Here is a 45393-nt window from a genome sequence, read left to right as displayed (position 1 = left end):
ACTACGGTGCTGAAGTAACAAATGCCCTGCTTCCAGGAAAAGCCTCTAAGCATCAGGTAACACGAAATCGTACCCCAAACCGACACAGGTGGTCAGGTAGAGAATACCAAGGCGCTTGAGAGAACTCGGGTGAAGGAACTAGGCAAAATGGTGCCGTAACTTCGGGAGAAGGCACGCTGATATGTAGGTGAAGTGGTTTACCCATGGAGCTGAAATCAGTCGAAGATACCAGCTGGCTGCAACTGTTTATTAAAAACACAGCACTGTGCAAACACGAAAGTGGACGTATACGGTGTGACGCCTGCCCGGTGCCGGAAGGTTAATTGATGGGGTTATCCGTAAGGAGAAGCTCTTGATCGAAGCCCCGGTAAACGGCGGCCGTAACTATAACGGTCCTAAGGTAGCGAAATTCCTTGTCGGGTAAGTTCCGACCTGCACGAATGGCGTAATGATGGCCAGGCTGTCTCCACCCGAGACTCAGTGAAATTGAACTCGCTGTGAAGATGCAGTGTACCCGCGGCAAGACGGAAAGACCCCGTGAACCTTTACTATAGCTTGACACTGAACACTGGTCCTTGATGTGTAGGATAGGTGGGAGGCTTTGAAGTGTGGACGCCAGTCTGCATGGAGCCATCCTTGAAATACCACCCTTTAATGGCTGGTGTTCTAACGTAGACCCGTGATCCGGGTTGCGGACAGTGTCTGGTGGGTAGTTTGACTGGGGCGGTCTCCTCCTAAAGAGTAACGGAGGAGCACGAAGGTTAGCTAATCCTGGTCGGACATCAGGAGGTTAGTGCAAAGGCATAAGCTAGCTTGACTGCGAGAGTGACGGCTCGAGCAGGTGCGAAAGCAGGTCTTAGTGATCCGGTGGTTCTGAATGGAAGGGCCATCGCTCAACGGATAAAAGGTACTCCGGGGATAACAGGCTGATACCGCCCAAGAGTTCATATCGACGGCGGTGTTTGGCACCTCGATGTCGGCTCATCACATCCTGGGGCTGAAGTAGGTCCCAAGGGTATGGCTGTTCGCCATTTAAAGTGGTACGCGAGCTGGGTTTAGAACGTCGTGAGACAGTTCGGTCCCTATCTGCCGTGGGCGCTGGAGAATTGAGGGGGGCTGCTCCTAGTACGAGAGGACCGGAGTGGACGCATCACTGGTGTTCGGGTTGTCATGCCAATGGCATTGCCCGGTAGCTAAATGCGGAAGAGATAAGTGCTGAAAGCATCTAAGCACGAAACTTGCCCCGAGATGAGTTCTCCCTGACTCCTTGAGAGTCCTGAAGGAACGTTAAAGACGATGACGTTGATAGGTCGGGTGTGTAAGTGTAGCGATACATTGAGCTAACCGATACTAATGAACCGTGAGGCTTAACCTTACAACGCCGAAGATGTTTTGGCGAAAGACAGAGACAATATTCAGCCTGATTACAGATTAGATTGACATGCAAAAGCGTGTTGATAAACAGAATTTGCCTGGCGGCTGTAGCGCGGTGGTCCCACCTGACCCCATGCCGAACTCAGAAGTGAAACGCCGTAGCGCCGATGGTAGTGTGGGGTCTCCCCATGCGAGAGTAGGGAACTGCCAGGCATCAAATTTAGTGTGCTGATATGGCTCAGTTGGTAGAGCGCACCCTTGGTAAGGGTGAGGTCCCCAGTTCGACTCTGGGTATCAGCACCAGTTTTTCGGTTAAAGTTCGGTACTTAGAAAAGAATTTGTCTGGCGGCTGTAGCGCGGTGGTCCCACCTGACCCCATGCCGAACTCAGAAGTGAAACGCCGTAGCGCCGATGGTAGTGTGGGGTCTCCCCATGCGAGAGTAGGGAACTGCCAGACATCAAATAAAAGCGAAAGGCTCAGTCGAAAGACTGGGCCTTTTGTTTTATCTGTTGTTTGTCGGCGAGCGCTCTCCTGAGGAGGACAAATCCGCCGGGAGCGGATCTGAACGTTGCGCAGCAACGGCCCGGAGGGTGGCGGGCAGAACGCCCGCCATAAACTGCCAGACATCAAATAAGTGAAAAGGCCATCCTTTCGGATGGCCTTTTTGCATTTATACGCGAAAATCAGCCGGAACTGTATCCGGCATATATATTTAATGAATAACCTGCGATAAAAACGCGCGAGTGCGTTCCGATTTGGGGTGAGCAAAAAACTCATCCGGTGGTGCCTGTTCCACAATCTCGCCAAGATCCATAAAGATCACCCGGTCAGCTACTGTGCGGGCAAAGCCCATTTCATGGGTTACACATAGCATGGTCATACCCGATTGCGCCAGACCTATCATGGTATCCAGCACTTCTTTTACCATTTCAGGATCCAACGCTGATGTGGGTTCATCAAATAACATGATTTTGGGTTTCATACACAGCGAGCGTGCAATGGCCACGCGCTGTTGTTGTCCACCAGAGATTTGCCCGGGATATTTATGCGCATGTTCGGCAATGCGGACCCGCTCAAGGTAGTGCATTGCCAGTACTTCAGCCTCTTTTTTCGGCATCTTTTGCACCCAGATAGGCGCCAGTGTGCAGTTTTGCAAGACAGTTAAATGAGGAAAGAGATTAAAGTGCTGAAAGACCATGCCGACTTCTTGTCGGACGCGCTCAATATTGCGGATGTCTTCATTGAGTTCAATCCCATCCACCACAATGCGTCCTTGCTGATGTTCTTCAAGATGGTTAATACAGCGGATAGTTGTCGATTTACCCGAACCGGAAGGCCCGCATAATACGATGCGCTCTCCCTGTTTTACCTTTAGGTTGATGTTTTTCAGGACATGAAACTGTCCGTACCATTTGTTGACGTTTTCCAGTGTAATCATCGAGTCGGTAGACGGCATTAATAATTGGCTCATAAATTCCTCAGTGCGGTGTACGCCCGGTGTTAAAACGTTTTTCCAGATGCTGGCTGTAACGCGACATGCTGAAACAGAAGATCCAGTAGATCAGTGCGGCAAAAACATATCCTTCCGTCGACATACCCAGCCACGCAGGGTCCACAGTTGCCTGCTGTACGCTACTGAAGAGATCAAACAGACCGATGATGATGACCAGGCTGGTATCCTTGAACAGAGCGATAATCGTGTTAACCAGGCCAGGGATAACCAGCTTGAGGGCTTGCGGAAGAATGACCAGCCCCTGAGTTCTCCAGTAACCTAGCGCCAGTGATTCCGCGGCTTCATACTGACCTTTTGGTAGGGCCTGTAACCCTCCGCGAACCACTTCTGCGACATAGGCCGACTGGAAAAGAATAACGCCGACCAGCGCCCGGATAAGCTTGTCGATACTGGTTCCTTCGGACATAAACAGAGGAAGCATGACCGAGGACATAAACAGAACGGTAATCAGCGGTACACCGCGCCAGAACTCAATGAAAATGACGGATAAAACCCGCACGACTGGCATATGGGAACGACGTCCCAACGCCAGTAAAATGCCCCATGGAAGCGCGCCTGCAATCCCCACGGATGCAATAATAAGCGTCAGTGTTAATCCGCCCCACTGCCGCGTTTCTACGCGTTCAAGCCCGAAAAAACCACCGTACATCAGCCACCAGACAACAATCGGATAAATGACTGCCCAGATGGCGATATAGCGGCCACGGTGAGGAATGGTTTTCCAGAACATCGGAACAATAGAAACCAGACCAATCATCAGGGCCAGATTTACGCGCCAACGCTGATCGTGGGGATAAAGCCCATACATGAATTGCCCGAAGCGTTCATGAATGAACACCCAGCAGGCTCCCGCTTTGGTGCAGTCTGCCCGGGTAGAGCCGACCCAGTTGGCCTGAAAAAATACCCAGTTCAACAGTGGTGGAAGAAATGACCAAATCAGCCATACGCATAGCAGGGTGAGCAGGCTATTTGACCAACTGGAGAACAGGTTTTTACGCACCCAGAGTAGACTGCGGCTTGCCGGATTGCTGCGCTGGCGCGAGGGGTGAGACAGCAGTGCTTTTGTCATCATGGCTCCTTAGCGCTCAATCAGTGCAATACGGCGGTTATAAATATTCATCAGCAAAGAAATACTCAGACTGATGATCAGGTATACCGACATGGTGATGGCGATCGTTTCAATGGCTTGCCCTGTTTGATTGAGTACCGTGCCGGCAAACAGTGAAACCATGTCCGGGTAGCCAATGGCGGCTGCAAGAGAAGAGTTCTTGACGATATTCAGGTACTGGCTGGTCAGTGGGGGAATGATGACGCGTAGCGCCTGTGGGATGATTACCTGGCGTAGCGTCACCGGATTTGGTAGACCCAGCGAGCGTGCGGCTTCATGTTGGCCGTAAGGAACGGCCTGAATGCCTGCCCTAATAATTTCTGCAATAAATGCCGAGGTATATACCGAAAGCGCCAGAGTTAGTGCCGCCAGTTCAGGAATAAGCACCATACCGCCACTGAAGTTAAAACCACGGAGCGCGGGAATATCCCAGTGAAGCGCAGCGCCAAACATCCACTGTGAAATCACCGGTAAAAGTACGATCAACGCAAGAGCTGTGGGCCAGGTCCGACGTAGCTGACCGGTTTTGGTCTGATGCATTCTGTTGAAGCGAAATAATCCGATGGTGACGACGATAGCGATAACAACAGCGGTGCAAAAGGCAAAAAAACCTTCTCCCATTTGCGGGGACGGAATATAGAGCCCCCGGTTACTCAGGAACATCAAATCCAGCGCGTTAACGGCCTGACGTGGGCCGGGCAGGTTACGTAATACGGCGAAATACCAGAAGAAGATCTGCAGCAGCGGCGGTATATTGCGGAACGTTTCGATGTAGATCGTCGAGAGCTTTCGCAATAACCAGTTATCTGACAGGCGTGCCAGCCCGAGAAAGAAACCGAGAATTGATGCGAAAACAATGCACAGTGCTGAAACTAACAGCGTATTGAGCAGGCCGACCACAAAGACACGACCATACGTATCGCCTTGCTCGTAATCGATCAGATGTTGGACAATGCCAAATCCGGCGCTGCGATCGAGAAAAGAAAACCCCGAGGTAATACCGCTATTGTTCAGGTTATTTATCGTGTTATGAATGAGATAGACCGCAATGCTGATAACCGCAATGACGGCGAGTATTTGAAATAACCAGGCGCGGACCGCAGGGTTAGAAAAGGATAATGATCCTTTTACGGTTGAGCGGCGATGGAACATAAGAAAACCTCAGTAACTATGACTCTGGGCTGAGCGCCGCAGTTGCGGCGCCCGTTACATCACTACGCATTAGCGCACCGGTGGCGCATATTGAATGCCACCGTTATTCCAGAGGTTGTTCTGTCCACGTTTGATCTTCAGCGGACTTTCCGATCCAACGTTACGTTCAAAGATCTCCGAATAGTTACCAACTTGCTTGATAATGTTGTAGGCCCATTTGTTATCAAGCTTCAGATCCTTGCCATAATCCCCTTCTTTACCCAACAGGTGTGCCATATCCGGTGTTGCTGGATTAGCCGCTTTTTCATCGACGTTTTTCGAGTTAACACCCATTTCTTCCGCATTTAGCATGGCGAACAGCGTCCAGCGAACAATGGAGAACCACTCATCGTCCCCACGACGTACGACAGGTCCCAGAGGTTCTTTAGAAATAACTTCTGGCAGGACGATCCATTCCGCAGGATTGCTCAGCTTGATGCGTAGGGCATACAGCTGAGACTGGTCGGAAGCCAGCGTATCGCAACGTCCAGATTCCAGAGCTTTGGCTGATTCATCCGAACGGTCAAAGGTGACGGGGGTGTACTTCATCTTGTTGGCTTTAAAGTAGTCGGCCACGTTTAGTTCTGTATCGGTTCCCGCCTGAATACAGACCGTTGCACCATCCAGCTCTTTAGCGCTCTTCAGGCCTGCTTTATTGTGGGTAAGAAAACCAATGCCGTCGTAATACGTTACACCAGTGAAGGACATGCCCATACCGGCATCACGAGAAGAGGTCCACGTGGTATTACGAGAGAGCAAGTCGACTTCACCAGACTGTAATGCGGTAAAGCGTTCCTTGGCGGTGAGCGGGGTATATTTTACTTTGCTATCATCGCCAAATACGGCGGAGGCAACGCCACGACATACATCAACATCAATACCCGAGAACTTGCCGCTTGCATCGGCGTAAGAAAAGCCAGGCAAGCCGTCGCTGATCCCACATTGCACAAACCCTTTTTTCTTTACGGCATCAAGTGTTGCGCCGGCATGTGCCTGATTTGCAACAGCAAGCAGCACACCGGCCGCAGCCAGGCTGGCGATTATCATCTTTTTCATAGAGCATCCTGTGTGGAGGAATTATTGTTATGGAAACGTTCTGAAAACGTCTTTTACCTGTCTGTGGCTTTGGCCATACTCTTTTAAGCAAAGGTAGTGCCAGTTTTTTGCGCCTGATTATTCGACGCAATATGCAGAGTGTAGACAGGAAAAAATAAATGCAGCGCCCTGAAGTGGTGCAAAATTGAAACGTAAGCCACATTTCGGCGCAAAAAATTTAAAAATCAGACAGGACGCGTGATAACGATTTCTGGCGTTAATATTAATGGCGTAAGAATAATGAAAAGAAAATGTGGTGTTACGAAAAACAGAAAAAATGCTAATTTCAAATCACGGATGTGTGAGTGAAATCTATAATAATTTTATTACATGTCAGGTTCTATTAAGCAACGTTTTGTCTTATATGTAGATTTTATGCTTATTGCTAAAAGCGCGGTATTAACCGCGCTTTTAAGATGATTTATTTGGTCAGGGCGACAATCCCAAGCGTCAGTCCGGCAACGGCTGCAGCACCACCGGCGATGGCTCCGGCTGTTTCCCAGTTATCCTGGGTGGTGCCTTTCATACAGGTATTGGTATGAACCAGGCGCCCCTGATCGTCGTATACAGGTACACAAGGAGAATCGTGTGCACAGCCAGCCAGGAATGCGGTAAGCAATGCAACGGATATTAATCTTTTCATGGTGTTACCTCAAAATAAGCGTTTCGCTAATTAAGCAAAGATAAAAGCTAAGCCATCTGCGAACTCGGTGATTATTTTACCACTTCTTAAAAAAGGACTGACATGAGGAATAATCTCAATTCATGTGGATTGTAAAAATAATGGATAAAAAGAAAGGTCGCAGGCGAATTTAGAGGGATAGTTTAAATGAAATAAATGGCTATCTTACTAATAAATAAAGAGGAGCATCGTAGGTGAAAAAGGCGTCCGTAGACGCCTTTATTTTACAAATTAATCGTTGTGCCGACTAAAACGCCGTCTTACGACAACAAAGAAGACGGGGACGAAGAAGATAGCCAACAATGTTGCGGTCAGCATTCCTCCCATAACACCTGTACCGACCGCATTCTGCGCACCACTACCTGCACCGTGACTGATAACCAGAGGCATAACCCCCAGAATAAAGGCCAGTGATGTCATCAGGATAGGACGAAGACGCATGCGCGATGCCTCCAGCGTCGCTTCAATCAATCCCTTGCCTTCTTTATCCATCAGGTCTTTGGCAAACTCGACGATCAGGATGGCGTTCTTAGCCGAGAGGCCGATTGTGGTTAGTAAGCCAACCTGGAAATACACATCATTATTCATCCCACGCAGTGATGCTGCTAACAATGCGCCCACAACACCGAGCGGTACAACCAGCATCACCGAGAAAGGAATAGACCAGCTTTCATACAATGCGGCAAGGCAAAGGAAGACAACGATTAGCGAGATGGCATACAGCGCAGGTGCCTGGTTACCCGACAGTCGTTCCTGATAGGACATCCCCGTCCAGTCATGACCAATACCGTTTGGCAGTTTTTCCGCCAGGCTTTCCATTAGCGCCATTGCTTCACCGGTACTTCTGCCAGGCGCTGCTTCTCCCAGCAGTTCCATAGAAGGCATACCGTTATAGCGCTCCAGGCGCGGTGAGCCGTAGATCCAGTGTGCGGAACTGAACGTGGAGAATGGAACCATTTCGCCATTGGCGCTACGAACATACAGATTATTGATGTCCTCCGGTAACATACGGAACTTGGCATCGGCTTGTACGTACACTTTTTTCACGCGGCCACGGTCAATGAAGTCATTGACGTAATAGCCGCCCAGCGCAGCTGAGATGGTTTCGTTGATATCAGACAGTGAGACACCAAGCGCTTGCGCTTTCTCCTGATCGACATCCAGCTTGAACTGTGCGGTATCCTCGAGCCCGTTTGGACGCACACGAACCAGCAGGTCAGGGTGTTTGGCAACCATGCCCAGCAGTTGGTTACGTGCCTGGGTTAGCGCAGCATGTCCCAACCCGCCCTGGTCAATCAGCTCGAAGTCGAAGCCCGTTGCGGTACCCAGTTCAACGATGGCTGGCATGTTGAAAGGGAACACCAGACCATCACGAATCTGACTAAACGCTCGGGTAGCGCGGGCGATAATTGATTCAACGTTATTTTCGTTACCGCTACGTTCTTCCCAGGGCTTGAGGCTGACGAACGCCATCCCTGAGTTTTGCCCCTGGCCGCTGAAGCTAAAGCCGTTAACCGTAAAGACGCTTTCAACGTTGGCTTTTTCATTGTTCAGGTAGTAGTGGGTGACCTGATCCAGCACCTTCTGGGTGCGTTCTTGCGTGGCGCCTGCAGGAAGTTGAATCATCGTCAGGAAGACGCCCTGATCTTCCTCCGGCAGGAAGGATGTCGGCAGGCGCATAAACAGCACTGCCATCCCGATGACGATTATCAGGTAGACGACCAGGTAACGCCCAGTTTTACGCACAATACCGCTGACGCTATTGGTGTAGTGATTGACGCTGTGATCGAATTTGGCATTGAACCAGCCAAAGAAACCGCTTCTTTTCTCGTGATGTTCAGCTGATACGGGCTTCAGCAGCGTTGCACAAAGTGCGGGAGTCAGGATCAGCGCGACCAGTACTGAAAGCGCCATGGCGGAAACGATGGTGATGGAAAACTGCCGATAGATAGCCCCGGTTGAACCGCCAAAGAAGGCCATCGGGATAAATACCGCAGACAGCACCATAGCAATACCAACCAGTGCTCCCTGTATTTGTGACATGGATTTTTCCGTCGCCTCTTTGGGCGGCAGATGATCCTCCATCATCACGCGTTCCACGTTTTCTACCACCACTATCGCATCATCGACCAATAGACCGATGGCGAGCACCATGCCGAACATCGTCAGGGTGTTTATTGAGTAGCCAAACGCAGCAAGCACGGCAAATGTGCCCAACAATACGACAGGTACGGCGATGGTCGGAATGAGCGTTGCCCGGATGTTTTGCAGGAACAAATACATGACCAGGAACACCAGCACGATCGCTTCAAACAGCGTTTTTACCACTTCATGAATGGAGATGGTCACAAATGGCGTCGTGTCGTACGGGTAGACCACCTTCATTCCCTGCGGGAAGAATGGTTGCAGTTCAACCAGCTTGGCTTTAATAGCGTTCGCGGTATCCAGCGCGTTTGCCCCGGTTGCCAGCTTGATCCCAAGGCCGGATGCAGGCTTACCGTTAATACGCGCCACGACGTTGTAGTTTTCCCCGCCCAACTCGATACGCGCGACGTCTTTCAGGTGAACAACCGAACCATCGCTGTTCACGCGTAAAGTCACTTTGCCGAACTCTTCAGGGTCTTTCAGTCGCGTTTGCGCAATGATAGAGGCGTTCAGCTGCTGGTTAGGTAATGCAGGCGTCCCCCCTAACTGACCTGCGGCAATCTGATCGTTCTGTACCTTCAACTGATTGATCACATCAACCGGCGTGAGCTGATATTTATTCAATAAGTTTGCATCCAGCCAGATGCGCATGGCGTACTGTGCACCAAACAGCTGCACGTCACCCACGCCATTCAGACGGCTGATTGAGTCTTTAACGTTCGAGGCGACGTAATCGGAAATGTCATCCTGTGTGGTTTGTGGGTTGTCAGAAACAAAACCCGCGACCATCAAAAAGCTGCTGCTGGATTTCTCGACGCTGATCCCTTGCTGCTGAACTTCTTGCGGCAGTAGCGGAGTGGCGAGCTGCAGTTTATTTTGCACCTGCACTTGCGCGATATCGGGATCGGTACCGGACTGGAAAGTCAGCGTAATAGTCACACTCCCGGCCGAGTCGCTGGTGGAGGACATATACATCAGGTTATCGATACCATTCATATTCTGTTCGATAACCTGTGTGACTGTATCCTGAACCGTCTGTGCATCCGCACCAGGGTAGGTGGCAGAAATAGCGACCGCAGGAGGCGCAATGGTCGGGTACTGTGCCACGGGCAGTTGCATGATTGCCAGAGCACCCGCCATCATCAGAATGATAGCCAATACCCAGGCAAAGATAGGACGCCTGATAAAAAAGTTAGCCATGTCCGGTTACCTTATTGGGCTTTCGTGGCAGGGGTTTCGGTATCGGCGGTTGCTTTAACCTGAACGCCTGGACGTGCTTTCTGTAAGCCGCTCACGATAACTTTGTCACCCGGTTGCAGGCCTTCGCTAATGAGCCACTTGTCACCAATAGCTTGTGCGGCAACGACTGCGCGAGACTCAACCTGACTCTTGTCGTTAACGACCATTACGGTGGCATCGCCGCGAGGCGTACGCGTTACCCCCTGCTGCGGAACGAGAATGGCATTCGGCTGGACGCCTTCATCAATGCGTGCGCGCACAAACATGCCCGGCAACAGCGTGTGCTGTGGGTTAGGGAACACGGCTCTGAGGGTGATTGAGCCGGTGCTTTCATCAACCGTCACATCGGAAAACTGCAAAGAGCCTTTTAGCGGGTATGACTGACCATTTTCCATTACCAGTTCGACAGTACTGCTGGCGCTGTCTTTATGCAGGCTCCCTTGTTCAACGGACTGTTTGAGGCGCATAAAGTCGTTACTGGACTGTGTCACGTCGACGTAAATGGGATCGAGCTGTTGAACGGTAGCAAGCTCTGTAGCCTGGCCATTCGTGACTAATGCACCTTCGGTGACGTTAGATTTACCGATGCGTCCGCTAATTGGCGATGTCACTTTGGTGTAGGCCAGATTGATATGCGCGCTTTCGACCGCCGCTTTTGCCGCGATCACGGAGGCATCGGCCTGACGAGCATCAGCAATTGCCTGATCGTACTCTTGCTGGCTGATGTACTTGGTGCCAACCAACGGCACATAGCGTTTCACCGTTAAATGCGCGATTGCAGCCGCCGCTTCACTCTTCGCCAGTTCACCTTTGGCGCTGTCATAGTCAGCCTGATAAGTCGCGGGATCGATCTGATAAAGTGACTGTCCGGCTTCAATATCGCTTCCCTCAGTGAAATTCCGTTTAAGCACTATCCCGCTGACCTGGGGACGAACTTCTGCAATTCGGAATGCCGTTGTGCGCCCGGGTAATTCGGTCGTTACGGCTAAAGGAGCCTTTTCGACGACATGGACAGTCACCTGCGGTTCTGCGGGATGAGCTTGTGTTTCTCCCTGATCGTTACAACCGGCGAGTAATGCTGCGGAGACGATGATGAATGAGGGCAGGAGTGAAAACCTGGCATTTTTCGTCATTTCTATTCCTTAAAAAACCGAACGCTCGTTATTAACCGGATAACGCAGGGGGCGATAACGCGCACAAGAAAAATAATAGTTGGCTATCCTACAAATTATTAGCTTGCGATGTAAGCAATACTTATTTATAGGCACGATACACGGCACGTAAAAGCAAAAAAAGATTAATCGACAGCTGTTTCATTGTGGTGTTAATAGCAATACTATGATTCGCATAAACACAAGTTGAAATAAACATTTGGTTTGTGAATATATTGTTTGTTGGTATTCGTTTTGTTTATTCGTGTGCAAAGTCCGTAATAATATTTTTTAGAACTCGTTTAAATAAATGCTAAGTGATACATTTGTTCCGTGTCGCAAATATTAGATAAGAAAGTTAATCATTCTCTACTCTACCTCAGACAGTCGGAACCATGGCCAGAAAAACGAAAGCTGATGCCCTCAAAACGCGGCAGCACCTGATAGAAACGGCGATTGTACAGTTTGCCGCACGTGGCGTAAGCAATACGACGCTAAACGACATTGCGGATGCCGCCAGCGTGACGCGTGGCGCGCTCTATTGGCATTTCGAAAATAAAACTCAACTGTTTAATGAGCTATGGTTACAACAACCACCTTTACGCGATCTGATTCAGGACAAGCTAATTGGTCGTTGGGGGGATAACCCTTTACAGCGATTGCGAGAAAAGTTTGTGGTGGGGTTACAATATATTGCAGAGAACCCTCGTCAGCAGGCATTAATGCAGATTTTATATCATAAGTGTGAATTTCATAACGATATGATATCTGAGCAGGCTATTCGCGATAAAATAGGTATCAGTCATCAAAGCATTCGTGATTCCCTGCAAAAGTGTGTAGATGACAATCTGATTGCCACCACTCTTGATTTAGATGTCATCATCATTATTCTGCACGGTAGTTTTAGCGGAATTATAAAAAACTGGTTAATGAATCCAGTGAGTTATGATCTATATGGGCAAGCTCCAGTATTAGTTGATAATGTACTAAAAATGTTAAGCCCAGACGGTAGCGTCATGCAATTAATGCAGAGTGAAAACCAGGTCGGATAGTTTTTACCGCCAGAGGCTGACGGCTGTCGAAGCATTACCTGAGGTGCTATTCGAGGTCGACGCAGTTGACCAGCTTAAGGGGATTCACTGAGTTCATATTCCGGCACTTGTCGTGCTCTGTTGTCATCAGCTCTATCCATTGGATGAGCAGCGCATCAAAAAGAAAAACGAAGACCGCAAAAACAACCAGCCACCAATACTTGCGAATCATTCCTAAACCCTGTGTATTCATGCCCAAGCGTGCAGGGAATATACACGAAATTTTTAAGCTGAAAAGCAGACTTACAATGCCTTTACTTTGTTGAAAGATCGCCACTCTTTGCCGTCAATCGACTCTTTTTAGACAGGTTTTTTGTCTTACGTTTTTTCACCTTGGCAAGCTCAATTTCTGAAAAATGAGAACCGATACTCAGTCTTCTGAGCCCCATTTTTACGTATTCAGTATTGATCTCAATCCCGACAAACTTGCGACCCAATTCCACGGCGGTAGCACCGGTGGTGAAGCTGCCGGCGAACGGATCGAGTACCTTGTCATCTGGGTTCGAGGACGCCAGAATTATACGCTCCAGGAGGGCTTTGGGTTTCTGGGTGGGGTGGTTTTCGTATTCGTCCATCAGATAGCGTACGCGTGGGAACTCCCAGACATTGCCCGGCACTTTTTTCTGATTGTATGGCTGCGGCGGGTTTTTTCTGTAGTCTATTAGCGCGCGTTTAGCGCCAGTTTTGGCTTCAACCAGAATATCGTCACGATTAAATGTGTAGTTTTTCTGATCTTTTACCATCATCAGGATCGGTTCATACATCGAACCAAAGTAATTTTTGGCTTGTACCCCTGAGCTATCGTATGACCACACGATACGACTCTTGATGGTAAAAAGCGGGCGGCATTTGAGGTCGATGTACGGCATGTTCTCCGTACTGTTCATGATGTACATGGTGCCGTGTGGTTTGAGGATGCGATGGCACTCGTCAATGCACTCAAACAACCACGCCAGAAAGGCCTCTTCGTCCCAGGATTCCACCATCCCGTCAAAGTCTTTCCCGATGTTATAAGGAGGGTCAGCAAAAATGAGTTCGACACTTTCAGACGGCAGTTTTTTCAGTTCAGTTAGCGCGTCACCCAGGATTATCTTTTTAGATTCATCGCCAAAATAGACAGGTTCACATCTCGCGTTCATCGCCAAAGCCTCCCGTGTGACGTCAATAAAAAAGGCGCTTCCCCATGCCGAGTAGCGCCTTTTAAAACAAACATTTAACTGATTAGTATCAGTTCATGCCGTATTTTTTCAGTTTTTTACGCAGCGTACCACGGTTGATGCCCATCATCAGGGCAGCACGGGTCTGGTTACCGCGGGTGTATTGCATCACCATGTCCAACAGGGGCTGTTCTACTTCAGCCAGTACCAGCTCATAGAGATCGTTAACATCCTGACCATTCAATTGAGCAAAATAGTTCTTCAGTGCCTGTTTAACCGAGTCACGCAGGGGCTTTTGAGTTACCTGGTCCTGAGAGTTAACGGTAGAAACGGTCAGTACGTCAGAATTTACGCGTTGTTCGAACATAGTTCTGTCAGCTCTTTATTTCTGTTTACGCAAAATTTTCGAAGTATGCCTCCAACGCCGCCAGCTGTTCGCTGGAATCTTCAATGGCGTTGAATGTGCGCCGAAACTGGTCATCCGGAGCGTGTTCCTGGAGATACCAGGATACGTGTTTACGCGCAATTCGGTACCCTTTTGCCTGACCATAAAAGTCGTGCAGTTCCCGAACGTGCGCACAAAGCAAGCGCTTCACCTCTGCCAGAGGCAGCGGGGGCAGCAGCTCCCCAGTGTCCAGATAATGCTGGATTTCCCGAAAGATCCAGGGTCTTCCCTGAGCTGCACGTCCTATCATCAGGGCATCCGCCCCCGTATAGTCGAGTACAGCTCTGGCTTTATGCGGGTCAGTAATGTCGCCATTCGCGATAATCGGAATGGAAACTTTCTGCTTAACTGCCCGAATACTGTCGTACTCAGCATCTCCATTGAACAAACAGGCGCGGGTGCGTCCATGAATGGTCAGAGCCTGAATGCCACAGTCTTCAGCCAGTTGGGCAATCTCTACGCAGTTACGGTGTTCCGGAGCCCAGCCGGTGCGAATCTTGAGTGTGACAGGAACGTCCACTGCATTGACGACCTCGGTTAGTATCGATTTCACTAAATCCGGGTACTGCAAGAGGGCTGAACCTGCGAGCTTGCGATTCACTTTTTTAGCCGGACACCCCATATTGATATCAATAATCTGGGCGCCGCTTTCCACGTTAATACGTGCGGCATCGGCCATCTCAACAGGGTCGCTACCGGCAATTTGCACCGTGCGAATTCCTGGCTCATCAACGTGCACCATCCGTAAACGAGACTTGTCACTTTCCCAAACCTGCGGGTTAGAAGACATCATCTCGGATACTGTCAATCCGGCTCCCATCTCATAGCACAGCGTCCTGAATGGTCTGTCAGTGATGCCAGCCATAGGTGCTGCGATCAGGCGATTTCTGAGCTGGTATTGTCCGATGCGCATGAGTTAAGAAATGACCATACTGTGACTGCAAGGCGGCGTATATTACGCATTTTTCGCACGAGATGAAAGGCCAAACTTTGACCAATCCACTGAGGTGGATCAATGAATTGCCGTAAATGTGAACGCATGAAAATATTTAATCATATAAATCATCGCATTATAAAAATGTGTCGATTTTATATACACATATAATTTTGCGTAACTTCTCATTTTTTCTTCAGCTGCAGACGGTACTGACAAGATATTCTGCTGAATTAATCAGCAAATTACCTCGTCATTGTGTGATCGCTACCTCATTTTAGTACAGGATCTCGGTATCCCCAGAATAGCTGTCCGTAATCTTGCGTTCATTCAACGGCTGCAGCGGGCGATTGTTTGCTGGCCCAACAATGTAGTGAAATTTAACCAACTGTTCGGCAGAAAGAGCAACAGGCGTTTTCAGGACAGACCAGGTGACGCCTTCGGTGCAGGGAGGTGTTGTTAACGAACCACGGTAGCGCCAGTAGGTTTTATTGTCGGGTAAAAGCTGGTGGATATCGACCGGCGAGAAGATGTCCATGCTGCTGTCCTCCATGGTTGGAAAGGACTCCCACAAATTTTGAATCGCCTGGTTCTGTTCACCCACGTCAAACATAACCGCCACAATAGCAATGTCTCCGGATTGATTTTTGTGGAGCAACTGCATCTCCAGCGGATAGGTTTTACCGTTGAGGGTATGTTCACTCGGGGCGTGAAAATCAAATTGTTTTAAATAATAAAGCGTTTCATCAATTTCAATAGAATTAGATGCGTAACTACTCATCGTTGCTTGCAACGTATGGTTAATGCTCCGAAATCTAGTTGGGCCATCGACGTACTGCATGTTTAGCGCGGGGAGACCGAGTTTACTGGTTGTGGTGGTCTGGATGTCTATGGGGGATTGGTTTATGCCTGTCTGGCACGTTGCATACGCTTTGCTGATTTCTCCCCATCGTGCGGGGCCGTTTTCTTCGGTATATCCCCATGGTACGGCCAGCGTGGTCAGTGGCATCATGCATGCTGCCAGCAAAGTTGTTGTAAAACAGTTGAAACGCATACGTTTACTCAACGAAACTCAATATAAAAAATAACAAAATCAATTGATTATTATATCGCTGAGGAAAGTGTCGGTATGCTGGTCAATTGTCTGAAAATGGCGTGGTCAGATAACCACGCCGGAAGGGATTATTTTTTCTGGCCGGTAATACGACACCACTCTTCTTTCTCTATAACCGGATCGAGCGTAAAGAGATCGGCATAGGCTTCACAGACGCTTTCCGCCTGGCTGGCAAGAATACCAGAAAGCCCAAGCAAACCGCCCTCAACGGGCAGTACGCTGATTAACGGAGCCAGTTCACGTAATGGGCCAGCAAGGATGTTGGCGACCACCACGTCGGCTTTCATCGCCTCTGGCTGGTCTTTCGGCAGATAAAGCTCCAGACGCTCAGAAACACCATTACGCTGGGCGTTATCACGGCTGGCCTGAATCGCCTGCGGGTCGATATCCACGCCAATGGCTTTCGCCGCACCCAGCTTCAGTGCCGCAATGGCAAGAATGCCGGAGCCGCAGCCAAAGTCGATAACCGTTTTACCGTTAAGATCAAGACCGTCCAGCCATTGCAGGCACAGAGAGGTAGTGGGGTGCGTGCCTGTGCCAAATGCCAGACCCGGGTCCAGCATCACGTTGACAGCATTCTCATCCGGGACATCGCGCCAGCTTGGGCAAATCCACAGACGTTCACCAAAGCGCATCGGGTGGAAGTTATCCATCCATTCGCGTTCCCAGTCTTTGTCTTCGAGCTGTTCGATTTTATGCGCGAAGCCTTCACCCAGCAGCGGATGCTGTTCCAGGATGGCAACCACTTCTTTCATGTCGGTTTCTGCATCGAACAAGCCGATAACGTCGGTATCACCCCACAGGCGAGTCTCGCCCGGCAGAGGTTCAAACACCGGCGTATCATGCGTATCCTGGAAAGTAATGGAAACGGAGCCCGCTTCCATCAGCGCATCGCTCAACTCTTCAGCGTTGGCACCGGTCGTGTTCAGTTTCAGTTGGATCCATGGCATGGCAAAACTCTTTATTTATCAGTAGTCAATATGGCGGCTTGCGGGACGGCGGAACCGAAACGGTTGCCTATCAGGAAAGCCAGCAAGCTTATCAGTAACGAGGGCACGATTGGGTGGAAGCCCAGGAACTGAACGTTAAAGGTGGCGAGTAGAGCATAAAGCACGCCGCCGACAATCATCGCGCTCAATGCGCCTGACGCGTTTGCCCGCTCCCAATAGAGGCCCAGCACCAGAGGCCACAGGAAGACGGCTTCCAGCCCGCCAAACGCCAGCAGATTCAGCCAGATAATCATCTCTGGCGGTTTCCAGGCGGCCAGCAACAGTAACGCGCCCAACAGCAGGGTAATCACTGCCGACATGCGTTTCAGCCGGGTTTCGTTTTCCAGCTGTTCCGGGCGAAGGTTCAGGTACAGATCCTTAATGATCGTAGCGGAACTTTGCAGCAATTGGGCATTGATCGTCGACATAATCGCAGCCATAGGTGCGGCGAGGAAAATCCCGGCAGCGACCGGCGGCAGGACTTTGACCATCAGCGTAGGGATAACCAGATCCGGTACCGTCAGGTCAGGGATGACCGCCCGTCCCAGGGCACCCGCCAGATGCATACCAAACATCAGGATCGCCACTACGGTGGTGCCGATGATAATGCCGCGGTGTACCGCTTTACTGTCTTTATAAGAGATGCAGCGTACCGCGGTATGCGGTAGGCCAATCACGCCAAAGCATACTAACACCCAGAATGAGGTCATAAACGTGGGTGACAAAATGTCATCAGCGCCCTGCGGCGAGACCAGTTTAGGGTCGATAGTCTGCAGGGTTACCACCGCATTGCTAAGGCCACCGGCAGCATGAACGACGCCGACCAGCAAAACGATAGTACCAATCAGCATCACCATGCCCTGCATGGTGTCGTTCAGTACACTGGCGCGAAAGCCGCCGAACGCCGTGTATAACGCGATGCTGACGCCAAAAATCAGCAGACCGGTTTCGTAGGGGATACCCGCTGCGGTTTCCAGCAAACGTGCGCCGCCAATAAACTGTACGGTCATTGCCCCGATAAACGCGACCAACAGGCTGAGGCTTGCCAGCCATACCAGCAGGCGGCTCTGGTAGCGCGCAAATAGCATATCGTTGAGGGTAACAGCATTATAGCGGCGTGCCAGAATCGCGAACTTCTTGCCGAGAATACCCAGCGACAGCCAGACGGCAGGCAACTGGATCATCGCCAGCAGCACCCATCCCAGTCCGTATTTGTAAGCGGCACCAGGACCTCCAATAAACGAGCTGGCGCTAATGTAGGTTGCCGTTAGCGTCATCGCTAACACGACCCCGCCCATGGAGCGGCTGCCAAGGAAATATTCATTCAGGAAGGTACCGGTAACTCTCTTACGCATGGCATAAACAGAGAGACCGAATACCACCAGAAGATAGGCGACCAGCGGTAAAATAACTTCAAGCTGCATCGTCATCCTCCAACGGAATGTCGCGATAGATAAACTTTACCATCGCCCAGCACAGCACGATAAAAACCAGCGGCGTTAACAGGCAGGCCATTTCGAACCAGTGCGGTAAGCCGGTAAAACCCAGCGTTGAATCAGGTAAGTAAGCGGCCACTAACCATGTGACCAGATATAAAAGGGTTAGCCACAGCGCCCAGCGCGCCTCTTTATGGGCCTGAACAAAACGAGCGTCCATTTTTTGTCCCTTGTGGATAAAGAAAGCGGGGATTGTACCTTATGGCACGTGCGGGAGGGGAGAAAAACAAAAGGCCGGAATTTCCGGCCTTTTCGGTTAACGCACGCTTACTTTTCCTGAAGTCCGAGTTTTTTCTCCAGGTAGTGGATATTGGTTCCACCGTGCTGGAAGTGCTCGTCATTCATGATACGGATCTGCAGGTCAACGTTGGTTTTGATACCGTCGATGATCAGTTCCTGCAATGCGTTTTTCATACGGGCGATAGCGACGTCGCGGTTTTCGCCATAGCAGATCAGCTTACCGATCATTGAGTCATAGTACGGAGGTACGGTGTAGCCTGCGTAAATATGAGACTCCCAACGCACACCAAAGCCACCCGGCGCGTGGAAACGCGTGATTTTACCCGGGCTTGGCAGGAAGGTGTTCGGGTCTTCAGCGTTGATACGGCATTCAACCGCATGGCCTTTAACCACAACTTCGTCCTGCTTGATGGACAGCGGTTGGCCCGCTGCGATGCGCAGCTGCTCTTTGATCAGGTCAACGCCGGTGATCATTTCGGTTACCGGGTGTTCAACCTGAATACGGGTGTTCATCTCAATGAAGTAGAACTCGCCGTTTTCGAACAGGAACTCGAAAGTACCCGCCCCGCGATAGCCGATATCAACACAGGCTTTGGCGCAACGCTCGCCGATGTAGCGACGCAGTTCCGGGGTAATGCCCGGCGCTGGTGCTTCTTCGACAACTTTCTGGTGACGACGCTGCATGGAGCAGTCACGTTCTGCCAGATAAATCGCGTTACCCTGACCGTCAGCCAGCACCTGAATTTCAATGTGGCGTGGGTTTTCCAGGTATTTCTCCATGTAGACCATATCGTTATTGAAAGCGGCTTTCGCTTCCGCTTTGGTCATGGAGATGGATTGTGCCAGTTCGGCATCGCTGCGCACGACGCGCATACCGCGACCGCCGCCGCCGCCGGAGGCTTTGATGATAACCGGGTAGCCGATGCGTTTAGCATGAGCGCGGTTAGCGTCCATGTCATCGCCCAGCGGGCCGTCAGAGCCTGGGACTGTCGGTACGCCCGCTTTCTTCATCGCGGTGATTGCAGACACTTTGTCGCCCATCAGGCGGATGGTGTCGGCTTTCGGGCCGATGAAGATAAAGCCAGAACGCTCTACCTGCTCAGCAAAGTTGGCGTTCTCAGAGAGGAAGCCATAGCCCGGGTGAATTGCCACCGCGCCGGTGATTTCAGCGGCGCTGATGATAGCCGGGATGTTCAGATAGCTTTTTACGGACGGAGCCGGGCCGATACAGACCGTCTCATCCGCCAGCAATACGTGTTTTAAATCGCGATCCGCACTTGAATGCACAGCGACAGTCTTGATGCCCAGTTCTTTACAGGCACGAAGAATACGCAGGGCAATCTCGCCGCGGTTGGCGATAACAATTTTATCCAACATGTTCGCCTCGTTATTCGATGACGACCAGCGGCTCGTCAAATTCTACCGGTTGACCACTTTCTACCAGAATCGCTTTAACTACGCCGGATTTGTCGGCTTCGATCTGGTTCATCATTTTCATGGCTTCAACGATGCACAGGGTATCGCCCGCATTCACTTTCTGTCCGATTTCGATGAACGCTTTAGCATCCGGGCTCGGGGTGCGGTAGAACGTACCAACCATTGGGGAGCGTACGATGTGACCACTGATTTCCGCTGCTGCCGGAGCTTCCATACTTGGAGAGGCAGTTTGTGCGACAGCGTTAGACAGAGCTGGTTGCTGCATCACTGGTGCAGCATAAGCCTGTTGCATCATCGGAAAACTTGCAGCTGGCGCTGCACGGCTGATGCGTACAGATTCTTCGCCTTCAGAAATTTCCAGTTCGGAGATGCCTGATTCTTCAACCAGCTCGATCAGTTTTTTAATCTTACGAATATCCATGAGTGGGTTCCGTACTCTTTGTTTAGTGAGATTGTGACAGGCGTTTTACCGCCGTCTGTATAGCATTTTTATAACAGTGAGTGACAAGATGCCACGCATCTCAGGCGCTGCACAGGGCGCTGCTGCCATTAAGTGAGATTGCCAGACTTGTTAGTCATTGTGCGGCTATCTTCTGCCATTTTCGGGTAAAAGACAAAATATACCTTCAATATGCGATTGTCACCCTTTCAGCGCCTTAAAAACGCTACCGGGGATAGCAAAGTCGCACATTATAACTATTTCGTAGCAATTGGCAGCTAAATACTGGTCTTATCAGGGAAGATAATCAACCGTTAACATGTAAAGAAAATCGGATCGTCAGTGTTTTGCAACGCACTGCACATATCGTGAAACTACCGCCACCACTGGCGAAACTTCTTGTAACGGCACGCTAACAGCACCGCAGCGATCGCTGCATAAATAATCGGTTGAGGGGAGATAATTTTAACCGACCACAGATAATGTATGGGTGTCAGGATCGCCACAAGATAGACGAAGTTATGCAAATACTGCCATTTTTTACCCAGCTTTCGCTGTGCAGCCTGCGTGGACGTTAAGGTGAGGGCGAATAATATGACCCAACTGGCAATGCCCAAGGTTAAATAAGGCCGCGTAATTAATTCCCGCCCTAACAACGCCAGATTATTAATGCCCAGTTCCAGTAATGCGTAGCTGGTTAAATGCAGCGTTGCCCAGGCAAAACACCATAGCCCTAACAGGCGACGTGTGCGTATCAATAATGGCTGTTTAGCGTAGCGCGCGAGTGGAGAGACCAGCAAGGTCGCCAGCAAGAATTTCAGAGCTGTCCTACCGGTAAAGTGCTGGATATCTTTGACCGGATCGGCGCTCAGGCCGCCGTGATTTACCGCCCAAAATAGCCAGATAAACGGCAAAAAACCGGCAAGATGCAGGCAAACTTTCAGCCCGGTAATGTGCTTTGCAGTCAGACGCACTTAAAAATTCTCCTGCAAATTGAGTCCGCGATACAGTGACGCAACCTCTTCGGCATAGCCGTTAAACATCAGCGTGGGCTGACGCTGTACGTCCAGAATACCGCCAGCGCCAATAAAACGCTCGGTGGCCTGGGACCAGCGGGGATGATCGACATGCGGATTCACGTTGGCATAAAACCCGTATTCATTGGGCGCGGCCAGATTCCAGGTTGTCGGAGGGCGTTCGCGCGTGAGTTTGATACTCACGATCGACTTAATGCCTTTAAATCCATATTTCCACGGCACAATTAAGCGAATGGGCGCGCCATTTTGTGGCGGAAGGGCTTTTCCATAAACCCCCACTGTAAGCAACGTGAGTGGGTGCATCGCTTCATCCAGACGCAGTCCTTCAACATAGGGATACTTCAACCCGCCGCCAATAAAGCGATCTTTTTGTCCCGGCATTTCCTCTGGTGCGTACAGCGTTTCGAACGCGACATACTTCGCATTGCTGGTGGGTTCCACCTGCGCCAACAGTTTATGTAACGGAAAGCCAATCCATGGCACGACCATTGACCAGGCTTCCACACAGCGCATCCGGTAAATCCGTTGCTCCAGCGGGAAACGGGTGGTCAAGGTGTCGTGATCGAGAGTGAGTGGTTTGGCGACCTCACCACTGATTTTTAATGTCCACGGATCGGTTTTCAGGCTACCCGCGTTGGCTGCCGGATCCGCTTTGTCGAGACCGAATTCATAGAAGTTGTTGTAGCCAGAAACTTTATCCGCTGGGGTTAAAGGAAGCGAATTTTGCCAGGCGGCGGGCTTGCTGAAATTAAGCGGCTTTCCCGCGGGCGCGGGCGGGCGGTCATTACCCTTAAACCAACTCAGAAGGTCAGCCTGCGCAGAGTGGGGTAAAGACAACGCGGCTGCGCTGATCCCTAATGCTTTCAGCACCTGACGACGCTGCATAAAAAAAGCCGACTCGTCAGTGACGTCGGCTTCTGTAAATGGACGTAATTTCTTCATAACAGACTCCCGGCTTACGCGTCATAACTGACAGGGGACGCGTAGTTAATATGGCAGGGAGTCTGTAGATGTGCCGCGAAATTTCGTTAATTAAGTGTAAATTTCTGCGCCAGGGTCTGTTACTTCACCTTCACCAGCGTACGGCCTTGCACCTGGTTATTGATGATGGCATCGGCGAACTTCGGCGCATCCGCCAGCGTAATTTCCGTTGCCGCCTGAGCATAGAAAGATTCCGGCAGATCCTTAACCAGACGCGCCCAGGCTTCTGCACGGCGTGCCGGCGGGGTCATCACCGAGTCCACTCCTTGCAAACGAACGTTACGCAGAATGAATGGCATCACCGTGGTTGGCAGAGCGAAACCGCCCGCCAGACCGCAGGCAGCAACACAGCCGCCGTAGTTCATCTGCGCGAGGACTTTCGCCAGAACTTTGTCGCCAACGGTATCCACCGCGCCAGCCCACAGCTGTTTTTCCAGCGGACGAGACTCGGCAAACTCATCGCGACCAAGAATACGGTTTGCGCCCAGGCTTTTCAGGTAGTCGTGGGTGCTTTCACGGCCCGAAACCGCCGCAACCTGATAACCCAGCTTATGCAGTAACGCAACGGCCGTGCTGCCCACGCCTCCGCTGGCGCCTGTGACGACAATCTCACCGTCTTGCGGACGAATTCCTGCATCTTCAAGCGCCATGACGCAAAGCATGGCGGTAAAGCCAGCGGTACCGATGACCATGGCTTTACGTCCATCCAGCCCTTTTGGCAGCGCAACCAGCCAGTCGCCTTTCACGCGTGCGCGTTCTGCCAGTCCACCCCAATGATTTTCACCCACGCCCCAACCGGTCAGTAAAACCTCCTGACCCGCATGAAAACGGGGATCTTCGCTTGCGCGCACGGTACCGGCGAAATCGATACCAGGAATCATCGGAAAATTACGAATGATTTTTCCCTTGCCGGTGATAGCCAGGGCGTCTTTATAGTTCAGGCTTGACCAGTGGACATCCACCGTCACATCGCCTTCCGGTAGCTGATTTTCGTCGAGGGGTTGAACGGATGCGAGGGTTTTTCCGTCCTGCTGTTCTAAGATCAAAGCCTGCATAACCTGTCCTCAATTCGTATAGTGGATTGGAAAATTAATAATGAAGACTATACTCGCTAATCAAAACATGATGCCGATTCTGCGCAATAAATTGCCAGATATACCTGATTTGGTAGTATGCCCTCACAGTTTGTATAAATTGACGGATTTTGCCTTCAGTTTTGCATTTTAGAGTCGATTTATTACTTTCAGGCCTGTTTCATAACTGTCGGAGTTAACACAAGGATGCGATTAACGACGAAATTTTCAGCTTTTGTCACGCTGCTTACTGGGTTAACGATCTTCGTGACTCTGATCGGCTGTTCGCTGAGTTTCTACAACGCTATTCAATATAAGTTCACCACGCGCGTTCATGCGGTCGCGACGGCGATTGATACGCATCTGGTCTCCAGAGATGTCGTTACGTTAACCCCGCAAATCGATGAGCTGATGGTTTCTGTTGATATCGTGCGCATCGAACTGTTGCAGGGCGGAAATGTGGTGTATGACCACTCACGCACCAGCAGCTACCGACCGGCAGGGACGAACAATCTCTACCGCGAGATTACCGTACCGTTGGTCAAGCATCCGGGTATGTCATTGCGTCTGGTTTATCAGGATCCAATGGGTAACTATTTCCATTCGCTACTGACCACCGCACCGCTCACGATAGCCATTGCTTTCATTATTCTGATGCTCTTTTTGTCTGTGCGCTGGCTTCAGCGCCAGCTTTCAGGTCAGGAACTGCTGGAGATTCGTTCCACGCGTATTCTGAACGGCGAGCGTGGACCGAACGTGCGGGGAACGGTCTATGAATGGCCTGCGCGTACCAGCAGTGCGCTCGATATGCTGCTGACTGAAATTCAAAATGCCCGCGAGCAACGCAGCCGCCTGGATACGCTGATTCGTTCCTATGTCGCGCAGGATACAAAAACCGGGCTAAGCAACCGCTTGTTCTTTGATAACCAACTGGCCACGCTGCTGGAAGATCAGGAAAAAGTAGGCTCGCATGGCGTCGTGATGATGGTGCGCCTGCCGGATTTTACGCTGCTGCGCGATAGCTGGGGAATCACCCTCGCAGAAGAACAAATCTCGACGCTGATCAATTTGTTGTCGACTTTTATGACGCGATATCCGGGCGCGTTGCTGGCGCGCTACCACCGTAGCGATTTTGCTATCCTGCTGCCACACCGCACGTTGAAAGAGGCGGAAAGCATTGCCGGGCAATTATTAAAAGCGGTAGATGCACTTCCGGCTAATAAAATGATCGATCGTGCCGATATGGTTCATATTGGCATTTGCGTTTGCCGCAGCGGTCAGTCGCCGGAGCAAGTGATGGATCATGCTGAAGCCGCCACCCGGAATTCGGTATTGCAGGGCGGAAATAGCTGGTCGGTCTATGATGACTCGCTGCCGGAAAAAGGTCGGGGCAACGTACGCTGGCGAACGCTTATCGAACAGATGCTTAGCCGGGGCGGGCCGAGAATTTATCAAAAGCCTGCCGTAACGCGTGAAGGCCGGGTGCACCATCGGGAGTTGATGTGCCGTATTTTTGATGGCAACGAAGAGGTCATTTCGGCGGAATATATGCCGATGGTCCTGCAATTTGGTCTGGCAGAAGAATATGACCGTTTGCAGATAAGCCGTCTGATCCTGCTTTTGGGCTACTGGCCGCAGGAAAATCTGGCGATGCAGACAACGGTTGAATCGCTTATTCGTCCACGTTTTCAGCGCTGGCTGCGTGATACGCTGATGCAGTGCGAAAAATCATTACGCAAACGCATAATTATTGAACTTGCTGAGGCAGATGTCTGTCAACATATCAGCCGGTTACAGCCCGTCATCAGATTGATGAATGCGCTGGGCGTGCGTATTGCCGTTACGCAGGCGGGGTTAACGCTGGTGAGCACCAGTTGGATCAAAGAGCTTAACGTTGAGTTATTGAAGCTGCATCCAAGTCTGGTGAGGAACATTGATAAGCGAACGGAAAATCAGCTTCTGGTTCAAAGCCTGGTGGAGGCCTGTTCGGGAACACCCACACAGGTTTACGCCACGGGCGTACGTTCGCGTAGTGAGTGGCATACGCTGACAGAACGCGGAGTTGCAGGTGGGCAAGGGGATTTTTTTGCCGCATCACAACCACTTGACACTAACGTGAAAAAATATTCGCAAAGATACTCGGTTTAACCTGCCGTTTAATTTGTTTTCACGTAGAATAACGCGCGCTGTGCCTTCTGGGGGTGTGCTTGCCTGCTCGCCAGGTTGTAACAGCAAACATGCAGGTGAATGACCTTTGACAGGTTGCAAACAAAAGCGAGGAGTGCTGCTGATTTATTCAGCCCTGATGGACTCAGGCCGGTTTTGTAACAAAGGAAACGAACTGCACTAATTTTCACCGTAGCAGATGATTTTTGCGCCTTGTCGCTGCTGCGTGTGGTTGGTAAAGTAAGCGGATTTTGTTTTCCGCCCCAGCTTTCAGGATTATCCCTTAGTATGTTGAAAAAATTTCGTGGCATGTTTTCCAATGACCTGTCCATTGACCTGGGTACCGCGAATACCCTTATTTATGTAAAAGGACAAGGCATCGTATTGAATGAGCCTTCTGTTGTGGCCATTCGTCAGGATCGTGCCGGTTCGCCGAAAAGCGTGGCTGCAGTAGGTCATGATGCGAAGCAGATGCTGGGTCGTACGCCGGGCAATATCGCTGCAATTCGCCCAATGAAAGACGGCGTTATCGCTGACTTCTTCGTGACTGAAAAAATGCTCCAGCACTTTATCAAGCAAGTGCACAGCAATAGCTTCATGCGCCCAAGCCCGCGCGTACTGGTGTGTGTACCGGTTGGAGCAACTCAGGTTGAACGCCGTGCGATCCGTGAATCAGCTCAGGGCGCAGGTGCTCGTGAAGTCTTCCTGATCGAAGAGCCGATGGCGGCCGCGATCGGTGCGGGTCTGCCAGTTTCTGAAGCAACCGGTTCAATGGTTGTGGATATCGGTGGCGGTACCACTGAAGTTGCCGTTATCTCCCTGAATGGCGTGGTTTACTCCTCTTCTGTCCGTATTGGCGGCGACCGCTTCGATGAAGCCATCATTAATTATGTTCGTCGTAACTACGGTTCCCTGATCGGTGAAGCGACCGCAGAACGTATTAAACACGAGATCGGTTCCGCTTATCCGGGTGACGAAGTGCGCGAAATCGAAGTTCGCGGTCGTAACCTGGCTGAAGGCGTTCCGCGCGGCTTTACCCTGAACTCCAACGAGATTCTGGAAGCCCTGCAGGAACCGCTGACCGGTATCGTGAGCGCAGTAATGGTTGCACTGGAACAGTGCCCGCCGGAACTGGCGTCTGACATCTCCGAACGCGGTATGGTGCTGACCGGTGGTGGTGCGCTGCTGCGTAACCTTGACCGTCTGTTAATGGAAGAAACCGGTATTCCAGTTGTTGTTGCTGAAGATCCGCTGACCTGCGTGGCGCGCGGCGGCGGCAAGGCGCTGGAAATGATCGACATGCACGGCGGCGACCTGTTCAGCGAAGAGTAATCGGATGCAGGTTGGGTAGCCCCCGCGGGTTGCCCTTCCGCTCTGATACGAGAATACGCATAGACTATGAAGCCAATTTTTAGCCGTGGCCCGTCGCTACAGATTCGCCTTATTCTGGCGGTGCTGGTGGCGCTCGGCGTTATTATTGCCGACAGCCGCCTGGGTACGTTTAGTCAAATCCGAACGTACATGGATACCGCCGTCAGTCCTTTCTACTTTATCTCAAATGGTCCTCGTGAATTACTCGACGGCGTGTCGCAAACGCTGGCTTCGCGTGACCAACTCGAACTTGAAAACCGTGCGTTGCGTCAGGAACTGCTGCTGAAAAACAGCGAACTACTGATGTTGGGGCAATACAAACAGGAGAACGCGCGTTTGCGTGAGCTGCTGGGATCGCCATTGCGTCAGGACGAACAAAAGATGGTGACGCAGGTCATCTCAACGGTTAATGACCCTTACAGCGATCAGGTCGTGATCGACAAAGGGAGCGTTAACGGCGTCTACGAAGGCCAGCCGGTTATTAGCGACAAAGGCGTAGTAGGTCAGGTCGTGGCAGTGGCTAAATTAACCAGCCGCGTGCTGCTGATTTGCGATGCGACGCATGCGCTGCCTATTCAGGTACTGCGTAATGATATCCGCGTAATCGCTGCGGGTAACGGCTGCACCGACGATCTTCAGCTCGAACACCTGCCGGCCAACACCGACATTCGCGTTGGCGATGTGCTGGTCACCTCGGGTCTGGGTGGACGTTTCCCTGAAGGTTATCCGGTTGCTGTTGTTTCTTCCGTTAAGCTGGACACTCAGCGCGCTTATACTGTGATTCAGGCTCGCCCGACTGCGGGTCTGCAGCGTCTGCGCTATCTGCTGCTGTTGTGGGGTGCCGATCGTAATGGCGCAAACCCGATGACGCCGGAAGAAGTACACCGCGTTGCTAATGAACGTCTGATGCAAATGATGCCGCAAGTTCTGCCTGCACCAGATACCATGGGACCGCCTGCGCCGATGCCAGCACCTGCAACAGGCGTGGCTCCAGCGCCCGCAGATACCACGCCGCCACAACCTGCTCCGCGTAAGCCGGGAGGACAGTAAGTGGCAAGCTATCGTAGCCAGGGACGTTGGGTGATTTGGCTCTCGTTCCTTATTGCACTGTTGCTGCAAGTCATGCCCTGGCCGGATGACATTCTGGTTTTCCGGCCAAACTGGGTGCTGCTCATCTTGTTGTATTGGATCCTGGCGCTGCCGCATCGCGTAAATGTGGGCACGGGATTTGTGGTGGGTGCCATACTGGATCTCATCAGCGGCTCCACGCTTGGCGTGCGCGCATTGTCGATGAGTATCATTGCTTATCTGGTCGCGCTGAAATTCCAGCTATTCCGCAACCTCGCGCTCTGGCAACAGGCGCTGGTGGTCATGTTGTTATCACTGGTCGTGGATATTATTGTTTTCTGGGCCGAGTTTTTAGTGATCAACGTCTCTTTCAGACCTGAAGTGTTCTGGAGTAGTGTAGTGAATGGTGTGCTTTGGCCATGGCTATTCTTACTGATGCGTAAAGTCCGTCAGCAGTTTGCGGTGCAATAAGGTTGATATGAATACTCTGTATCTTGCTTCAGGTTCTCCACGTCGTCAGGAGTTGCTCGCTCAGCTTGGTGTTACGTTTGAACGACTGGTCCCTGGGATTGAAGAACAGCGGCACCCGCAGGAAAGCGCGCAGCAGTACGTTTCCCGTCTGGCGCGCGAAAAAGCGCAGGCTGGCGTAGTACTGGCACAGCGCGATTTGCCGGTATTGGGTGCGGATACCATCGTTATCCTTAATGGCGAAGTGTTGGAAAAACCGCACGACGCCGACCATGCCGCAGCAATGCTGCGCAAACTGTCGGGCAAAACGCATCAAGTTATGACGGCCGTGGCACTGGCCGATCGCCAGCACAGTCTGGACTGCCTGGTAGTGACGGAAGTGACATTCAGAGCACTAACCGATGAGGACATCGCGGGCTATGTTGCCAGCGGTGAACCAATGGATAAAGCAGGTGCATACGGTATTCAAGGGTTGGGTGGCTGTTTTGTCAGGAAGATAAATGGCAGCTATCACGCCGTAGTCGGCTTACCGCTGGTAGAAACGTATGAGTTGCTGACCAATTTTAACGCACTGCGTGAGAAAAGGGATAAACATGACGGCTGAATTGTTGGTAAACGTAACGCCATCGGAAACTCGGGTGGCTTACATTGATGGCGGTATTCTGCAGGAAATTCATATTGAACGTGAGGCGCGACGCGGAATCGTAGGCAATATCTACAAAGGTCGTGTAAGTCGTGTACTTCCGGGTATGCAGGCGGCTTTTGTAGATATTGGACTGGATAAAGCCGCATTTCTTCACGCTTCTGACATCATGCCGCACACCGAATGCGTGGCGGGTGAAGAACAAAAACAGTTCACTGTACGCGACATTTCTGAACTGGTGCGCCAGGGTCAGGATCTGATGGTGCAGGTGGTAAAAGATCCGTTGGGAACTAAAGGCGCACGCCTGACGACGGACATCACGCTGCCTTCCCGTTATCTCGTCTTTATGCCGGGTGCTTCGCACGTTGGCGTATCCCAACGTATCGAAAGCGAAACCGAACGCGAACGCCTGAAAAAAGTGGTGGCGGATTACTGCGATGAGCAGGGCGGCTTCATCATTCGCACGGCGGCGGAAGGCGTATGCGAAGAGGATCTGGCCTCGGATGCTGCCTACCTGAAGCGCGTCTGGACGAAAGTCATGGAGCGTAAAAAGCGCCCGCAAACGCGCTACCAGATGTACGGTGAACTGGCACTGGCACAGCGCGTGTTGCGTGACTTTGCTGATGCACAGCTTGACCGCATCCGCGTCGACTCCCGTCTGACCTATGAGGCATTACTGGAATTTACGGCGGAATATATCCCCGAGATGACCAGCAAGCTGGAACATTACAGCGGGCGCCAGCCTATTTTTGATCTCTTTGACGTAGAGAATGAAATCCAGCGCGCGCTGGAACGCAAAGTTGAGCTGAAGTCCGGCGGTTATCTGATCATCGATCAAACCGAAGCGATGACCACGGTCGATATCAATACCGGCGCGTTTGTTGGGCATCGTAATCTCGACGACACTATCTTTAATACTAATATTGAAGCAACGCAGGCCATTGCTCGTCAGCTGCGTCTGCGTAACCTCGGCGGTATTATCATTATCGATTTTATCGACATGAATAATGAAGATCACCGTCGCCGGGTGCTGCACTCCCTGGAGCAGGCTCTGAGCAAGGATCGCGTAAAAACCAGCATTAACGGTTTTTCACAGCTGGGCCTGGTGGAGATGACGCGCAAGCGCACACGTGAAAGCGTGGAGCATGTACTGTGCAACGAGTGTCCGACCTGCCATGGGCGTGGTACGGTGAAAACGGTGGAAACCGTATGCTATGAAATCATGCGCGAAATCGTGCGCGTACACCATGCATATGACTCTGACCGTTTCCTGGTTTATGCCTCTCCGGCAGTGGCTGAAACCCTGAAAGGTGAAGAGTCACACGCGTTGGCGGAAGTTGAGATTTTTGTCGGCAAACAGGTCAAAGTACAAGTCGAACCGCTGTATAACCAGGAGCAGTTCGACGTCGTCATGATGTAAATCGTGTAGTGGCACCCGCGTATGTAAGCCGGATAAGGCGCAAGCGCCATTATCCGGCAATATTCACTCAAGGGGTGTGAGTCATATTTTTTGGTAGACAAGGAGAGGCGCGTGAGGCGATTGCCGGGGATTTTACTGCTCACTGGAGCCGCATTCGTTGTCATCGCAGCGCTGTTGGTCAGTGGACTGCGCCTTGCGTTACCTCATCTTGATAGCTGGCGTCCGGCCATTCTTGGCAAGATTGAATCCGCCACAGGTCTGCCTGTTTCCGCCAGCCAGCTTTCTGCCAGCTGGCAAAATTTCGGTCCTACGCTTGAAGCGCGTAATATCCATGCGCAGCTGAAAGATGGGGGAGAATTTTCGGTAAAACGCGTCACGCTGGCGCTGGATGTCTGGCAAAGTTTGCTGCACATGCGCTGGCAGTTTCGCGATCTCACCTTCTGGCAACTTCAGTTGCGCACCAATACTCCTATCCAGCGCAGTGAAGGCGGAGATGGGATTGAAACCGGCCATCTCAGCGATCTCTTCCTGCGTCAGTTTGACCATTTCGATCTACGCGACAGCCATATCAGCTTTATAACCCTCTCAGGTCAACGTGCTGAACTGGCGATCCCACAGCTTACCTGGCTGAACGGTAAAAATCGGCATCGCGCCGAGGGTCAGGTCAGCCTCTCCAGCCTGACCGGACAGCACGGCGTTATGCAGGTGCGTATGGATCTGCGTGATGACGAAGGGCTGTTGAATAACGGTCGGGTCTGGCTGCAGGCAGATGACATCGACGTCAAACCGTGGTTGGGCAAATGGATGCAGGATAATGTCGCGCTGCAAACCGCGCGTTTTAGCCTGGAAGCATGGATGACGATCAGCAAAGGCGTCGTTTCTGGTGGCGATGTCTGGCTAAAAAAAGGCGGGGCAAGTTGGCTGGGTGAAAATCGTACGCACACGCTCTCCGTCGATAATCTGACGGCGCACATCAGCCGTGAAGAAGCGGGCTGGCAATTCTCTATTCCCGATACCCGTATCACCATGGATGATAAACCCTGGCCGAGCGGGGCATTAACGCTGGCCTGGATCCCTGAGCAGGAAGTCGGTGGCGAGAATAACAAACGCAGTGATGAGCTACGCATTCGCGCCAGTAATCTGGAACTGGCCGGGTTAGAAGGACTGCGTCCGATGGCGTCCAGGTTATCGCCTGCGCTGGGTGATATCTGGCGGGCCACGCAACCCAGCGGCAAAATAGATGTGCTTGCGCTGGATATCCCGTTACAGGCGACAGAAAAAACCCGCTTCCTGTCCTCGTGGACCGATTTGGCCTGGAAACAGTGGAAGCTGCTGCCGGGGGCAGAACATTTCTCCGGTACGCTTGCGGGAAGCGTTGAAAATGGGGCGCTCACCGCCTCCATGAAACAAGCAAAAATGCCGTATGAAACCGTCTTCCGCGCGCCGCTGGAAATAGAGAACGGCGTGGCGACGCTAAGCTGGCTGAAGAATGATAAAGGCTTCCAGTTAGACGGGCGCAACATTGATGTTAAAGCGAAAGCGGTACATGCGCGCGGTGGTTTTCGCTATCTGCAACCGGCTGATGATGATCCATGGTTGGGCATTCTGGCAGGCATCAGCACCGACGATGGCTCTCAGGCCTGGCGCTACTTCCCGGAAAACCTGATGGGCAAAGAGCTGGTTGACTACCTCAGCGGCGCTATTCAGGGCGGCGAGGCGGATAACGCCACGCTGGTGTATGGCGGTAACCCGAATCTGTTCCCGTATCTGCACAACGAAGGGCAGTTTCAGGTCCTGGTGCCGCTACGCAATGCGAAATTTGCTTTCCAGCCCGACTGGCCTGCGCTAACCGATCTTAATATCGAACTAAACTTCATTAACGATGGCCTGTGGATGAAGACGGATAGCGTCAATCTGGGCGGCGTGAAGGCCAGTAACCTGACGGCTAATATTCCCGACTATGCAAAAGAAAAGCTGCTGATTGATGCCGATATCAACGGGCCAGGCAAGGCGGTTGGACCTTATTTTGATGAGACACCATTGAAGGATTCTCTCGGCGCCACGCTGGAACAGTTGCAAATTGACGGTGATGTGAATGCTCGCTTACATCTTGATATTCCGCTAGACGGCTCGCTGGTTACTGCCAAAGGCGACGTCAACCTGCGTAATAACAGTCTGTTTATTAAACCGCTCGACAGCACGATGAAGAATTTGAATGGTAAATTCAGCTTTATCAACGGCGATCTGAAGAGCGAGCCGATGACGGCGAACTGGTTTAATCAGCCGCTGAACGTCGACTTCTCCACCACCGAAGGGGCGAAAGCCTATCAGGTAGCCGTGAACCTGCAAGGCGACTGGCAACCAACCCGCATGGGGATTTTACCGGCGCAGGTCAACGATGCGTTACGTGGCAGCATGGCGTGGAATGGCAAGGTGGGTATCGATCTTCCGTATCATGCCGGGCCGACCTACGACATTGAGCTAAAGGGTGACCTGAAGAATGTAAGTAGTCACTTACCTGCTCCGCTGAATAAAGCGGCCGGTGAGGCGTTGCCGGTAAACGTTAAGGCTAACGGCAATCTGCGCAGCTTTGAACTGACCGGTAATGCTGGCAGTAAGAACCACTTTAACAGCCGCTGGTTGCTGAATCAGAAACTGACGCTTGACCGCGCTATCTGGACGTCGGAAAGCCGCACTGTGCCCGCGTTACCCGATCAGCAAGGCATTGAGCTTAATCTTCCCCCTATGGATGGCGCGCAATGGCTGGCATTGTTCCAAAAAGGCGCAGCGGATAACGTTGGCACTAATGCCAACTTCCCACAACGCATCACCGTGCGTACGCCATCGTTATCCCTGGGCGGTCAGCAGTGGAATAATTTGAGTATTGTGTCTGAGCCTGCGAGCAATGGCTCTATCGTACAGGCGCAGGGTCGTGAAATTAACGCCACGCTGGCGATGCGCAATAATGCGCCATGGTTGGCCAATATTAAGTATCTTTATTACAACCCCAGCGCGGCGAAAGCGTCACCGGGCAACACACCAGCCTCGCCGTTTTCCGCCGTGGACAACTTCAGCTTCCGCGGCTGGCCGGACCTTCAGTTACGCTGTGCCGAGTGCTGGATGTGGGGACAGAAATATGGGCGTATTGACGCCGATGTAGCAATTAAAGGCGACACGCTAACGCTGAGCAACGGTCTGTTGGATACGGGATTTGCCAGACTGACCACCGATGGCGTGTGGGTGAATGCGCCGGGCAAAGAACGAACGTCACTGAAGGGTAAACTGAGCGGTAATAAAATTGACTCCGCTGCCAGTTTCTTTGGCGTATCGACCCCGATTCGTAACTCTTCGTTCAACGTGGAGTATGACCTGCACTGGCGTAACCCGCCATGGGATCCGGATGAAGCTTCGCTGAATGGGATTTTGCGTACCCGGTTGGGCAAAGGTGAGCTTACTGAACTCAGCACCGGACATGCGGGGCAACTATTGCGACTGCTGAGCTTTGATGCGTTGCTACGTAAACTGCGTTTTGATTTTAGCGATACCTTCAGTGAAGGTTTCTATTTCGACTCGATTCGCAGTACGGCGTGGATCAAAGATGGCGTGATGCATACCGACGACACGCTGGTGGACGGTCTGGAGGCAGACATTGCGATGAAAGGCTCAGTGAACCTGGTCCGTCGGGAGCTGGATATGGAAGCCATTGTCGCGCCTGAAATTTCTGCCACCGTAGGGGTTGCCGCTGCGTTTGCTGTCAATCCGATTGTCGGCGCGGCGGTGTTTGCTGCCAGTAAGGTTCTGGGACCATTGTGGAGCAAAGTTTCGATTCTGCGCTATCGCATCACCGGTCCGGTCGATAAGCCGCAGATTAACGAAGTTCTGCGCCAGCCGCGCAAAGAAAGCCAGCAATGATTTGACGGGGGCGAGTAATTGCCCCAATCTCAGTACAGTGATCTTCTACCGCAGTCCGTAGGCCGGAAAAGGCGTTCACGCCGCCATCCGGCATTGAAGTGCCTGATGGCGACGCTGGCGCGTCTTATCAGGCCTACAACAGAAACTAATGAGTACCAAAACGATGAGTCTGAACCTGGTAAGTGAACAATTGCTAGCAGCGAATGGCCTGAAACATCAGGATCTGTTTGCCATTCTGGGCCAACTGGCCGAACGCCGTCTTGACTACGGCGATCTCTATTTTCAGTCGAGCTATCACGAATCCTGGGTTTTAGAAGACCGCATCATTAAAGACGGTTCTTACAATATCGATCAGGGTGTTGGCGTGCGCGCCATCAGCGGCGAAAAAACAGGGTTTGCCTATGCAGACCAGATTAGCCTGCTGGCGCTGGAGCAAAGTGCTCATGCTGCCCGTACTATCGTGCGTGACAACGGTGACGGCAAAGTAAAAACGCTGGGAGCGGTTGAGCATCAGGCGCTTTACACCTCGGTTGATCCGTTACAGAGCATGAGCCGCGAAGAGAAACTGGATATTCTGCGTCGCGTTGATAGCGTGGCCCGTGCCGCCGACAAACGCGTCCAGGAAGTAACCGCCAGCCTGACCGGTGTTTATGAACTGATCCTGGTAGCCGCGACCGACGGTACGTTGGCCGCTGACGTTCGTCCGCTGGTACGCCTGTCCGTAAGCGTACAGGTGGAAGAAGATGGTAAGCGCGAGCGCGGCGCTAGCGGTGGTGGCGGTCGTTTTGGCTATGACTATTTCCTGGGCGACCTCGATGGTGAAGTCCGTGCTGACGCGTGGGCGAAAGAGGCCGTACGCATGGCGTTGGTTAATCTGTCCGCAGTAGCAGCGCCTGCTGGTACGCTGCCGGTAGTACTCGGCGCTGGCTGGCCTGGCGTTCTGTTGCATGAAGCGGTAGGTCATGGTCTGGAAGGCGACTTTAACCGTCGTGGTACCTCGGTATTCAGCGGTCACATGGGTGAGCTGGTGGCGTCGGAACTGTGTACCGTTGTGGATGATGGCACAATGGCGGACCGTCGTGGCTCTGTGGCTATTGATGATGAAGGCACTCCGGGTCAGTACAACGTGCTGATCGAAAACGGTATTCTGAAAGGCTACATGCAGGACAAACTGAACGCGCGCCTGATGGGCGTTGCGCCAACGGGTAACGGTCGCCGTGAATCTTACGCGCACCTGCCGATGCCACGTATGACCAACACCTACATGCTGCCTGGGAAATCCACGCCGCAGGAAATCATCGAATCCGTTGAATACGGTATTTATGCGCCTAACTTCGGCGGCGGCCAGGTGGATATCACCTCCGGGAAATTCGTGTTCTCGACGTCTGAAGCGTATCTGATTGAAAACGGTAAAGTAACCAAACCGGTGAAAGGCGCGACGCTGATTGGGTCTGGTATCGAAGCGATGCAGCAGATTTCAATGGTAGGTAACGACCTGAAGCTGGATAACGGGGTTGGTGTGTGCGGTAAAGAAGGGCAGAGTTTGCCGGTGGGCGTGGGCCAGCCGACGCTGAAGGTGGATAACCTGACGGTAGGTGGTACTGCATAACATCATGATGTATGCCCGATAAGCACTAGTGCTATCGGGCATCTTTCCGGACGCGGTGTCAACGCCTTATCCGGCCAATGCTCTTTTTATTTCTCTTTTCCCCGGCCGTACATCCCCTGAAAAAGCTGCGCCACATCGACAAAATAATCCGTCAGATAGTTAATCACTACCTGGACCTTGAGCGGCAATTTGTCTTTTTCGGTATACAGCGCATAGACCGGACGCGGATCCGACTGGTAGCGGGGAAGGAGGATCTCCACTTCGCCACGATTGATCTCATTGATCACCCACATCAGCGGAACATAGGCAATGCCCGCACCCGCAGCCAGCCAGCGCACCAATGTCATCGGATCGTTAGTCACAAAACGACCCTCTGGGATCAGGCGGGTGGAAATTCCTTCCGGAGCGATAAGCTCGAATTCATTATCCGGGCGCACGCTGTATTCCAGCCACGAGTGGTTGCTGAGATCGGCGGGTTTCTCCGGGGCACCAAACTGTGCGAGATAGCTTTTAGCCGCGCAGACTACCATCGGCATGGCACCCAGGCGACGCGAGAACAGACTGGAGTCCTGCAACGCACCGACGCGGATAACCACGTCCAGACCATCGGCGATTAAATCCGGGGCCGGGATGCCTGTTACCAGATTTACCGTCAGACCGGGGTATTCCTTCAGCATTGTCGCGGTCAATCCGGCGAGGACATTTTGTGCCATGGTTGAAGAACAACCAATGCGCAGCGTGCCGATGGGCGTGTTGTTAAAGGCATAAAGCTGCTCGTGAACATCCTGCGCTTCGTGCAGCATTCTCCGGCAGCCCTGGTAGTAGATTTTACCGGCTTCGGTCAGCCCAATGCTGCGTGTACTGCGGTTTAGCAGCTTAACCTGTAGCTCATCTTCCAGTTTGGAGACCGTCTGGCTTATCGATGAAACGCTCATTTGTAGCTGTCTTGCGGCGGCGGTGAAGGAACCCAGTTCGACGACTTTGGCGAACACCGACATACGTTTTAATCGTTCCATTGTTCACTCTGGCTTAAAAGTGATTTAGATCACATAATATAGATAACAGCATAACAGTTACGTTAATATATTATTATTCAAATAACAGCTATGTCGCTCTCGCCTGGCTCATCCTTGCCCTTCTCTGCGGTGACATACGCTAGAAAATCTATCACCTGCACTCTCTTAAGTTACCAAGGTCAACATGAGTCTGTTTCCCGTTATCGTGGTGTTTGGTTTGTCCTTCCCACCGATTTTTTTCGAATTACTTTTGTCACTGGCGATTTTCTGGCTGGTGCGCCGGATGCTGGTTCCAACCGGCATCTATGATTTTGTCTGGCATCCGGCTCTGTTTAACACCGCGCTGTATTGCTGCCTGTTCTATTTAATAACGCGCCTGTTCGTTTGAGGTTGAAGTGAAAACACTAACAAAAAAACTCTCCCGTACGGCCACGACTCTCGTACTGGTCATTCTGGCCTTCATCGCTATTTTTCGCGCATGGGTGTATTACACCGAGTCGCCATGGACACGTGATGCGCGTTTCAGCGCGGAAGTTGTCGCTATTGCGCCGGATGTTGCGGGTCTTATTTCCAACGTTAACGTCCATGATAACCAACTGGTGAAAAAGGATCAGATTCTGTTCACCATCGATCAGCCACGCTACAAGAAAGCCCTTGAGCAGGCCGAAGCTGATGTTTCTTATTATCAGGTTCTGGCCCAGGAAAAACGCCAGGAAGCTGGTCGTCGTAACCGCCTGGGCGTGCAGGCCATGTCTCGTGAAGAGATTGACCAGTCAAACAACGTCCTGCAAACCGTATTACACCAGCTTGCGAAAGCACAAGCGACCCGCGACCTGGCAAAATTAGATCTGGAACGTACCGTCATTCGCGCACCAGCAGACGGTTGGGTCACTAACCTGAACGTTTATAGCGGCGAATTTATTACGCGTGGTTCCACAGCGGTGGCACTGGTCAAACAGCATTCTTTCTATGTGCTGGCTTATATGGAAGAAACCAAACTAGAAGGCGTTCGCCCTGGATATCGTGCTGAGATCACCCCGCTTGGCAGTAATAATGTCTTAAAAGGCACCGTTGATAGCGTGGCGGCGGGGGTAACAAATGCCAGCAGTACGCAGGATGCAAAAGGTATGGCGACCATTGATTCAAATCTGGAATGGGTGCGCCTGGCGCAGCGTGTACCGGTGCGAATCCGCCTTGATGAGCAGCAGGGAACTCTGTGGCCTGCCGGGACGACGGCTACCGTTGTCATTACCGGTAAGCAGGACCGTGATGCAAGCCAGGAGTCCTTCTTCCGTAAAATGGCGCACCGCCTGCGTGAGTTTGGTTAATCGCGATGGGTATTTTCTCCATTGCCAACCAGCATATCCGCTTTGCGGTAAAACTGGCATGCGCGATTGTACTGGCGCTGTTCGTTGGTTTTCACTTCCAACTTGAGACTCCGCGTTGGGCGGTGCTGACTGCAGCTATTGTGGCGGCAGGCCCGGCCTTTGCTGCGGGTGGGGAACCCTATTCAGGGGCTATTCGCTATCGCGGCATGCTGCGTATTGTCGGGACATTTATCGGTTGTATTGCCGGACTGATCATTATCATCAGTATGATCCGCGCTCCGTTATTGATGATACTGGTGTGCTGTATCTGGGCCGGTTTTTGTACCTGGATCTCGTCACTGGTGAAGATCGAGAACTCCTATGCCTGGGGGCTTTCGGGCTATACAGCGCTGATCATCGTCATTACCATTCAGGCTGAACCGCTGCTGACGCCACAATTTGCGCTCGAACGTTGCAGTGAAATTGTGATGGGGATTGTCTGTGCCATTGTGGCCGATCTGCTTTTCTCTCCCCGTTCGATAAAACAAGAGATTGATGTTGAGCTGGACAGCCTGCTGGTGGCGCAATATCAACTGATGCAGTTGTGCATTAAGCACGGCGACAGCGAGGTTGTGGATAAAGCCTGGGGCGATTTAGTCCGTCGTACGGCAGCGCTGGAAGGTATGCGCAGTAACCTGAATATGGAGTCTTCACGCTGGGGGCGTGCTAACCGCAGGCTTAAAGCATTGAACACGCTGTCGCTCACGCTCATCACGCAGTCCTGTGAAACCTATCTTATTCAGAACACCCGACCGGAACTGATTACTGATACTTTCCGCGAGTTGTTCGATACGTCGGTTGAAACGGCGCAGGATGTCCATAAACAGCTGAAGCGGATGCGTCGGGTGATTGCCTGGACTGGCGAGCGCGAAACGCCGGTCACCATATACAGCTGGGCGGGGGCTGCGACGCGCTACCTGCTGCTCAAACGTGGTGTGGTGAGTAATACCAAGATTAGCGCTACGGAAGAAGAGATCCTGCAAGGTGAGCCGGTGGTGAAAGTGGAGTCTGCCGAGCGTCATCATGCGATGGTTAACTTCTGGCGTACCACGCTTTCTTGTGTGCTGGGAACCTTATTCTGGTTGTGGACCGGATGGACCTCCGGCAGCGGCGCAATGGTGATGATTGCGGTCGTCACCTCGCTGGCAATGCGTTTGCCAAATCCTCGCATGGTGGCGATAGACTTTATCTATGGGACATTGGCAGCGTTACCGCTCGGAGCGCTCTATTTCCTGGTGATTATCCCCAATACGCAACAAAGTATGTTCCTACTGTGCCTGAGCCTGGCGGTGCTGGGATTCTTTCTGGGGATTGAGGTACAGAAACGACGGCTGGGATCGATGGGGGCGCTGGCCAGCACTATTAATATCATTGTGCTGGATAACCCGATGACCTTTCACTTTAGCCAGTTCCTTGACAGTGCGTTGGGGCAAATTGTTGGCTGCGTGTTGGCGTTTATCGTCATTCTGCTGGTGCGTGATAACTCTCGTGACAGAACGGGCCGCGTGTTGCTCAACCAGTTTGTCTCGGCGGCGGTTTCAGCGATGACCACCAACGTAGTCCGTCGTAAAGAAAATCATCTTCCGGCACTTTATCAGCAGCTTTTTTTGCTGATGAACAAGTTTCCCGGCGATCTGGCTAAGTTTCGCCTGGCGCTGACGATGATCATCGCGCACCAGCGCCTGCGTGATGCGCCGGTACCGGTAAACGAGGATCTATCCGCATTCCATCGCCAGCTTCGTCGAACTGCCGATCACGTAATTTCAGCAGGAAATGACGACAAGCGCCGACGCTACTTTAGCCAGTTACTGGAGGAGCTTGATATCTACCAGGAAAAATTAATTATCTGGCAAGCACCACCGCAGGTTACCGAGCCAGTAAAACGACTCAGCGGGATGCTGCACAAATACCAGCATGCGCTGGTCAGTAATTAAGAGTTGAAAACCGACGCTAAAAGCGTCGGTTTTTTTATGGCTATACTTACCTGAAAATGCGAGAGACCCCTGAATATTGGCGGTCTGTAGAGTAGCTGGCGTCGGGATGGTGGTTATAGATGAACATCTATACATTTGATTTTGACGAGATAGAAGATCAGGGCGATTTCTATCGCGAGTTCACGCGCACGTTCGGTCTGGCGCGGGAAAAGGTGGTTGATTTGGATTCTCTGTGGGAGGTGGTGATCGGGGAAGTCTTGCCGCTGCCGCTGGAAATTGAATTTGTCCATTTGCCTGACAAACTACGCAGGCGATACGGCGCATTGATTTTACTGTTCGATGAAGCGGAAGAAGAGCTGGAAGGGCAGTTGCGTTTTAACGTTCGTCACTCAATGTAAGACATAAAAAAGCCCCCGGCAGGCGGGGGCAAGTCGTCGGACTTAGACGACGAGGGTTTATTTGTAGAGTTCTGCAGTAGCGTGCCAGTGAGCACCTTCACGGAGTTCGGTGACGCGATAGCTGCTGGCGCCTGCTTTTTCAGCTTTAGCGGCGATGGCCTGGCGCATGTCCATTGGTGAACTACCGATCTGAGAGACGGAGACGCTACCGATGGATTGCAGATTCTGTGCTTCTTGTGAGTTCACCTGAGTAACCGCGGCGCTTGCACCGAAGGAGAGAACAGAAAGAAGGCTTAAGGTTGCAATAGTAGTTTTGATTTTCATGATATTTACCTCGTCGAATTCTTTTATTGGGGTCTATGTTTCGTGACCCTCATCACAAAATCAAGTATACACTAATCACCCGATAAATTAATACCACGCTAATTGTTTCATTGGGTTTTGAGTATTAAGAAAATGATTTCTTATAACTCAATGGAATTAAAAAGAGCATTTTAAACAGCTTGTACAAATTAAATTTAATTAAATCATGCAGATACTTGATTTTGCAAAATGTGCGTTTTTAAGGCTGCATATTCACCATGTGAATGTATTTTGATGGTTAAACGCACCATTTGTTAAATCAATAGCAGTGGAAAAGAGAAGGAGGGGGATGAAAAGAGAGTGTTTTCCCCCGCCGCGAGGCGGCGGGGAGGCGGTATTACAGTTCTTGTTCGAACAGTTCCAGAATGGCTTCGTACAGATCTTTTACCGTAAAACCCTTAGCTGGGGTGGTGAAGATGGTATCGTCACCGGCAATCGTACCCAGGATACCTTCCGCTTTCCCCAATGAGTCCAGCAGACGTGCAATCAACTGAGCAGCGCCGGGGCTGGTATGAATAACCACAACCGCATCGTTATAGTCGATATCCAGCACCAGATTTTTCAGCGGACTGGAGGTCGTGGGTACGCCCAGCTCAGCCGGAAGGCAGTACACCATTTCCATTTTCGCATTGCGGGTACGCACGGCGCCAAATTTGGTCAGCATGCGTGAAACCTTGGACTGATTGATATTATCAAAGCCCTGATCCTGCAACGCGAGGACGATTTCGCCTTGAGAGCTGAACTTTTCTTCTTTAAGCAGCGCTTTAAACGCCTTTACTAATTCTTCTTGTTTTGCCGAGCTTCGCATAAGTCACCCGTAATATGGCGGTAGAAACAACATTATTGTGCATACAGATGAATTTTTATGCAAACAGTCTGCCTTGTTCAAGGCTGAAATAATGTTATGAAAGAGCGGAATTTTATCAAATTTCGTTATCAAGAAACATGCCTGTGTCACGGCTCGCAAATAAGGTTAAAAGTAAATTAAATGTTATCAAATTGATGTTGTTTTGAGAGGTGGGTAGGGTATATTGTCAGCACCTGTTGGAAAGTTGCTCTACTGTGTGGGTGGTTTTGAATTACGTAACTTAGGTTTTATTTTACGTAAGTTAAATGCATAAAAGCCAAATTTGCGTGACTACGCATTCTTGACGCGTGGTTGTTGTATTCATTGGATTTGTGAATTAAGGTCGCCGCCGCGGAGCAATAGACATTTTGCTTATCAATATAATAAGGAGTTTAGGATGAAAGTTGCAGTCCTCGGCGCTGCTGGTGGTATCGGTCAGGCGCTAGCATTACTGTTAAAAACCCAACTGCCTTCAGGTTCAGAACTCTCCCTGTACGACATCGCTCCAGTAACACCTGGTGTGGCCGTTGATTTGAGCCATATCCCTACTGCTGTGAAAATCAAAGGCTTCAGCGGCGAAGACGCTACCCCTGCACTGGAAGGTGCTGATGTGGTACTGATCTCTGCGGGCGTCGCACGTAAACCGGGTATGGATCGTTCCGACCTGTTCAACGTCAACGCCGGTATCGTGAAGAACCTGGTCCAGCAAGTTGCTAAAACCTGCCCGAAAGCGTGTATCGGTATCATCACCAACCCGGTGAATACTACCGTTGCTATCGCTGCAGAAGTGCTGAAAAAAGCAGGCGTATACGATAAGAACAAACTGTTTGGCGTGACCACGCTGGACATCATCCGCTCCAACACCTTTGTTGCGGAACTGAAAGGCAAACAACCTGGCGACGTTGAAGTTCCGGTTATTGGCGGCCACTCTGGCGTAACCATCCTGCCACTGCTGTCACAAATTCCTGGCGTAAGCTTCACCGAACAAGAAGCCGCTGACCTGACTAAACGTATCCAGAATGCGGGTACTGAAGTTGTGGAAGCCAAAGCTGGTGGCGGTTCTGCAACCCTGTCTATGGGTCAGGCTGCTGCACGTTTCGGCCTGTCCCTGGTTCGCGCATTGAGCGGCGAAAAAGGTGTGGTTGAATGTGCTTACGTTGAAGGCGACGGCCAGTATGCTCGTTTCTTCTCTCAGCCGCTGCTGCTGGGTAAAAACGGCGTAGAAGAGCGTCAGTCTATCGGCAAGCTGAGCGCGTTTGAACAAAGCTCGCTGGAAGGCATGTTGGATACGCTGAAAAAAGATATTACTCTGGGCGAAGAGTTCGTTAAGTAACGCGAAGAAAGGCCTGCGTGTATTTGTAGGCCTGATCAGCGTAGCGCCATCAGGCATTACGTACTAACTCTCTACGATATCGCCTAATAAAAACCGGAGCCAACATGAACTGCACCCAAAAAGTTGGACACCCAACGAAGTAAGGTGCAGTTTTTTATGAGCAAGTATTCTCTCAGCTTCAAGCTTGAGGTTGTGCAGCACTATCTTTCCGGGCTGGAAGGACAGGAGGCGACTGCAAAACGTTTTGGTATCGATCACAGTGCCGTTCGTAAATGGTCTGCTACCTGGAAGCTCCATGGCGAAGCCGGGCTTACAACCCGGCATTTCACCTATTCTCCTGCTTTTAAAGAGTCCGTTATCCTGCATATGCGTGAACACCAGCTGTCTGTTCGCGAAGTCTGTGCAAAATTCACTATCCCTGCCTTTTCCACTGTTAGTCAGTGGGAACGACTGTATGATGAAGGGGGATTAGAAGCCCTTACAGACAGTCGACGCAGGAAAAAAACGATGCCAGAACGCCCTGAGAATCACCCCGTCCCTCCTTTGCAGACCCCTCTTGCTCCGGATGAACGTGAGGAACTTGAACAACTGCGTGCTGAAGTGGCATATCTAAAAAAGCTGCAGGCCTTACTCAGGGAAAGAAGCACGTCAGGACGCGGGATAAAGCGCAGGTCGTGAATGAGTTAAGGCTGAAGTTCCCTCTTGCACGCTTATTAAAAGCTGCAGGGCTGGCAAGAAGCACGTTCTACTGGCAACTGGCCAACGGTAAAAAACCAGACAAATATGCCGATGATAAGCAGCATATTTTAACGCTGTTCCATAAACATAAAGGACGGTATGGATACAGGCGAATCACGCTGGCTGGCCGCCGGGAAGGAAGCTTACTGAACCATAAAACGGTTCAGAGGTTAATGAAGGTGTTAGATTTAACCTGTTGTATCAGAAGGAAGAAATATAACTCTTACAAAGGCCGGCATGGGAAAGTTGCGGGTAATGTACTGAACCGGCAGTTCAGTGTGGATAAACCCAACCAGAAGTGGGTAACAGATGTCACGGAATTTAAAATAAGCGGAGAAAAGCTGTATCTGTCCCCGGTTCTGGATCTGTATAACGGAGAAATAGTAGCGTATCAGATGGAGTCCCGTCCTCTTCTGTCGATGGTGGATAACATGCTGTCGAAGGCTATATCTGTACTGGGCAAAAACGAATACCCGCTGCTCCACTCAGATCAGGGCTGGCAATATCAGATGGCGCATTATCAGAACCGGCTAAAGGAGGCGGGTCTAAAACAGAGCATGTCAAGAAAGGGAAACTGTCATGACAATGCAGTGATGGAGAGCTTCTTCGGCACACTGAAATCTGAGTGTTTTTACCTCACGGAACACAAGAATATCAGCGAGTTGCGCATGGCTATCGATGACTACATCCACTATTACAACCATGAAAGAATAAAACAGAAACTGAAAGGCCTGAGTCCGGTAGAGTACCGAACCCAGGCCCAGATAACCGCTTAAAATAAACTGTCCAACATTATGGGGTCAGTTCA

At 51.3% G+C, this 45393-nt stretch carries 38 protein-coding genes, 1 tRNA gene and 3 rRNA genes; 19 read left to right on the top strand and 23 right to left on the bottom strand.

Features of this window, described 5'->3' with window-relative positions:
- The 4 genes from OGY71_RS06380 to rrf (OGY71_RS06365) form a co-directional block, all read left to right on the top strand.
- Positions 1 to 1375 (top strand): 23S ribosomal RNA (locus OGY71_RS06380); the annotation flags it as partial.
- Between the two features lie 96 nt (positions 1376 to 1471).
- A 5S ribosomal RNA gene (gene rrf / locus OGY71_RS06375) occupies positions 1472 to 1587 on the top strand.
- A gap of 14 nt (positions 1588 to 1601) precedes the next feature.
- Positions 1602 to 1677 (top strand) — tRNA-Thr (locus OGY71_RS06370).
- A 38-nt stretch (positions 1678 to 1715) separates the two neighbouring features.
- Positions 1716 to 1831 (top strand): 5S ribosomal RNA (rrf, locus tag OGY71_RS06365).
- 256 nt (positions 1832 to 2087) lie between these two features.
- Here the strand turns inward: rrf (OGY71_RS06365) and OGY71_RS06360 are convergent.
- From OGY71_RS06360 to OGY71_RS06330, 7 genes are all read right to left on the bottom strand, one after another.
- Positions 2088 to 2846, bottom strand: a complete 759-nt coding sequence (locus tag OGY71_RS06360) for an amino acid ABC transporter ATP-binding protein (protein ID WP_126317321.1) — start codon at positions 2844 to 2846, stop codon at positions 2088 to 2090.
- 7 nt (positions 2847 to 2853) lie between these two features.
- Positions 2854 to 3957: an amino acid ABC transporter permease gene (locus tag OGY71_RS06355; protein WP_003828862.1), complete on the bottom strand. Its 1104-nt coding sequence runs from the start codon at positions 3955 to 3957 to the stop codon at positions 2854 to 2856.
- Positions 3958 to 3966: 9 nt separating this feature from the next.
- On the bottom strand, positions 3967 to 5148 hold the full coding sequence (locus OGY71_RS06350; protein ID WP_003828860.1) for an amino acid ABC transporter permease: 1182 nt from the start codon (positions 5146 to 5148) through the stop codon (positions 3967 to 3969).
- A gap of 69 nt (positions 5149 to 5217) precedes the next feature.
- The gene (locus OGY71_RS06345) at positions 5218 to 6243 is read right to left on the bottom strand and encodes an amino acid ABC transporter substrate-binding protein (RefSeq protein WP_003828858.1); all 1026 of its coding nucleotides are present in this window, start codon (positions 6241 to 6243) and stop codon (positions 5218 to 5220) included.
- 460 nt (positions 6244 to 6703) lie between these two features.
- Complete coding sequence (locus OGY71_RS06340; protein ID WP_003025292.1) at positions 6704 to 6925, bottom strand: lipoprotein; 222 nt, start codon at positions 6923 to 6925, stop codon at positions 6704 to 6706.
- Positions 6926 to 7195: 270 nt separating this feature from the next.
- Positions 7196 to 10309, bottom strand: coding sequence for an efflux RND transporter permease subunit (locus OGY71_RS06335; RefSeq protein ID WP_008785975.1), 3114 nt, complete (start codon positions 10307 to 10309; stop codon positions 7196 to 7198).
- Positions 10310 to 10320: 11 nt separating this feature from the next.
- Positions 10321 to 11481 carry an efflux RND transporter periplasmic adaptor subunit gene (locus OGY71_RS06330; protein WP_286613000.1) on the bottom strand — a complete coding sequence of 387 codons (1161 nt, stop codon included), beginning with the start codon at positions 11479 to 11481 and terminating at the stop codon, positions 10321 to 10323.
- 413 nt (positions 11482 to 11894) lie between these two features.
- Between OGY71_RS06330 and envR the strand changes: the two genes are divergently transcribed.
- Complete coding sequence (gene envR / locus OGY71_RS06325; protein ID WP_048225757.1) at positions 11895 to 12551, top strand: acrEF/envCD operon transcriptional regulator; 657 nt, start codon at positions 11895 to 11897, stop codon at positions 12549 to 12551.
- A gap of 46 nt (positions 12552 to 12597) precedes the next feature.
- Here the strand turns inward: envR and OGY71_RS06320 are convergent, their stop codons facing one another.
- The 13 genes from OGY71_RS06320 to acuI form a co-directional block, all read right to left on the bottom strand.
- The gene (locus OGY71_RS06320; protein ID WP_003025279.1) at positions 12598 to 12762 is read right to left on the bottom strand and encodes a DUF2556 family protein; all 165 of its coding nucleotides are present in this window, start codon (positions 12760 to 12762) and stop codon (positions 12598 to 12600) included.
- Between the two features lie 82 nt (positions 12763 to 12844).
- Positions 12845 to 13729 (bottom strand): adenine-specific DNA-methyltransferase, encoded by an 885-nt coding sequence (yhdJ, locus tag OGY71_RS06315; protein WP_008785971.1) that lies wholly within the window; start codon positions 13727 to 13729, stop codon positions 12845 to 12847.
- An 88-nt stretch (positions 13730 to 13817) separates the two neighbouring features.
- Positions 13818 to 14114 (bottom strand): DNA-binding transcriptional regulator Fis, encoded by a 297-nt coding sequence (fis, locus tag OGY71_RS06310; protein WP_000462905.1) that lies wholly within the window; start codon positions 14112 to 14114, stop codon positions 13818 to 13820.
- A gap of 25 nt (positions 14115 to 14139) precedes the next feature.
- Complete coding sequence (gene dusB, locus OGY71_RS06305) at positions 14140 to 15105, bottom strand: tRNA dihydrouridine synthase DusB (protein ID WP_003025224.1); 966 nt, start codon at positions 15103 to 15105, stop codon at positions 14140 to 14142.
- A gap of 298 nt (positions 15106 to 15403) precedes the next feature.
- The gene (locus OGY71_RS06300; RefSeq protein ID WP_286612998.1) at positions 15404 to 16138 is read right to left on the bottom strand and encodes a carbonic anhydrase; all 735 of its coding nucleotides are present in this window, start codon (positions 16136 to 16138) and stop codon (positions 15404 to 15406) included.
- A gap of 170 nt (positions 16139 to 16308) precedes the next feature.
- The gene (prmA, locus tag OGY71_RS06295; protein WP_003025221.1) at positions 16309 to 17190 is read right to left on the bottom strand and encodes a 50S ribosomal protein L11 methyltransferase; all 882 of its coding nucleotides are present in this window, start codon (positions 17188 to 17190) and stop codon (positions 16309 to 16311) included.
- A gap of 11 nt (positions 17191 to 17201) precedes the next feature.
- The gene (gene panF, locus OGY71_RS06290) at positions 17202 to 18653 is read right to left on the bottom strand and encodes a sodium/pantothenate symporter (protein WP_286612997.1); all 1452 of its coding nucleotides are present in this window, start codon (positions 18651 to 18653) and stop codon (positions 17202 to 17204) included.
- Entirely contained in the window at positions 18643 to 18885 is a 243-nt protein-coding gene (locus OGY71_RS06285) for a YhdT family protein (protein ID WP_003828839.1), read from the bottom strand. The genes panF and OGY71_RS06285 overlap by 11 nt, the downstream gene beginning before the upstream one ends.
- Before the next feature lie 107 nt (positions 18886 to 18992).
- On the bottom strand, positions 18993 to 20342 hold the full coding sequence (gene accC, locus OGY71_RS06280) for an acetyl-CoA carboxylase biotin carboxylase subunit (RefSeq protein ID WP_003828838.1): 1350 nt from the start codon (positions 20340 to 20342) through the stop codon (positions 18993 to 18995).
- Positions 20343 to 20352: 10 nt separating this feature from the next.
- Positions 20353 to 20823, bottom strand: coding sequence for an acetyl-CoA carboxylase biotin carboxyl carrier protein (gene accB, locus OGY71_RS06275; RefSeq protein WP_003025210.1), 471 nt, complete (start codon positions 20821 to 20823; stop codon positions 20353 to 20355).
- Positions 20824 to 21215: 392 nt separating this feature from the next.
- Complete coding sequence (gene msrQ, locus OGY71_RS06270) at positions 21216 to 21815, bottom strand: protein-methionine-sulfoxide reductase heme-binding subunit MsrQ (protein ID WP_003828835.1); 600 nt, start codon at positions 21813 to 21815, stop codon at positions 21216 to 21218.
- Positions 21816 to 22820 carry a protein-methionine-sulfoxide reductase catalytic subunit MsrP gene (gene msrP / locus OGY71_RS06265; RefSeq protein ID WP_003828834.1) on the bottom strand — a complete coding sequence of 335 codons (1005 nt, stop codon included), beginning with the start codon at positions 22818 to 22820 and terminating at the stop codon, positions 21816 to 21818.
- A 119-nt stretch (positions 22821 to 22939) separates the two neighbouring features.
- Complete coding sequence (acuI, locus tag OGY71_RS06260) at positions 22940 to 23914, bottom strand: acrylyl-CoA reductase (NADPH) (protein WP_003828832.1); 975 nt, start codon at positions 23912 to 23914, stop codon at positions 22940 to 22942.
- Positions 23915 to 24139: 225 nt separating this feature from the next.
- Between acuI and csrD the strand changes: the two genes are divergently transcribed.
- From csrD to tldD, 8 genes are all read left to right on the top strand, one after another.
- Complete coding sequence (gene csrD / locus OGY71_RS06255) at positions 24140 to 26080, top strand: RNase E specificity factor CsrD (protein ID WP_003828829.1); 1941 nt, start codon at positions 24140 to 24142, stop codon at positions 26078 to 26080.
- A 306-nt stretch (positions 26081 to 26386) separates the two neighbouring features.
- Positions 26387 to 27430 (top strand): rod shape-determining protein MreB, encoded by a 1044-nt coding sequence (gene mreB / locus OGY71_RS06250; protein WP_000913396.1) that lies wholly within the window; start codon positions 26387 to 26389, stop codon positions 27428 to 27430.
- Positions 27431 to 27496: 66 nt separating this feature from the next.
- On the top strand, positions 27497 to 28519 hold the full coding sequence (mreC, locus tag OGY71_RS06245; RefSeq protein ID WP_003828827.1) for a rod shape-determining protein MreC: 1023 nt from the start codon (positions 27497 to 27499) through the stop codon (positions 28517 to 28519).
- On the top strand, positions 28520 to 29008 hold the full coding sequence (mreD, locus tag OGY71_RS06240) for a rod shape-determining protein MreD (RefSeq protein WP_003025196.1): 489 nt from the start codon (positions 28520 to 28522) through the stop codon (positions 29006 to 29008).
- A gap of 7 nt (positions 29009 to 29015) precedes the next feature.
- Positions 29016 to 29609: a Maf family protein gene (locus tag OGY71_RS06235; protein ID WP_057067977.1), complete on the top strand. Its 594-nt coding sequence runs from the start codon at positions 29016 to 29018 to the stop codon at positions 29607 to 29609.
- Positions 29599 to 31068, top strand: a complete 1470-nt coding sequence (rng, locus tag OGY71_RS06230; protein ID WP_003828822.1) for a ribonuclease G — start codon at positions 29599 to 29601, stop codon at positions 31066 to 31068. The genes OGY71_RS06235 and rng overlap by 11 nt, the downstream gene beginning before the upstream one ends.
- A 111-nt stretch (positions 31069 to 31179) precedes the next feature.
- A complete protein-coding gene (gene yhdP, locus OGY71_RS06225) occupies positions 31180 to 34980 on the top strand; it encodes an AsmA2 domain-containing protein YhdP (RefSeq protein ID WP_003828821.1) in 3801 nt (1266 codons plus the stop codon).
- A gap of 163 nt (positions 34981 to 35143) precedes the next feature.
- Positions 35144 to 36589, top strand: a complete 1446-nt coding sequence (gene tldD, locus OGY71_RS06220; RefSeq protein ID WP_003828819.1) for a metalloprotease TldD — start codon at positions 35144 to 35146, stop codon at positions 36587 to 36589.
- An 86-nt stretch (positions 36590 to 36675) separates the two neighbouring features.
- On the opposite strand, the gene aaeR is transcribed toward tldD, so the two are convergent.
- Positions 36676 to 37605: an HTH-type transcriptional activator AaeR gene (gene aaeR / locus OGY71_RS06215; protein WP_003828817.1), complete on the bottom strand. Its 930-nt coding sequence runs from the start codon at positions 37603 to 37605 to the stop codon at positions 36676 to 36678.
- A 184-nt stretch (positions 37606 to 37789) separates the two neighbouring features.
- Here aaeR and aaeX point away from each other — a divergent pair, with 184 nt between their 5' ends.
- The 4 genes from aaeX to OGY71_RS06195 all read left to right on the top strand — a co-directional run bounded on the left by aaeX (position 37790) and on the right by OGY71_RS06195 (position 41304).
- A complete protein-coding gene (aaeX, locus tag OGY71_RS06210; RefSeq protein WP_003828816.1) occupies positions 37790 to 37993 on the top strand; it encodes a p-hydroxybenzoic acid efflux pump operon protein AaeX in 204 nt (67 codons plus the stop codon).
- 7 nt (positions 37994 to 38000) lie between these two features.
- Positions 38001 to 38933: a p-hydroxybenzoic acid efflux pump subunit AaeA gene (aaeA, locus tag OGY71_RS06205; RefSeq protein ID WP_003828814.1), complete on the top strand. Its 933-nt coding sequence runs from the start codon at positions 38001 to 38003 to the stop codon at positions 38931 to 38933.
- Between the two features lie 5 nt (positions 38934 to 38938).
- Positions 38939 to 40906 (top strand): p-hydroxybenzoic acid efflux pump subunit AaeB, encoded by a 1968-nt coding sequence (gene aaeB / locus OGY71_RS06200; protein ID WP_003828813.1) that lies wholly within the window; start codon positions 38939 to 38941, stop codon positions 40904 to 40906.
- Between the two features lie 119 nt (positions 40907 to 41025).
- Positions 41026 to 41304: a barstar family protein gene (locus OGY71_RS06195; protein ID WP_003025168.1), complete on the top strand. Its 279-nt coding sequence runs from the start codon at positions 41026 to 41028 to the stop codon at positions 41302 to 41304.
- Between the two features lie 57 nt (positions 41305 to 41361).
- On the opposite strand, the gene yhcN is transcribed toward OGY71_RS06195, so the two are convergent.
- Both yhcN and argR read right to left on the bottom strand, forming a co-directional pair.
- Positions 41362 to 41628 carry a peroxide/acid stress response protein YhcN gene (gene yhcN, locus OGY71_RS06190; protein WP_003828812.1) on the bottom strand — a complete coding sequence of 89 codons (267 nt, stop codon included), beginning with the start codon at positions 41626 to 41628 and terminating at the stop codon, positions 41362 to 41364.
- A 376-nt stretch (positions 41629 to 42004) separates the two neighbouring features.
- Positions 42005 to 42475 carry a transcriptional regulator ArgR gene (argR, locus tag OGY71_RS06185; protein ID WP_003025162.1) on the bottom strand — a complete coding sequence of 157 codons (471 nt, stop codon included), beginning with the start codon at positions 42473 to 42475 and terminating at the stop codon, positions 42005 to 42007.
- Positions 42476 to 42911: 436 nt separating this feature from the next.
- Between argR and mdh the strand changes: the two genes are divergently transcribed.
- A complete protein-coding gene (gene mdh, locus OGY71_RS06180) occupies positions 42912 to 43847 on the top strand; it encodes a malate dehydrogenase (protein WP_008785953.1) in 936 nt (311 codons plus the stop codon).
- A 156-nt stretch (positions 43848 to 44003) separates the two neighbouring features.
- Positions 44004 to 45361 (top strand): IS3 family transposase gene (locus OGY71_RS06175; RefSeq protein ID WP_286612912.1). Its coding sequence is split into 2 segments (ribosomal slippage): positions 44004 to 44466 and positions 44466 to 45361, totalling 1359 coding nucleotides; the frame shifts between segments, so codons are not numbered across the junction.
- Positions 45362 to 45393 lie beyond the last annotated feature (32 nt).

It is taken from the genome of Citrobacter sp. Cpo109 (genome assembly GCF_030332565.1).
Taxonomy (GTDB): domain Bacteria; phylum Pseudomonadota; class Gammaproteobacteria; order Enterobacterales; family Enterobacteriaceae; genus Citrobacter; species Citrobacter portucalensis.
This window is presented reverse-complemented; position numbering and strand designations above follow the sequence as displayed.

What these genes read in the sequence shown, in the direction of transcription:
- OGY71_RS06320 (WP_003025279.1), bottom strand. Translation starts at nt 12,762, where the DNA reads ATGATTCGCAAGTATTGGTGGCTGGTTGTTTTTGCGGTCTTCGTTTTT.
- OGY71_RS06360 (WP_126317321.1), bottom strand. Translation starts at nt 2,846, where the DNA reads ATGAGCCAATTATTAATGCCGTCTACCGACTCGATGATTACACTGGAA.
- aaeB (WP_003828813.1), top strand. Translation starts at nt 38,939, where the DNA reads ATGGGTATTTTCTCCATTGCCAACCAGCATATCCGCTTTGCGGTAAAA.
- OGY71_RS06335 (WP_008785975.1), bottom strand. Translation starts at nt 10,309, where the DNA reads ATGGCTAACTTTTTTATCAGGCGTCCTATCTTTGCCTGGGTATTGGCT.
- mdh (WP_008785953.1), top strand. Translation starts at nt 42,912, where the DNA reads ATGAAAGTTGCAGTCCTCGGCGCTGCTGGTGGTATCGGTCAGGCGCTA.
- mreC (WP_003828827.1), top strand. Translation starts at nt 27,497, where the DNA reads ATGAAGCCAATTTTTAGCCGTGGCCCGTCGCTACAGATTCGCCTTATT.
- csrD (WP_003828829.1), top strand. Translation starts at nt 24,140, where the DNA reads ATGCGATTAACGACGAAATTTTCAGCTTTTGTCACGCTGCTTACTGGG.
- OGY71_RS06345 (WP_003828858.1), bottom strand. Translation starts at nt 6,243, where the DNA reads ATGAAAAAGATGATAATCGCCAGCCTGGCTGCGGCCGGTGTGCTGCTT.
- accB (WP_003025210.1), bottom strand. Translation starts at nt 20,823, where the DNA reads ATGGATATTCGTAAGATTAAAAAACTGATCGAGCTGGTTGAAGAATCA.
- OGY71_RS06330 (WP_286613000.1), bottom strand. Translation starts at nt 11,481, where the DNA reads ATGACGAAAAATGCCAGGTTTTCACTCCTGCCCTCATTCATCATCGTC.
- rng (WP_003828822.1), top strand. Translation starts at nt 29,599, where the DNA reads ATGACGGCTGAATTGTTGGTAAACGTAACGCCATCGGAAACTCGGGTG.
- OGY71_RS06300 (WP_286612998.1), bottom strand. Translation starts at nt 16,138, where the DNA reads ATGATGCCACTGACCACGCTGGCCGTACCATGGGGATATACCGAAGAA.
- prmA (WP_003025221.1), bottom strand. Translation starts at nt 17,190, where the DNA reads ATGCCATGGATCCAACTGAAACTGAACACGACCGGTGCCAACGCTGAA.
- argR (WP_003025162.1), bottom strand. Translation starts at nt 42,475, where the DNA reads ATGCGAAGCTCGGCAAAACAAGAAGAATTAGTAAAGGCGTTTAAAGCG.
- tldD (WP_003828819.1), top strand. Translation starts at nt 35,144, where the DNA reads ATGAGTCTGAACCTGGTAAGTGAACAATTGCTAGCAGCGAATGGCCTG.
- panF (WP_286612997.1), bottom strand. Translation starts at nt 18,653, where the DNA reads ATGCAGCTTGAAGTTATTTTACCGCTGGTCGCCTATCTTCTGGTGGTA.
- acuI (WP_003828832.1), bottom strand. Translation starts at nt 23,914, where the DNA reads ATGCAGGCTTTGATCTTAGAACAGCAGGACGGAAAAACCCTCGCATCC.
- mreB (WP_000913396.1), top strand. Translation starts at nt 26,387, where the DNA reads ATGTTGAAAAAATTTCGTGGCATGTTTTCCAATGACCTGTCCATTGAC.
- dusB (WP_003025224.1), bottom strand. Translation starts at nt 15,105, where the DNA reads ATGCGCATCGGACAATACCAGCTCAGAAATCGCCTGATCGCAGCACCT.
- envR (WP_048225757.1), top strand. Translation starts at nt 11,895, where the DNA reads ATGGCCAGAAAAACGAAAGCTGATGCCCTCAAAACGCGGCAGCACCTG.
- aaeX (WP_003828816.1), top strand. Translation starts at nt 37,790, where the DNA reads ATGAGTCTGTTTCCCGTTATCGTGGTGTTTGGTTTGTCCTTCCCACCG.
- OGY71_RS06355 (WP_003828862.1), bottom strand. Translation starts at nt 3,957, where the DNA reads ATGACAAAAGCACTGCTGTCTCACCCCTCGCGCCAGCGCAGCAATCCG.
- OGY71_RS06340 (WP_003025292.1), bottom strand. Translation starts at nt 6,925, where the DNA reads ATGAAAAGATTAATATCCGTTGCATTGCTTACCGCATTCCTGGCTGGC.
- OGY71_RS06235 (WP_057067977.1), top strand. Translation starts at nt 29,016, where the DNA reads ATGAATACTCTGTATCTTGCTTCAGGTTCTCCACGTCGTCAGGAGTTG.
- OGY71_RS06195 (WP_003025168.1), top strand. Translation starts at nt 41,026, where the DNA reads ATGAACATCTATACATTTGATTTTGACGAGATAGAAGATCAGGGCGAT.
- fis (WP_000462905.1), bottom strand. Translation starts at nt 14,114, where the DNA reads ATGTTCGAACAACGCGTAAATTCTGACGTACTGACCGTTTCTACCGTT.
- yhcN (WP_003828812.1), bottom strand. Translation starts at nt 41,628, where the DNA reads ATGAAAATCAAAACTACTATTGCAACCTTAAGCCTTCTTTCTGTTCTC.
- OGY71_RS06285 (WP_003828839.1), bottom strand. Translation starts at nt 18,885, where the DNA reads ATGGACGCTCGTTTTGTTCAGGCCCATAAAGAGGCGCGCTGGGCGCTG.
- msrP (WP_003828834.1), bottom strand. Translation starts at nt 22,820, where the DNA reads ATGAAGAAATTACGTCCATTTACAGAAGCCGACGTCACTGACGAGTCG.
- yhdJ (WP_008785971.1), bottom strand. Translation starts at nt 13,729, where the DNA reads ATGAACGCGAGATGTGAACCTGTCTATTTTGGCGATGAATCTAAAAAG.
- OGY71_RS06350 (WP_003828860.1), bottom strand. Translation starts at nt 5,148, where the DNA reads ATGTTCCATCGCCGCTCAACCGTAAAAGGATCATTATCCTTTTCTAAC.
- aaeR (WP_003828817.1), bottom strand. Translation starts at nt 37,605, where the DNA reads ATGGAACGATTAAAACGTATGTCGGTGTTCGCCAAAGTCGTCGAACTG.
- accC (WP_003828838.1), bottom strand. Translation starts at nt 20,342, where the DNA reads ATGTTGGATAAAATTGTTATCGCCAACCGCGGCGAGATTGCCCTGCGT.